Annotated in this window: 54 protein-coding genes and 3 tRNA genes (2 of these 57 cut by a window edge); 32 read left to right on the top strand and 25 right to left on the bottom strand. The window is 63.6% G+C overall.

The genetic code is table 11. From position 1 onward, the window contains the following. Window positions 1-1,027, bottom strand: the 5' portion of a protein-coding gene (gene rfbG / locus AC6H34_RS24545; RefSeq protein WP_497541276.1) for a CDP-glucose 4,6-dehydratase. The gene continues 44 nt to the left of window position 1, outside the view; only the first 1,027 of its 1,071 coding nucleotides appear in the window; the start codon lies at window positions 1,025-1,027; the stop codon falls past the left edge of the window. Next, complete coding sequence (gene rfbF, locus AC6H34_RS24540; RefSeq protein ID WP_448147568.1) at window positions 1,018-1,791, bottom strand: glucose-1-phosphate cytidylyltransferase; 774 nt, start codon at window positions 1,789-1,791, stop codon at window positions 1,018-1,020. The genes rfbG and rfbF overlap by 10 nt, the downstream gene beginning before the upstream one ends. Before the next feature lie 74 nt (window positions 1,792-1,865). On the opposite strand from rfbF, the gene AC6H34_RS24535 reads away from it, so the two are divergent. Together AC6H34_RS24535 and recJ are read left to right on the top strand one after the other, a co-directional pair. Next, window positions 1,866-3,041, top strand: a complete 1,176-nt coding sequence (locus tag AC6H34_RS24535; RefSeq protein WP_448147567.1) for a glycosyltransferase family 61 protein — start codon at window positions 1,866-1,868, stop codon at window positions 3,039-3,041. An 83-nt stretch (window positions 3,042-3,124) separates the two neighbouring features. Next, the gene (recJ, locus tag AC6H34_RS24530) at window positions 3,125-4,933 is read left to right on the top strand and encodes a single-stranded-DNA-specific exonuclease RecJ (RefSeq protein ID WP_497540531.1); all 1,809 of its coding nucleotides are present in this window, start codon (window positions 3,125-3,127) and stop codon (window positions 4,931-4,933) included. A 9-nt stretch (window positions 4,934-4,942) separates the two neighbouring features. On the opposite strand, the gene AC6H34_RS24525 is transcribed toward recJ, so the two are convergent. From AC6H34_RS24525 to AC6H34_RS24515, 3 genes are read right to left on the bottom strand one after another with little or no spacing between them, the layout of a single operon-like run. Beyond that, window positions 4,943-5,236, bottom strand: a complete 294-nt coding sequence (locus AC6H34_RS24525; RefSeq protein ID WP_448147565.1) for a cysteine rich repeat-containing protein — start codon at window positions 5,234-5,236, stop codon at window positions 4,943-4,945. Window position 5,237: 1 nt separating this feature from the next. Next, window positions 5,238-6,146, bottom strand: coding sequence for a sterol desaturase family protein (locus tag AC6H34_RS24520; protein WP_497540530.1), 909 nt, complete (start codon window positions 6,144-6,146; stop codon window positions 5,238-5,240). A gap of 53 nt (window positions 6,147-6,199) precedes the next feature. Continuing rightward, window positions 6,200-6,508, bottom strand: coding sequence for a hypothetical protein (locus AC6H34_RS24515; RefSeq protein ID WP_497540529.1), 309 nt, complete (start codon window positions 6,506-6,508; stop codon window positions 6,200-6,202). Window positions 6,509-6,694: 186 nt separating this feature from the next. Here AC6H34_RS24515 and AC6H34_RS24510 point away from each other — a divergent pair, with 186 nt between their 5' ends. Together AC6H34_RS24510 and AC6H34_RS24505 are read left to right on the top strand one after the other, a co-directional pair. Further along, window positions 6,695-7,417: a response regulator gene (locus AC6H34_RS24510; RefSeq protein ID WP_497540528.1), complete on the top strand. Its 723-nt coding sequence runs from the start codon at window positions 6,695-6,697 to the stop codon at window positions 7,415-7,417. Next, on the top strand, window positions 7,414-8,772 hold the full coding sequence (locus AC6H34_RS24505; protein WP_497540527.1) for a sensor histidine kinase: 1,359 nt from the start codon (window positions 7,414-7,416) through the stop codon (window positions 8,770-8,772). Before AC6H34_RS24510 ends, AC6H34_RS24505 begins: the two co-directional genes overlap by 4 nt. Here AC6H34_RS24505 and AC6H34_RS24500 read toward each other — a convergent pair whose 3' ends face one another. Continuing rightward, on the bottom strand, window positions 8,773-9,798 hold the full coding sequence (locus tag AC6H34_RS24500) for an aldo/keto reductase (protein ID WP_497540526.1): 1,026 nt from the start codon (window positions 9,796-9,798) through the stop codon (window positions 8,773-8,775). 204 nt (window positions 9,799-10,002) lie between these two features. On the opposite strand from AC6H34_RS24500, the gene AC6H34_RS24495 reads away from it, so the two are divergent. Then, window positions 10,003-10,425, top strand: a complete 423-nt coding sequence (locus AC6H34_RS24495) for a winged helix-turn-helix transcriptional regulator (protein ID WP_448147559.1) — start codon at window positions 10,003-10,005, stop codon at window positions 10,423-10,425. A gap of 1 nt (window position 10,426) precedes the next feature. Here the strand turns inward: AC6H34_RS24495 and AC6H34_RS24490 are convergent, their stop codons facing one another. Next, complete coding sequence (locus AC6H34_RS24490; RefSeq protein ID WP_497540525.1) at window positions 10,427-11,020, bottom strand: TetR/AcrR family transcriptional regulator; 594 nt, start codon at window positions 11,018-11,020, stop codon at window positions 10,427-10,429. Between the two features lie 182 nt (window positions 11,021-11,202). Between AC6H34_RS24490 and AC6H34_RS24485 the strand changes: the two genes are divergently transcribed. From AC6H34_RS24485 to AC6H34_RS24445, 9 genes are all read left to right on the top strand, one after another. Then, window positions 11,203-12,807, top strand: a complete 1,605-nt coding sequence (locus AC6H34_RS24485; RefSeq protein ID WP_497540524.1) for a carboxyl transferase domain-containing protein — start codon at window positions 11,203-11,205, stop codon at window positions 12,805-12,807. Further along, window positions 12,804-13,577 carry an enoyl-CoA hydratase-related protein gene (locus AC6H34_RS24480; RefSeq protein WP_497540523.1) on the top strand — a complete coding sequence of 258 codons (774 nt, stop codon included), beginning with the start codon at window positions 12,804-12,806 and terminating at the stop codon, window positions 13,575-13,577. The genes AC6H34_RS24485 and AC6H34_RS24480 overlap by 4 nt, the downstream gene beginning before the upstream one ends. Continuing rightward, window positions 13,574-15,586 carry an acetyl/propionyl/methylcrotonyl-CoA carboxylase subunit alpha gene (locus tag AC6H34_RS24475; protein WP_497540522.1) on the top strand — a complete coding sequence of 671 codons (2,013 nt, stop codon included), beginning with the start codon at window positions 13,574-13,576 and terminating at the stop codon, window positions 15,584-15,586. The genes AC6H34_RS24480 and AC6H34_RS24475 overlap by 4 nt, the downstream gene beginning before the upstream one ends. Next, on the top strand, window positions 15,583-16,506 hold the full coding sequence (locus AC6H34_RS24470) for a hydroxymethylglutaryl-CoA lyase (RefSeq protein ID WP_497540521.1): 924 nt from the start codon (window positions 15,583-15,585) through the stop codon (window positions 16,504-16,506). Before AC6H34_RS24475 ends, AC6H34_RS24470 begins: the two co-directional genes overlap by 4 nt. Continuing rightward, window positions 16,499-17,662 carry an isovaleryl-CoA dehydrogenase gene (locus AC6H34_RS24465; protein WP_497540520.1) on the top strand — a complete coding sequence of 388 codons (1,164 nt, stop codon included), beginning with the start codon at window positions 16,499-16,501 and terminating at the stop codon, window positions 17,660-17,662. Before AC6H34_RS24470 ends, AC6H34_RS24465 begins: the two co-directional genes overlap by 8 nt. Window positions 17,663-17,670: 8 nt before the next feature. Next, complete coding sequence (locus AC6H34_RS24460) at window positions 17,671-18,861, top strand: thiolase family protein (RefSeq protein WP_497540519.1); 1,191 nt, start codon at window positions 17,671-17,673, stop codon at window positions 18,859-18,861. A gap of 4 nt (window positions 18,862-18,865) precedes the next feature. Further along, window positions 18,866-20,131, top strand: coding sequence for a thiamine pyrophosphate-dependent enzyme (locus tag AC6H34_RS24455; RefSeq protein WP_497540518.1), 1,266 nt, complete (start codon window positions 18,866-18,868; stop codon window positions 20,129-20,131). Further along, window positions 20,131-21,144, top strand: a complete 1,014-nt coding sequence (locus tag AC6H34_RS24450; RefSeq protein WP_448147551.1) for an alpha-ketoacid dehydrogenase subunit beta — start codon at window positions 20,131-20,133, stop codon at window positions 21,142-21,144. The genes AC6H34_RS24455 and AC6H34_RS24450 overlap by 1 nt, the downstream gene beginning before the upstream one ends. Window positions 21,145-21,209: 65 nt before the next feature. Further along, window positions 21,210-22,427 carry a dihydrolipoamide acetyltransferase family protein gene (locus tag AC6H34_RS24445; RefSeq protein WP_497540517.1) on the top strand — a complete coding sequence of 406 codons (1,218 nt, stop codon included), beginning with the start codon at window positions 21,210-21,212 and terminating at the stop codon, window positions 22,425-22,427. Window positions 22,428-22,475: 48 nt separating this feature from the next. Here the strand turns inward: AC6H34_RS24445 and AC6H34_RS24440 are convergent, their stop codons facing one another. The 3 genes from AC6H34_RS24440 to AC6H34_RS24430 form a co-directional block, all read right to left on the bottom strand. Further along, window positions 22,476-22,721, bottom strand: a complete 246-nt coding sequence (locus tag AC6H34_RS24440) for a hypothetical protein (RefSeq protein ID WP_448147549.1) — start codon at window positions 22,719-22,721, stop codon at window positions 22,476-22,478. A gap of 204 nt (window positions 22,722-22,925) precedes the next feature. Beyond that, window positions 22,926-23,000: transfer RNA gene (locus AC6H34_RS24435), tRNA-Glu, on the bottom strand. Between the two features lie 112 nt (window positions 23,001-23,112). Then, complete coding sequence (locus AC6H34_RS24430; protein WP_497540516.1) at window positions 23,113-23,553, bottom strand: VOC family protein; 441 nt, start codon at window positions 23,551-23,553, stop codon at window positions 23,113-23,115. Window positions 23,554-23,671: 118 nt separating this feature from the next. Between AC6H34_RS24430 and AC6H34_RS24425 the strand changes: the two genes are divergently transcribed. From AC6H34_RS24425 to AC6H34_RS24390, 8 genes are all read left to right on the top strand, one after another. After that, window positions 23,672-24,385, top strand: coding sequence for an SIR2 family NAD-dependent protein deacylase (locus tag AC6H34_RS24425; RefSeq protein ID WP_497541275.1), 714 nt, complete (start codon window positions 23,672-23,674; stop codon window positions 24,383-24,385). Window positions 24,386-24,557: 172 nt separating this feature from the next. After that, window positions 24,558-25,148: a cold-shock protein gene (locus AC6H34_RS24420; protein WP_448147542.1), complete on the top strand. Its 591-nt coding sequence runs from the start codon at window positions 24,558-24,560 to the stop codon at window positions 25,146-25,148. Window positions 25,149-25,152: 4 nt separating this feature from the next. After that, window positions 25,153-25,629, top strand: coding sequence for a DUF192 domain-containing protein (locus tag AC6H34_RS24415; protein ID WP_497540515.1), 477 nt, complete (start codon window positions 25,153-25,155; stop codon window positions 25,627-25,629). A 101-nt stretch (window positions 25,630-25,730) separates the two neighbouring features. Further along, window positions 25,731-25,807, top strand: a tRNA-Pro gene (locus AC6H34_RS24410). A 35-nt stretch (window positions 25,808-25,842) separates the two neighbouring features. Continuing rightward, entirely contained in the window at window positions 25,843-26,148 is a 306-nt protein-coding gene (locus AC6H34_RS24405) for an ETC complex I subunit (RefSeq protein ID WP_448147540.1), read from the top strand. 57 nt (window positions 26,149-26,205) lie between these two features. Next, window positions 26,206-26,282 (top strand) — tRNA-Arg (locus tag AC6H34_RS24400). Window positions 26,283-26,302: 20 nt separating this feature from the next. Beyond that, a complete protein-coding gene (locus tag AC6H34_RS24395) occupies window positions 26,303-27,073 on the top strand; it encodes a hypothetical protein (protein WP_448147539.1) in 771 nt (256 codons plus the stop codon). Window positions 27,074-27,116: 43 nt separating this feature from the next. Continuing rightward, entirely contained in the window at window positions 27,117-28,883 is a 1,767-nt protein-coding gene (locus AC6H34_RS24390; RefSeq protein ID WP_497540514.1) for an ArnT family glycosyltransferase, read from the top strand. A gap of 80 nt (window positions 28,884-28,963) precedes the next feature. Here AC6H34_RS24390 and AC6H34_RS24385 read toward each other — a convergent pair whose 3' ends face one another. Together AC6H34_RS24385 and AC6H34_RS24380 are read right to left on the bottom strand one after the other, a co-directional pair. Continuing rightward, window positions 28,964-30,232, bottom strand: coding sequence for a DNA polymerase IV (locus AC6H34_RS24385; RefSeq protein ID WP_497540513.1), 1,269 nt, complete (start codon window positions 30,230-30,232; stop codon window positions 28,964-28,966). 4 nt (window positions 30,233-30,236) lie between these two features. Beyond that, the gene (locus tag AC6H34_RS24380; RefSeq protein WP_497540512.1) at window positions 30,237-30,566 is read right to left on the bottom strand and encodes a DUF3572 domain-containing protein; all 330 of its coding nucleotides are present in this window, start codon (window positions 30,564-30,566) and stop codon (window positions 30,237-30,239) included. A gap of 81 nt (window positions 30,567-30,647) precedes the next feature. Between AC6H34_RS24380 and AC6H34_RS24375 the strand changes: the two genes are divergently transcribed. Beyond that, a complete protein-coding gene (locus tag AC6H34_RS24375) occupies window positions 30,648-31,016 on the top strand; it encodes a response regulator (protein WP_448147535.1) in 369 nt (122 codons plus the stop codon). A 167-nt stretch (window positions 31,017-31,183) separates the two neighbouring features. Here the strand turns inward: AC6H34_RS24375 and rpmG are convergent, their stop codons facing one another. The 5 genes from rpmG to rnr form a co-directional block, all read right to left on the bottom strand. Beyond that, window positions 31,184-31,351, bottom strand: coding sequence for a 50S ribosomal protein L33 (gene rpmG, locus AC6H34_RS24370; RefSeq protein ID WP_284311846.1), 168 nt, complete (start codon window positions 31,349-31,351; stop codon window positions 31,184-31,186). A gap of 135 nt (window positions 31,352-31,486) precedes the next feature. Continuing rightward, the gene (locus AC6H34_RS24365) at window positions 31,487-32,668 is read right to left on the bottom strand and encodes an MFS transporter (protein ID WP_497540511.1); all 1,182 of its coding nucleotides are present in this window, start codon (window positions 32,666-32,668) and stop codon (window positions 31,487-31,489) included. Further along, window positions 32,668-33,384, bottom strand: coding sequence for an NUDIX hydrolase (locus tag AC6H34_RS24360; RefSeq protein ID WP_497540510.1), 717 nt, complete (start codon window positions 33,382-33,384; stop codon window positions 32,668-32,670). The genes AC6H34_RS24365 and AC6H34_RS24360 overlap by 1 nt, the downstream gene beginning before the upstream one ends. Window positions 33,385-33,386: 2 nt before the next feature. Further along, window positions 33,387-33,794: a DUF983 domain-containing protein gene (locus AC6H34_RS24355; RefSeq protein ID WP_448147532.1), complete on the bottom strand. Its 408-nt coding sequence runs from the start codon at window positions 33,792-33,794 to the stop codon at window positions 33,387-33,389. After that, window positions 33,791-36,127, bottom strand: a complete 2,337-nt coding sequence (gene rnr, locus AC6H34_RS24350) for a ribonuclease R (RefSeq protein WP_497541274.1) — start codon at window positions 36,125-36,127, stop codon at window positions 33,791-33,793. Before rnr ends, AC6H34_RS24355 begins: the two co-directional genes overlap by 4 nt. Before the next feature lie 514 nt (window positions 36,128-36,641). On the opposite strand from rnr, the gene AC6H34_RS24345 reads away from it, so the two are divergent. Continuing rightward, complete coding sequence (locus AC6H34_RS24345) at window positions 36,642-37,052, top strand: thiol-disulfide oxidoreductase DCC family protein (protein ID WP_497540509.1); 411 nt, start codon at window positions 36,642-36,644, stop codon at window positions 37,050-37,052. A gap of 20 nt (window positions 37,053-37,072) precedes the next feature. Here AC6H34_RS24345 and topA read toward each other — a convergent pair whose 3' ends face one another. The 7 genes from topA to ruvX form a co-directional block, all read right to left on the bottom strand. Continuing rightward, the gene (gene topA / locus AC6H34_RS24340; protein ID WP_497540508.1) at window positions 37,073-39,727 is read right to left on the bottom strand and encodes a type I DNA topoisomerase; all 2,655 of its coding nucleotides are present in this window, start codon (window positions 39,725-39,727) and stop codon (window positions 37,073-37,075) included. A gap of 250 nt (window positions 39,728-39,977) precedes the next feature. Beyond that, complete coding sequence (gene dprA, locus AC6H34_RS24335) at window positions 39,978-41,129, bottom strand: DNA-processing protein DprA (RefSeq protein ID WP_497540507.1); 1,152 nt, start codon at window positions 41,127-41,129, stop codon at window positions 39,978-39,980. Continuing rightward, window positions 41,126-41,713: a glycerol-3-phosphate 1-O-acyltransferase PlsY gene (gene plsY, locus AC6H34_RS24330; RefSeq protein WP_497540506.1), complete on the bottom strand. Its 588-nt coding sequence runs from the start codon at window positions 41,711-41,713 to the stop codon at window positions 41,126-41,128. Before plsY ends, dprA begins: the two co-directional genes overlap by 4 nt. A gap of 42 nt (window positions 41,714-41,755) precedes the next feature. Beyond that, window positions 41,756-43,051: a dihydroorotase gene (locus tag AC6H34_RS24325; RefSeq protein WP_448147527.1), complete on the bottom strand. Its 1,296-nt coding sequence runs from the start codon at window positions 43,049-43,051 to the stop codon at window positions 41,756-41,758. 11 nt (window positions 43,052-43,062) lie between these two features. Continuing rightward, a complete protein-coding gene (locus tag AC6H34_RS24320) occupies window positions 43,063-44,007 on the bottom strand; it encodes an aspartate carbamoyltransferase catalytic subunit (protein ID WP_497540505.1) in 945 nt (314 codons plus the stop codon). 192 nt (window positions 44,008-44,199) lie between these two features. Next, window positions 44,200-45,561, bottom strand: coding sequence for an FAD-dependent oxidoreductase (locus AC6H34_RS24315; protein WP_497540504.1), 1,362 nt, complete (start codon window positions 45,559-45,561; stop codon window positions 44,200-44,202). An 11-nt stretch (window positions 45,562-45,572) separates the two neighbouring features. Beyond that, window positions 45,573-46,037 carry a Holliday junction resolvase RuvX gene (gene ruvX / locus AC6H34_RS24310; protein ID WP_497540503.1) on the bottom strand — a complete coding sequence of 155 codons (465 nt, stop codon included), beginning with the start codon at window positions 46,035-46,037 and terminating at the stop codon, window positions 45,573-45,575. 197 nt (window positions 46,038-46,234) lie between these two features. Here ruvX and AC6H34_RS24305 point away from each other — a divergent pair, with 197 nt between their 5' ends. From AC6H34_RS24305 to gatB, 5 genes are all read left to right on the top strand, one after another. Then, entirely contained in the window at window positions 46,235-46,933 is a 699-nt protein-coding gene (locus AC6H34_RS24305; protein ID WP_497540502.1) for a metal-dependent hydrolase, read from the top strand. 138 nt (window positions 46,934-47,071) lie between these two features. Beyond that, window positions 47,072-47,359: an Asp-tRNA(Asn)/Glu-tRNA(Gln) amidotransferase subunit GatC gene (gene gatC / locus AC6H34_RS24300; RefSeq protein ID WP_448147522.1), complete on the top strand. Its 288-nt coding sequence runs from the start codon at window positions 47,072-47,074 to the stop codon at window positions 47,357-47,359. Window positions 47,360-47,441: 82 nt separating this feature from the next. Next, complete coding sequence (locus AC6H34_RS24295; protein ID WP_497540501.1) at window positions 47,442-48,998, top strand: amidase family protein; 1,557 nt, start codon at window positions 47,442-47,444, stop codon at window positions 48,996-48,998. Between the two features lie 2 nt (window positions 48,999-49,000). Further along, window positions 49,001-49,315, top strand: coding sequence for a chorismate mutase (locus tag AC6H34_RS24290; protein WP_448147520.1), 315 nt, complete (start codon window positions 49,001-49,003; stop codon window positions 49,313-49,315). Window positions 49,316-49,450: 135 nt separating this feature from the next. Then, complete coding sequence (gatB, locus tag AC6H34_RS24285) at window positions 49,451-50,917, top strand: Asp-tRNA(Asn)/Glu-tRNA(Gln) amidotransferase subunit GatB (RefSeq protein WP_497540500.1); 1,467 nt, start codon at window positions 49,451-49,453, stop codon at window positions 50,915-50,917. Window positions 50,918-51,006: 89 nt separating this feature from the next. Here the strand turns inward: gatB and AC6H34_RS24280 are convergent, their stop codons facing one another. Further along, on the bottom strand, window positions 51,007-51,306 hold the full coding sequence (locus AC6H34_RS24280) for a DUF2147 domain-containing protein (protein WP_448147518.1): 300 nt from the start codon (window positions 51,304-51,306) through the stop codon (window positions 51,007-51,009). Window positions 51,307-51,610: 304 nt separating this feature from the next. Here AC6H34_RS24280 and dusB point away from each other — a divergent pair, with 304 nt between their 5' ends. The 3 genes in view from dusB to ntrC are tightly spaced (at most 18 nt apart) and all read left to right on the top strand, a layout consistent with a single transcriptional unit that may run on beyond the window. Beyond that, window positions 51,611-52,645, top strand: coding sequence for a tRNA dihydrouridine synthase DusB (dusB, locus tag AC6H34_RS24275; protein WP_448147517.1), 1,035 nt, complete (start codon window positions 51,611-51,613; stop codon window positions 52,643-52,645). Beyond that, window positions 52,642-53,742: a two-component system sensor histidine kinase NtrB gene (locus AC6H34_RS24270; protein WP_448147516.1), complete on the top strand. Its 1,101-nt coding sequence runs from the start codon at window positions 52,642-52,644 to the stop codon at window positions 53,740-53,742. Before dusB ends, AC6H34_RS24270 begins: the two co-directional genes overlap by 4 nt. 18 nt (window positions 53,743-53,760) lie before the next feature. After that, window positions 53,761-55,051, top strand: the 5' portion of a protein-coding gene (gene ntrC / locus AC6H34_RS24265; RefSeq protein WP_448147515.1) for a nitrogen regulation protein NR(I). Its footprint extends 149 nt past the window's final position; 1,291 of the gene's 1,440 nt are visible here — the first part of the coding sequence; it begins with the start codon at window positions 53,761-53,763; its stop codon lies off the right edge, out of view.

Genomic DNA, 55,051 nt, shown 5'->3' with positions numbered 1-55,051 from the left:
GCATGTCCTGGCCGGCAGCCTCCGCGGCATACCATTGCGCCGTCCATTCCAGGCTTGGGGGCCCCGCGAGCCTGTCCTGCCAGCCGAGCACCTGACGAGCCGCGTCCGAGTTCACGGTAAGCGCCTTCATCTCGATCGAACCGGGAACGGGCTTGTGGACCCAGTCAGCTTTGCGGTCGAGCGCGGAGAAGACCGCGTCGGCCACGGCGGCGACAGGCAGCGGATGAGCGGGATCGGGGCCGAAATTGAGAGAACGCGGCGTATCTGCCCGGTCGACGAGGGCTTCCGTGTAGACGAGGTAGCCGTTCACGCAGTCCAGCACATGCTGCCAGGGACGAGTGGCCTCGGGATGCCGCAGTTCCAGCGTCCTGCCGCTGCGCACCGCGCGCACGATATCCGGCACCAGCCTGTCTGCGGAATGATCGCCGCCGCCGATGACATTGCCTCCGCGTGCCGTCGCCAGCCGCACGCCAGCCTTGTCGAAGAAGGAGCGGGCGTAGGAATAGGCGACGATTTCCGAGGCTGCCTTGGAGGCGGAGTAGGGGTCCTTGCCGCCGAGCTTGTCGCCCTCGAGGAAAGCGGTGCCCTTCTCTTCGTTGAGGTACACCTTGTCGGAGGTAACCACCAGAATGCCCTGCAGCCCGTCGGCAGACCGCAAGACCTCGAGGAGGTTGGCAGTACCCATGACATTGGAAGCAAAGGTCTCGATGGGGTCGCCCAGCGAGCGGCGAACCAATGCCTGCGCCGCCAGATGAAGGACGATGTCCGGGCGCGTGTCGCTCACGACTTGCCTGACAGCCTTGAGATCGCGAAGGTCGCCAAAGACTGAGCGGATGGCATGCCCCACGCCTGCGGCGGCGAAGAGCGTCTGGTCAGGCTCGGGCGGCAGGGCAAAGCCCGTTACTTCGGCGCCTAGCTCACGGAGCCAGAGCGCCGCCCAGCTACCCTTGAAACCGGTATGTCCGGTAAGAAGGACCTTCCGGCCCCGCCAGAAATTCGTCTGGGGGAGTGCGCCGCTCACGCCCATACCTTCCACGGCGCCTTGCCCTGCGACCACAGCTGTTCCAGATGGTTCTTGTCCCGCAGCGTGTCCATCGGATGCCAGAAGCCCTCGTGGCGCCAAGCCATCAATTCGTCGTTCGCCGCCAGGGCCTCGAGTGGCGTCGCCTCCCAGGGCGTCGTATCGCTCTCAATGAGTTCCGTCACGCTTGCGTCGAGCACGAAGAAACCGCCATTGATCAGCGTATTGTCACCGGGAGGCTTCTCGACGAAGCTGGTGATGCGGTCCCCATCGAGCGTAATCGAACCATAGCGTCCGGGAGGCACGACACCCGTCAGCGTCGCGCGCTTGCCATGGCTCTTGTGGAAGGCAATCTGGGCGGTGATGTCGATATTGCCCACGCAATCGCCATAGGTGAAGCAGAAGGGCTCGCCCGGGTCGAGCAGGGACGCGACACGTTTCAGGCGCCCTCCCGTCATGCTGTTCTCGCCGGTGTCGACCATGGTCACACGCCACGGCTCGGCCTTCTGATTGTGATAGCTGATCTCGTTCTTCTGAACGTCGATCGTGACATCGGCATTATGCATAAAATAGTTGGAGAAATACTCCTTGATCATATAGCCCTTGTAGCCAAGACAGATCACGAAGTCGTTGATGCCGTGATGGCTGTAGATCTTCATGATGTGCCAAAGGATCGGCCTGCCACCGATTTCGATCATGGGCTTGGGCCGCAGATGCGATTCCTCGGAAATGCGTGTACCCATGCCGCCGGCGAGAATGATAGCTTTCAAGGTCTGACTCATAGACAGAGGATGGTGGCGCGGCTATAGCCGCTTGGCTATTCAATGGCAATGAAACGGCAGAAATGGCCCGCGTCAAATCCGGATTTCGCAAGCGTTTCAACATCCGCTATTGGCGCTGGCTGGCGACGGGCGCCACAATAGGCCGTATCCCTCTCCTGAGGCGTCATTTCTCCTTCTATCCGCGCACGGTACAGCCGGCCAAGGCCGCGAGCGGCGTTCTGGAGGATCGCAGCTTCGATCTGCCGACGTCCTTCTCCGAGGCCGAGACCGCCTTCGTCCGCGACCGGTGCTGGTCCTATGATACCCTTGCCGGTGACTGGCGCGGCGAACCGACGGTCAAGGCTCGCCAGATGGCGGTGACGATTCGCGATGCCCAGTTGCTGGGCCATGTCGGCCTGATCATGGATCCTGCGCACCAGGCCGTCGTCATGACGCATAGCGGGACCGCCAATTGGAACTTCGCCAAGGCGCGAACACTGCGCGGGCAGGCACCCTTGAGGGGGCGTTGCCATTTCCTCGCCCGTACCGACAATTACTATCATGCGCTGTTTCACGACCTCGTCCCTCTGGTGGACTATCTGGAAAGGCTGCATTCCAGGGGCATGCCGCTCACGCTTGTCTGCACGCCTTCGCGACTGGCGATCCTGCGGCAGGCCTGCACCATGTTGGAGGAGGCCTATCCCGGGTTGAACACCGTCGAACTTCCCGAGGATGGCAGGTTGCCCGTCGAGGAAGCGCTATGGCTGTCGTTCGAGGCTGGAAATGCCGAATGGAACTTCGCCGCCGCCCCCCCGGTGCATCGCCTTGCCGAGATTTTCCGCGGACATTACGGCATTCAGCCAGGCAACGGCCGCAGGCTCTTCTTTTCTCGGGGCAACAGCAAGATCAGACGTCTCGTTAACGAGGAAGCCCTCTTCGAGATCGCGAAAGACCATGGCTTCGAGCGCTTCGAAGCGCGGGCGGACAACCATGCCGACCAGGTAAGGAACTTCTCGCAGGCCGATATCATCATCGGCGTGCACGGTGCAGGGCTCGGCAATCTCGCTTTCTGCAGGCCTGGTACGAAGGTCCTGGAGATTTTCCCGGAGAACTTCACCAAGAGCACCTATTTGTGGGTCAGCAAACGGATAGGCCTCCACTACGACTGGCTGGTCGGCGGCCCGGGAGATTACGACCAGGCCTTCAGCGTCGATGAAGCCGCCTTCGCGAAAAGGGTGGAAGCGCTGATTGGAACCTGAATTTCGGATCGCGGCGTGAAGTGGTTCGGCACCGCACAGAAAATCTCTGGCGAAGCACCGGCGTGCCTCGATATGGTCGGGCCATGCAGCCAACTTCGACTTCCTCACGCTTTTTCCTGGACATACAGTCCTCGTTCACGGGAAAGGCCTGGCGCGAGCGTCTGGACAGCCAGGGCCAGATGCAGGCGGTGGCCCTGGCCCAGCGCGCCGGGCAGCCCGATCTGCTGGCCCGCGTCCTGGCAGGCAGGGGGGTCACTTCCGAAGAGGCCGAGGCCTATCTTGCGCCGACCGTGCGTCACTACATGCCCGATCCCTCTCGTCTGACCGACATGGATATCGCGGCGGAGCGTCTGGCGGACGCAGTGATACGGCAGGAGAAGATCGCCATATTCGGCGACTACGACGTGGATGGCGCGACATCCTCCGCTCTTCTCTCCGGTTGGCTTCGCGAATCCGGGCTGACGCCTCGCATCCACATTCCCGATCGCATCTATGAAGGTTATGGACCGAACGAGGAGGCGATCCGCCTGTTGCGGGCCGATGGGGCGAGCCTGCTTGTGACGGTGGATTGCGGCACGACGAGCGTGGAAGTCCTCTCCAAGGCGGCCCAAATCGGCTTCGAGACGCTCGTGGTGGATCATCACCAGGCTGGCGAAACGCTCCCTCCCGCGGTTGCCGTCGTGAATCCGAACCGCCTTGATGACCTTTCCGCGCAGGGGCACCTGTGCGCATGCGGGGTGACCTTCCTGCTGCTCGTCGCCACGAGCCGGACGTTGCGGCGTCGCGGCTGGTGGTCCACGGCGAGACCGGAGCCGGATCTGCTGTCGAGGCTCGATCTGGTCGCCCTGGGCACGGTGGCCGACGTCGTGCCCCTCAAGGGCCTCAACAGGGCCTTCGTCGCGCGGGGACTGATCGTGATGCGCCAGCGCCGGCGGGCGGGACTCAAGGCTCTCATGGACATGGCGCGTCTGGATGGCCCGCCACGACCCTACCATCTCGGCTTCCTGCTCGGGCCTCGCATCAATGCCGGCGGTCGTATCGGCGATGCAGCATTGGGTGCGCGGCTCCTGCTGACCGAGGACGAGCAGGAGGCGGCGTCGATCGCCGCCACGCTCGACCGTCTCAACCGCGAGCGCCAGACGGTGGAGGCGGTGATGCTGGAGGAGGCACTGGCCGAGGCCGTGGCCTCGCTCGGGACTGAAGAGAAGGGCGCGGCCGTCGTAACCGCATCGAGCCGATGGCATCCGGGCGTGGTCGGTCTCGTGGCGGCTCGCCTCAAGGAGCGTTTCGGTCGTCCTGCTTTCGCAATCGCCTTCGGCAAGGATGGCGTGGGTACGGGGTCGGGACGCTCGATTGGCGGAGTGGATCTCGGCCGGGCGGTGCGCCTCGCCGTAGAGCGCGGGCTTCTGTCGAAGGGAGGGGGGCATGCCATGGCGGCCGGCGTCACTTTGGCACAGACTGAACTCGGTGCCTTTCGCGCCTTCCTGGAGGCAGAACTCGCGGCCGGCGTTGAGGCGGCGAGGGCCAGCGCGGCGCTCGAAATAGACGGGGCCCTTTCTGCGAGCGGCGCCACCACGAGCCTCGTCGAGATACTCGAACGAGCCGGCCCTTACGGGCAGGGCAATCCCGAGCCGGTCCTGGCTTTGCCGTCCCATCAACTGGCTTTCGCTGATACCGTCGGCGAAAACCACCTCCGCATGCGGCTCAAGGCGCAGAATGGCGCCCTGGTGGACGCCATTGCGTTCCGCTGTATCGGCCAGCCGCTCGGCGATGCGTTGACGAGCCATCGCGGCAAGGCCATCCACGTGGCGGGTACGCTCAGCGTCGATCGCTACGGTGGGCGCGAGCGCGTCCAGTTTCGCGTGATAGATGCCGCGCCCGCAAGCGGCTGACCGGTCGAGCTATTGCGCGCCGCCCTGCTTATCGCTCAACGCCTTGGCACTGACGATGCCTTGCTTGCAGGCCGCGCTGAGCTCGGCCTTGTGGCTGATCAGGCATTGCAGGATGTGCCCATTGCCTTTTTCGACGGTGCTGCAGAATTTGCGGTAGTCGGGCAGGCACGGTTTCAGGAGGGTTCGCGCCTGGCTCTTCATCTCCGGCGACATCTGGGGATAGGCCGTCGCCGGCAACAGGAGGACGAATGCCCCCAGGGCAAGGCCGGCAACGGTAAGAGTGCAGGGCAAATATGCGTTCATGTCATTCTCCGGGGTGGTGGGGTGGAAACTCGAGAAGGGAGGCTGCCACGTCGCGCCGACGCCTGGACAGGCGGCGCGGCGCACCGGGCGGCGCGAAGAGTGTTCGCCAGCGCTCCGGCCAGGACGTACAGGCGCTGAAGTCCCTGAACATGGCGAACCATTCGCCGAACGCGATGCCGATGGGATTGAGCGTCGGCGAAACGCCTGCGAGTCCATAGCGCAGGGGCTGATCCCTCGGCGCCGCCGCAAAGGTTCCGAACAGCCGGTCGAAGACGATGAGCATCCCGCCATAGTTCCTGTCGAGGCATGACCGGTTGCAGGCATGGTGCACGCGGTGATGGGTCGGGGTGTTGAGTATCCATTCGAGGGGCCCCAGCCTGAGTGGCAATTCAGTGTGAATGAAGAACTGATACATCAGATTCAGCGCGAGCATGCCAAGGACGGCGAAGGGGTGGAAACCGATCCAGGCCAGCGGAAGGAAGAAGAGGAAATTGCCCGAGACATTCCCGGTCCAGCCAAGGCGAACCGCTGCGGTGAGGTTCAGCTTCGTGGTCGAATGATGCACGCAGTGGGTCGCCCACATCCAGCGTATGCGATGCGCGGCCCGGTGGTGCCAGTAGTAGAAGAACTCACTGCCGAGAAAGAGCGCGACAAGGGCCTGGGGGCTCGTCTGTATAAAGTCGAGCAGGCGATGCTGATGGACGAAGGCGAAGGGCAGGGCGACCACCAGGGCTTCGGCGCTCTTCACTAGGTTCTGCCCAATGGCGATGGCGAAGGAGGCCGCACTTTCCCTCAAGTCGTGGGTATCGTGGCTTGCCAGGCGGCCGAGCAGATATTCGAGCACCATGAAGCCGAGTGCGGTCGCGAGGATGGTCAATCGAACGTCCGGGCTGAAAATCTGAGCCGGCATCGGGCTACTCCGGAAAGCGCGGGCCTGGGCGTGGATGCCAGGCCCGCGGGAACTCAGCGATAGATTGTTCCGCCATAAGTGCGGGTATTGCCGCGCGGACCGGTGAACTCACCGTTCCAATTGCAGCTTCCGCCGCCGCAGGTGCCTTCTCCCTGACGGCTCCAGCTGTTGCCGCGAAAGCCCGTACCGCCGCCCTGCCAGGAGCAGGACCCGCCTGTGCAACTGCCCGAGCCACCCCAGTTCGTGGTCCCGCGCGGTCCGGTGACACTTCCCGACCGCCTCCATGAGCCTGCGTTGGCATCGGCGATGGCGGTGATGGACAGGACGGCGGCCAGTGCGGGAATGGCGATAAGCCTCATCATGGATCTCTCTCCTCATTCGAAGAAGGCGCGATCGGCGCCGGTGACGAGGAAAGAGTGCGCTTGGTATTTCTATGCCCTTTCATCGCTACACAACGTTTGTTGTCGTTTGATCGCTGCCGTGTAACGTTTTGTAAAAACGGTCTTTCCCGACTTGCCGGCTGCACCGCTCTGTTCAAGACTGGGCGCATGAATACATCGTCGATCCATGTCCTGATCGTCGAGGACGATCCGGAAATCAGCCGGCTCGTCGCCGATTTTCTGCGGCGTGAAGACTTTGAGGTATCGGTGGCTGCGGACGGCAAGGCCATGGATATCATCCTGCAGCGCGAGCGCCCGGATCTCATCGTTCTCGACCTGATGCTACCGGGGGAGGATGGCCTGTCGATTTGCCGCCGCCTGCGCGGGGCGAACACCATTCCAATTCTCATGCTCACGGCCAAGAGCGAGGAGATCGACCGCGTGGTCGGCTTGGAGTTGGGGGCAGACGACTATCTGGCCAAGCCTTTCGGGCCGCGCGAGTTGCTGGCGCGCATCCGGGCCATCCTGCGCCGCGTGCAGATCAGCCAGCCCGTGGCGTCCAGCCGGCGCTATTCCTTCGATTGTTTCATCCTGGACATCGATGCCCGCAGCTTCGAACAGGTCGATGGCGACGGAGGATCGATCGCGCTGACCAGTGCGGAATTCGATCTGCTGGCCTGCTTCATCCAGCGCCCGCGCCGGGTGCTGAGTCGCGATCAGATACTCGACTGGACGCGCGGCCGTTCGGCGGATCCGTTCGACCGCACGGTCGACATGCTGATCTCACGCCTGCGCCGGAAGCTGGAAGCGGCGAGTCCCGGCTCCAACCTGTTCTCGACCATCCGCAATGGCGGCTACCTCTTCACCGCGCAGGTCAAGCAGATCCAATGATGCTGCGGCTCACCCTGGCGACTCGCATCGCCCTAATCATCCTCGTCGGGCTGATCGCGGTATGGATCGTACTGCTCGCGGCCCATTACTGGGTACGAGGCGGTGAGGCCGAGAGCGCGCGGCCGCAGCCGGCGCGTGTCGCGGCCTTGGCCGAGGCGCTGGAGGCGGCGGACGACAGGCAGACGCCTCTCATCCTGCAAGCGGCGACGACTTCCATCTTCATGCCGACCCTGGCCGCGAATATGGGCGCCGACGCCGTGGTGATGCCCGCCGTCGATGCGCGCGTGCGGGGACCCTACGAGCAGGCTCTCGGCGGCCGACCCTTGATTCTAACCATCTCGCCGGACCTTTCGGTCGGCTTTCGCTTTCGTCGATTGGCGGCGCTGGCCGCCAATGGGCTGGAGTTCCGAATCGGCCTTAAAACTGGCCGCGCGCTTGTCATCGATACGCAGAGTCAGGTGGCCGTGAATCGCTTCGGCCTGCCAGTCGGCTTCATCGCAGGCCTGCTGGGCACGATCATTGCCCTGGTGGCGCTTCTTGTGATGCAACGCGAGACCAAACCGCTGGCGCGGCTGGCCGCGGCGGTCGACCGGGTGGATCTTTCCGGCGTGCCCATCGCCCTGCCGCAACCAAGGCGGAGCGCCCCGGAGATCCGCGCCGTCATCAATGCCTTCAATCGCCTGCAGGGCCGCCTTTCGGGCATGATGCGCGCGCGCATGGCGCTGATAGGCGGCATATCCCATGACGTCCGGACCTTCGCTACACGCCTTCGCCTGCGGGCGGATTTCATTCCGGATGAGGCCGAGCGGCAGAGGGCGATCGCCGACATCGACGACATGGTGCGCCTGCTCGACGACGCATTGCTTTCGAGCCGGGCCGGAGCCGGCGAACTCGCCCAGGAGATCGTCGATTTCCAGGCTATCATCCGCACGGAGGCAACGGACAGACGGGCGACGGGCGCACGTATCGTCTTTGCACCCGGTCCGGGCACGGAAGAGGCCTGCGTCTTGGGAGACCGTCTCGCCCTGCGCCGCATCGTCGCCAACATAGCCGACAACGCCTTGAAATATGGCCGAGTCGCACATCTGCAGACATTGCTCGATGGGGATGCGATCATGCTGGTCGTCGACGACGAGGGACCGGGCATTCCGGCGGATCAGCGCGAAGCCATGTTGGAGCCGTTCAGCCGCATCGAGATTTCACGCAATCGTGGAACGGGGGGCGCCGGCCTGGGACTTGCGATCGTGCGGACCCTGGTGGAGGCCCATGGCGGCTCGGTGGAGATCGCGGACGCCCCCGGCCGGGGCGCCCGTGTGAGCGTGCGTCTGCCCTTGTTCGACAAGGACCACGCCTGATCAGACCGGCGAAGGGTTGCGCTCGGTGAAGCCGCGCTGATGCCAGTAGGGATAGGGTAGCGTGACCGTGCTGGCCTCGTCGAGCTTGGCGATCTGCTCGGGCGTGAGCGACCAGCCGACGGCTCCTAGGTTCTCCAGCAGTTGCGCTTCGTCGCGCGCGCCGACGATGATCGAGGCCACGGTCGGGCGGTGCAGGAGCCAGTTGAGGGCAATCTGCGGTATGCTCTTGCCGGTCTCCGCGGCAACGGCGTCAAGGGCATCCACGACGCGGTAGAGCAATTCGTCCGGCACCGGCGGGCCGTTTTCAGCGGTCTTGTGAAGGCGGCTGCGCTCCGGCAGCGCTACGCCCCTGCGGATCTTGCCCGTGAGACGCCCCCAACCGAGCGGACTCCACACCACGGCCGAGACCTTCTGGTCGAGACCCAGCGGCATCAATTCCCATTCATAGTCCCGGCCCACCAGCGAGTAATACGCCTGGTGCGCGACATAGCGCGGCAGCCCGTAACGGTCGGACGTGTCGAGCGACTTTTGCAGGTGCCAGCCGGAGAAATTGGAGACGCCGATGTAACGGATCTTGCCGGCGCGGACGAGAGTGTCGAGCGTGTAGAGCACCTCGTCCACCGGTGTCAGGGCGTCGAAGCCGTGAAGCTGGAAGAGGTCGATGTAGTCGGTTCCGAGCCGCTTCAGGGCCTTCTCGACCGAAGTGGTGAGGTGGAAGCGGGAAGAACCGACGTCATTCGGCCCTTCGCCGGACCGAAAAGTCGCCTTGGTCGAAATGAGAACCTTGTCGCGACGGCCTGCGATCGCCTTGCCCAGAACTTCCTCCGCGAGGCCGCCGGAGTAGATGTCGGCGCTGTCGAACATCGTGACGCCGGCGTCGATGCAGATGTCGAGCAGGTGGCGTGCTCCGTCGGCATCGGTATTACCCCAGGCCTTGAAGAATTCGCCGCCGCCACCGAACGTGCCTGTGCCCAGACTGAGTACGGGAACCTTGAAACCTGAACCACCTAATTGACGATATTCCATTTCATTCCTCATTCGCGATCGTATTCCGCCCCAAGGCGGAGTTATGAACCTTCCAGCAGCCTGGTTCTAAAATTGATAAGTCTTTTAAAGACCGACGGGATTCCGTGCCTTGAAAGCCCGGAACAGGAATCCACCTCGGCGTCGCTAACGGCGGGCCCTCATGCTAGTCTCCAACGAGGACCAGCATCAAGAGCGAGAGTGAATATGTCCGCACGGCAAACTGCAACGGCCCGCCTGGTGGTGACGGCGGAACCGATCAAGGTAGTCCGCGCCAAGCGTTCTCGCCCTGAATGCGCCATTCGGGACATACTCGACCGCATCGGCGACAAATGGAGCTATCTCCTGATCATGACGCTGGCGCAACGGCCCCATCGCTTCGGCGAACTGCGCCGCGCGATCGAGGACATTTCCCAGCGCATGCTGACGGAGACGCTGCGCAGCCTGCAGCGTGACGGGCTGATCGAGCGGACCGTCTTTCCCACCACGCCCCCAAGCGTCGAATATCGGCTCACCGAGCGCGGCCGCTCCCTGCAGGTGCCCATGCGCGGCCTGATCGACTGGGCGGATCTCGAAATGCCGGCGATCAAGCGCTCGCGAGAAGACTTCGACCTCGCGCATGATCAGTAATTCAGCCCCCTCTCACGCCTCGCAGGACGAGTTGGCGATGGAGGGTGACGATCTCGTCCTCGCTCAGCCGGCCATGTGGCGTATACCAGCCGACGACGCCGGTAAGCTGGGCGAGAATCGCATAGGTCGCCACCTTCACGTCGGGCACGACGAAGGCGCCGTCCATCACGCCCTCCGCCAGGATTTCCGCCAGGCGTCTTTCATAGTCGCGTCGCAGTTCGGTGATCACGGCGCGGTTGGCTGCCTCCAGGCTCCGCAGCTCTGAATTGTTGACGAAGACTTCCATCTTGCGGGTGAGATGGTAGCGCAGGTGGAAGTCGATGAAGGTGTCCAGCCTTGCCTCGGGACCTTCGATGCCGGCCAGTGCTCCGTCCAGCGCCGAGGTCAGCGTGCGCATGTGATCGGCCAGCAACTCGAATAGTAGCGCCTGCTTGGTGGCGATGTGATTGTAGAGGGAACCCGGCCTGATGCCGACCATGTCGGCAAGGTCGCGCAGGCTCATGCCCTCATAGCCGTGTTCGAAGATAAGGCGCAGGCCGGCGCCGCGGATAGCGTCCGCTGTTCTCGCGCCATTTGAACCAGCCTTGCGTGCCATCGTCTTGGGTCGCTGCAATTCACTTGCGGATGTGGCTGTGTGCCATTATAAAAACGAACGTACGTTCTTTTATGCTGAAATGCCCACTGCGACAAGCGGTGTCGGACCTTTGTGAAGACGTAGCGATTTCCTTCCGCCTCTCGGGCGACCCTGGAAATCCTGCATTGGACGAGGCGCTGAGCATGCCGGTCATAGGAGATACAATCGATCGGCGTTCCGAAGCGTATCGGCGCAATCGGGATACGCTGCTCGCCCTCACGAGCGACCTCAGGGAAAAGGTCGCGCAGGCCGCTGTTGGTGGCTCTCCCACCGCAAGAGACAGGCATGCCAAACGCGGCAAATTGCTGCCGCGCCAGCGACTGGAAGTCCTTCTCGACCCCGGAACTCCCTTCCTCGAACTCTCGCAACTCGCGGCTTTCGGGCTCTATGAAGAGGAAGTTCCTGCTGCCGGCCTGATTACCGGGATCGGCCGCGTATCGGGACAAGAGTGCATGGTGGTCGTCAACGACGCCACCGTGAAGGGAGGAACCTATTTCCCGCTGACGGTGAAGAAGCACCTGCGTGCTCAGGCTATCGCGGCCGACAATCATCTGCCCTGCATCTATCTGGTTGATTCGGGCGGGGCTTTCCTGCCGATGCAGGACGAAGTGTTTCCGGATCGAGAGCATTTCGGCCGCATCTTCTTCAACCAGGCCAGGCTGTCGGCTGCCGGCATCCCCCAGATCGCGGTTGTGATGGGAAGCTCCACCGCCGGTGGCGCCTATGTGCCGGCGATGGCCGACCAGGTCGTCATGGTGCGCGATCAGGCAACGATCTTTCTCGGTGGCCCGCCTCTGGTGAAGGCTGCGACCGGAGAGACCGTCAGCGCCGAGGAACTGGGGGGCACCGACACCCATACGCGCATCTCGGGTGTCGCTGATTATGCGGCCGAGAACGAGGCTCATGCGCTCGGTCTTGCACGCGAAATCGTTGCGGGTCTCAACCGACCCAAGCCCGATCCCGGCGAGCGCGGAGCGCCTAACCCACCACTCTACGAGCCGGAGAGTATCTACGGCATCGTCTCCGCCGATCCCCGCCGACCCTATGACGCCAGGCAGATCATCGCGCGACTGGTCGATGGCTCCGAATTCGACGAGTTCAAGGCATCCTTTGGCCCGACCCTGGTGACAGGTTTTGCCCGCATATGGGGATACCCCGCCGCGATCCTTGCCAATAACGGCATCCTTTTCTCGGAATCGGCCCTGAAGGGTGCCCATTTCATCGAACTTGCCTGCCAGCGCGGGATACCGCTGGTGTTCCTGCAGAACATCACGGGTTTCATGGTCGGGCGCGACTACGAGGCCGGCGGCATCGCCAAGGACGGCGCCAAGCTGGTTGCCGCCGTTGCAGCGGCCGAAGTTCCCAAGCTCACCGTCGTCATCGGCAATTCCTTCGGAGCCGGCAATTATGCGATGTGCGGGCGTGCCTATGATCCCCGCTTCCTGTGGATGTGGCCCAATGCCCGCATTTCCGTGATGGGCGGCGAGCAGGCCGCCAATGTTCTCTCCCAGGTGCGACGAGCGAGCACGGACAAAGGCCAGCCGACCGCCGACACCGAGGACGCGGCTTTCAAGGCCCCGATCCGAGCCCGTTACGAAGAGCAGGGCAGTCCTTACTATTCGACGGCAAGACTCTGGGACGACGGCATCATCGATCCCGCGGATACACGCATGGTGCTGGCCCTAGCCCTCTCGGTCGTCCGCAACGCCCCTGCCAGGGAGACACGCTTCGGCGTGTTCCGCATGTGAGTCTGCGCATCGAGACGAAAGGCGCTGTCATGGTTCTCACGCTGGACCGTCCGGACGTGATGAACGCATTTGACGACCACCTCGTCGCTGAGCTGACGCGGACCTATGCTTTCGCCGCTGAGAATCCGGCCGTTCGAGTCGTTCTTCTTCGAGCAGACGGGGCCGCCTTCTCTGCCGGGGCCGATCTTGCCTGGATGCGGCGCATCAGCGATGCCTCTCCCGAGGATAATCTGGCCGATGCGCGCCAACTGGCCGAACTGATGCGCGTGGTGGACGCTTGTCCAAAGCCGACGGTGGTTCGCATCCAGGGGGCCGCGTTCGGGGGCGCTCTCGGGCTGATTGCCTGCTCCGACGTCGCCGTGGCCGTGCCGCAGGCACGGTTTGCGCTGAGCGAGGTTCGTCTCGGCTTGATCCCCGCCGTCATCAGTCCCTATGTCGTGCGTGCCATCGGCGTGCGCGCGGCAAGGCGCCTCTTCACGACGGCCCAGCATTTCTCCGCCGAAGAGGCATTGCGTCTGGGGCTCATTCATGAAGTGGCGGCGATAGAGGAACTGGACCTGGCCGTCGACCGCATCCTGTCCGCCATCCTGGCGGGCGGTCCACAGGCTGTCCCGGCCGCGAAGAAGCTTGCCTGCGACATGGATGGCCCGATCACGGCCGAGCAGGTGGAGGAGAGCGCTCGCCGTATCGCTGCCATTCGCTCCTCGCCGGAGGCCCGCGAGGGTCTGGATGCCTTCTTCGCCAAGCGCAAGCCAGGGTGGATGTCGTGAAAAGTCTCGCCGGCGGGATTCGTACGCTGCTGGTCGCCAATCGAGGCGAGATCGCCGTACGCATCATTCGTACGGCGAGGATATTGGGCATCCGGACCGTCGCGGTCTTTTCCGATGCCGATGCCGACGGTCTCGCGGCAAGCCTGGCGGACACGGCCTTCCGGATCGGGCCGTCCCCAGCCGCCGAGAGCTACCTTTCCATTGCGAACGTCATTGCGGCCGCCAGAGCCAGTGGGGCCGATGCCGTGCATCCAGGCTATGGCTTCCTTGCCGAGAATGCCGATTTCGCTGACGCCTGCGTGAGAACTGGCCTGGTCTTTATCGGCCCTGCCGCCGCCACCATTCGCGCGATGGGCGACAAGGCACAGGCTCGGCTGCGGGTGGCCGTCGCCGGGGTGCCGGTTTTGCCGGGCTATGACGGGGAAGACCAGTCTGTCGCCGTCATGGCGGACGCCGCTGCGGCGATCGGCTTTCCCGTGCTGATCAAGCCTTCGGCCGGCGGCGGCGGCAAGGGGATGCGCGTGGTCGGGGCGGCTGATGCTCTCCTGCCGGCTCTCCAGGCAGCCCAGCGCGAGGCGATGGCCGCTTTCGGAGACGAACATGTCATCCTGGAGCGTTACATGGAGCGGGCCCGGCATGTCGAGGTCCAGGTCTTCGCCGACCGCTACGGCGCGACGGTGCATCTGTTCGATCGCGACTGCTCGGTGCAGCGCCGTCACCAGAAGCTGATCGAGGAGGCACCGGCGCCGGCGCTGCCGGAGACCCTGCGCAGGAATCTGCGAGAGGCAGCCATCACTTGTGCGCGCTGCGTAGACTATCGCGGCGCCGGAACGGTCGAATTCCTTGTGGATCGCGATCAGTTCTTCTTCATGGAGATGAACACGCGGCTGCAGGTGGAGCACACGGTGACGGAGGCGATCACCGGTCTCGATCTCGTGGAGTGGCAGTTACGGGTGGCCGCTGGCGAAAGGCTGCCATTATGCCAGGAGGCGATCACGTGCAGGGGCCACGCGATAGAAGCGAGGCTGTGCGCCGAGAATCCCGACGCCGGCTTCCTGCCCAGCACGGGTCGTATCGAGCACCTCTTCCTGCCCGTGGGAAATGCCGGGATCCGCGTCGATGCAGGCTTTCGGCAAGGCGACAGCGTCTCGCCGTACTACGATTCCCTGCTGGCCAAGATCATCTGCCACGGAGCAGATCGAGATGATGCCCTAGCCCGCCTTTCGGCAGCGCTCGACGCCGCGGAGGTGGTCGGCCTCGCCACCAATCGGGCGTTTCTCACGCGTATCCTGAGACATCCCGCCTTTGCGACACCGGAAGATCTCGACACTCGTTTCCTCGAGCATCATGGCGACGAACTTCATTCGCCCGACCCTGGCCCGGACATTGCTGCAATTGCCGCGGCCGCCTTTCTTGCCGTGCGGCGCATGGAACGTCTTGCGGGGCCGGCCGGCTCGGCCGACCCGTTCTCGCCCTGGAATCTGACCCACGGCTGGCGGCTTGGCGGTGCTGCGCGAAGGACGCTCGAACTGGGCGTTGGGGACAACGTCGTTCCAGTCGAAGTCACTTGGAGATCCGATGGATACGAAATAGTCATTCTTGGCCAGAACTGGAGCGTAAAAGGATCCATTGAGCCGAACAACGTTGTGAGATTGCGTGTAGGAGACAGGCTCCTCACTCGGCGTTTCCTTGAGCTTGGCTCCGAAATCCATCTTTTTGCCGGAGCGATCGCCTATCGTTTCGTCCTTCTTGATCCGGCGCGTGCCGCAGGCAGCAAGGAAGCCGCTGGAGGGCGGATCGTCTCGCCCATGCCAGGCCTGGTCCTCTCTGTTTCGACAGTGGCGGGCGATACGGTCGAGAAGGGGCAGGCCCTCGTCGTGATCGAAGCCATGAAGATGGAGCACACGGTCGCGGCGCCGCGCGCGGGCAGGGTGCGTTCAGTCGATGTCGGCGTCGGTGACCAGGTCACGGCCGGCGCCGAGCTCGTCGTACTGGAGGCGGAAGCATGAGCCGGGCAAGAACGATCCGTATCGTGGAAGTCGGTCCTCGCGACGGCTTGCAGAACGAGGCGAGGATCTTGCCGGTCGAGGCGCGGATCGATTTGATCAAGGCGCTTGCCGAGACGGGCCTCGGCACGATCGAGGCCGGAAGCTTCGTCTCGCCCCGGCATGTACCGCAACTGGCTGCCACCGCTGCGGTATTGGCCGGCCTGACGCTACCCCCGGAGGTCGGTCTGCCTGTCCTGGTGCCCAATGGCCGTGGCTTCAGTGATGCGCTGACGGCGGGCGCCCGCAGCATTGCGGTCTTCGCCGCGGCATCGGAGTGCTTCAGCCGCCACAATATCGGGCGCGGCATCGACCAAAGCCTTTCCGATTATCGCCCCATCGTCGCGGAGGCGCGCGCCAAGGGATTGCGGGTGCGCGGTTATGTGAGCTGCAGTCTCGGCTGTCCCTATGAGGGCAGGATAGCGCCGAGTAAAGTCGTCGATGTCGCCAGCCGGCTCGCCGGCATGGGCTGCGAGGAGGTCTCGCTTGGGGATACCATAGGCGTCGGTACTCCCGACGTTGCCCGCGCGATGGTCGCGGCGGTGGCACAGGAGATTGGTATTTCCCGGATCGCCCTGCATTTCCACGATACCTACGGGCAGGCGCTCGCCAATGTTCTCGCCTGCCTCGACCTCGGCGTCACCACGGTGGACTCGGCCGTGGGCGGGCTTGGCGGCTGCCCCTATGCTCCGGGGGCGAGCGGGAACCTGGCGACTGAGGATCTGGTTTACATGCTGGCGGGCCTCGGCATCGAAACCGGCGTCGATCTCCGGCGACTTGCGGCGGTGGGGAGGGCCATCTGCTCCAGCCTTGGAACCAGGCCTCGGTCACGCGCTGGACAGGCGCTTTCGGCAGGAATGGCGGAGGAGGGCGCCCATGTATGATGGCGGCCTGAGTTTCGGTCTCGACGCCGAAATCGAAGCCCTGCGGGACAGCGTGCGACGCTTTGCGTCCACCAGGATCGCGCCACGCGCCGCCGTGATCGATCGCGAGAACAGTTTCCCGCGCGATCTCTGGCCGGAATTTGGCGGGCTCGGCCTGCTGGGCATCACGGCCGAGCCGGAATATGGCGGCGCCGGCATGGGCTATTTGGCGCACTGTGTGGCGATGGAGGAGATCAGCCGGGCCTCGGGTTCGGTCGGGCTGTCCTACGGCGCGCACTCCAACCTGGCGGTGAATCAGCTCACGCGTCACGCCACGACGGAGCAGAAGAAGCGCTACCTGCCCAAGCTGATCTCGGGCGAGCATGTCGGTGCGCTCGCAATGTCCGAGGCCGGCTCGGGGTCCGACGTTGTGTCGATGACGCTCAAGGCGGAGGCCGCAGCCGGCGAGTTCGTCCTCAACGGCACGAAGATGTGGATCACCAATGGGCCGGATGCCGATATTCTCGTTGTCTACGCCAAGACCCACCCCGCCGCAGGCCAGCACGGCATCACCGCCTTCATCGTCGAACGCGATTTTCCGGGCTTTCACTCCTCTCCCAAGCTCGACAAGCTCGGCATGCGCGGCTCCAATACCTGCGAACTGGTGTTCGAGGATTGCCCGGTGCCGGCCGAGAATGTGCTCGGGCGGGTCAATGCGGGCGTGGGCGTGCTGATGTCCGGCCTCGACTTCGAGCGCGTCGTGCTGGCCGGCGGACCGCTCGGCCTGATGGCAGCGGCGCTCGATCTCGTCGTGCCCTATATCCACGAGCGCCGACAGTTCGGCGTATCGATCGGTGAATTCCAGCTCATGCAGGGCAAGCTTGCCGATATGTATACAGCCTCCAATGCGGCTCGCGCCTATGTCTATGCGGTGGCGGCGGCTTGTGACCGAGGCGGGACTACTCGCAAGGATGCCGCGGGATGCGTGCTTCATGCCGCCGAGGCGGCGACGCAGGTCGCGCTGCAGGCGATCCAGGCCCTTGGCGGCAACGGCTACATCAACGACTTTCCGGCGGGCCGGCTGCTGCGCGACGCTAAGCTCTACGAAATCGGCGCCGGTACTTCCGAGATACGCCGCATGCTGATCGGAAGGGAGCTCTATCGAGAAACCCGGTGAGGAATGACATGGCGGAAGATCCAGTCGTAATCGCTTCCTACGCGAGAACGCCCATCGGCAGCTTCCAGGGAGGCCTGTCGAGTTTGCCTGCGACCGAGCTCGGTTCCCGCGCGGTGCAAGAGGCCGTCAAGCGTGCGGGTGTCGACGGGGACGCGATCGATCAGGTCATCATGGGATGCGTGCTCACCGCGGGCCTCGGGCAGGCGCCGGCGCGGCAGGCAGGCCTGGGCGCGGGGCTGCCGGATAGCGTTGCCGCCACCACGATCAACAAGGTTTGTGGTTCGGGCCTGCAGGCGGCGATCCTTGCCAGCGGCATGCTAGCGACCGGTGCCGCCGATATCGTGGTCGCGGGCGGCATGGAGAGCATGTCGAATGCACCCTACCTCCTGGCCAAGCACCGCAGCGGCGCCCGGATCGGCCACGACCGCGTCGCCGACGCGCTCTATCTCGACGGCCTCGAAGACGCCTACGACAGGGGTCGCCTGATGGGTTCCTTTGCTGAGGAAACGGCAGGCGCACGCCAGGTTACTCGCGCCGATCAGGATGCGTTTGCGCTCGAAAGCCTCACGCGCGCACGCAAGGCGCAGGATAACGGTGCCTTCGAGCGCGAGATCGTTCCCGTCCGTGTCGTGGACAGAAGCGGCGAAAAGGTCGTTCAATACGACGAACAGCCGAGACGCGCGGATCCCGCCCGTATTCCGCAGCTCAAGCCGGCCTTCGGAGCCGGCGGCACCATCACCGCGGCCAACGCATCCTCGATATCCGACGGGGCGGCCGCCCTTGTGCTGACCCGGGCGTCCGTTGCCCGGGAGAGGCATCTGCCCCAGCTTGCCCGTATCGTCGCCCACGCGGTGCATGCTCAGGCGCCGGCCGAGTTCGTCACCGCGCCCGCGCCTGCCATCCGCAAGGCGCTGGTCAGGGCCGGCTGGGAGCCCGGAGAGGTCGACCTCTACGAGATCAACGAGGCATTTGCCGTGGTGGCGCTGCTCGCCATGCAGGATCTCGGCATTCGCAGCGAGCGACTGAACGTCAATGGAGGCGCCTGCGCGCTCGGTCATCCCATCGGCGCCTCGGGGGCGCGATTGGTGGTGACGCTGCTCTCCGCCATGGAGGACCGGACCGCCCGGCGAGGTATCGCTTCGCTTTGCATCGGCGGTGGCGAGGCTGTCGCGATGGCCATCGAGCGCTTGGGAGGATGACGGGATGAAACACGAATTGCCGCCCCTGGCGCTCCATGTGCCGGAAGCTCATTTTCGGCCCGGCGATACTCCCGATTTTGCTTACCTGAACCTTCCGCCCGCCGGTGAATCCCAGCGTCCGCCGATGGACGCCAAGGCCTCGGAAACACGCAACCTCGCCTTCGGCATGGTGCGCGTGCTCGATGACGCGGGCCGTGCGGTCGGTCCATGGGATCCCCGCCTCGATGCGAGCACGCTGCGGGACGCCCTGCGCGCCATGATGCTGACCCGTGCCTTCGACGAGCAGATGTTCAAGGCGCAACGCCAGGGCAAGACCTCCTTCTACCTCAAATGCACAGGCGAGGAGGCTGTCGCCATCGGGCAGGTCTTCGCCCTCGAGCCGAGCGACATGTGCTTTCCGACTTACCGGCAACAGGGCCTGCTCATCGGACGAGGCTGGCCAATCCTCGACATGATGTGCCAGATCTATTCCAACGAGCTCGATCGCCTGAAGGGGCGGCAATTGCCCGTGCTCTATTCCGCTCGTGACGCAGGCTTCTTCTCGCTCTCCGGCAATCTGGCGACGCAGGTGCCCCAGGCGGTAGGCTGGGCCATGGCCTCGGCCTACAAGCATGACCGCCGTATCGCCGCCGCCTGGGTGGGGGAGGGCGCTTCGGCCGAGGGCGATTTCCACCACGGCCTCACCTTCGCGGCTGTCTACCACGCCCCGGTCCTTCTCAACCTCGTCAACAACCAGTGGGCCATCTCTTCGAGCCAGGGGGTCGCGGGCGGCGAGGAGGCGACTTTCGCCTCCCGCGCCATCGGTTTCGGCATTCCCGGCATTCGTGTCGACGGCAACGATCTCCTCGCGGTCTACGCGGTCACACGCTGGGCTGCCGAGCGGGCGCGCTCCAACCATGGGCCGACCCTGATCGAATTATTCACTTATCGGGTCGCTCCGCATTCGACGAGCGACGATCCCTCTCGCTACCGGCCCGGCGATGAGGAGAAGTTCTGGCCCTTGGGTGATCCTGTCGAGCGGCTCAAGCAGCATCTCATCGGGCTCGGGGAATGGAGCGAGAAACGCCACGCCGAGCAGGCCGCGGCGCTGCAGGAGGAGGTGCGTGCCGCGAACGCGGAGGCGCAGAGCCATGGCATCCTCAGCGACGGGCCGCATCACGAGCCGGGTACGATGTTCGAGGATGTGTTCAAGGAGATGCCGTGGCATCTGCGTGAGCAGCAGGCCGAACTCGATCGCTTCAATGCGGGCGCCGTCGAGGAGGGGACGTGATGGCAACCATGAACATGGTGCAGGCGCTCAATTCGGCCATGGACGTCATGCTGCAGCGTGATCCGGATGTCCTGCTCTTTGGCGAGGATGTCGGCTTCTTCGGCGGCGTGTTCCGTTGCACCGAAGGGCTGCAGCAGCGTCACGGCGATCGGCGGGTCTTCGATGCCCCCATTGCGGAAGGGGGCCTGATCGCGGTGGCGATCGGCATGGGCGCCTATGGACTGAGGCCGATTATCGAATGCCAGTTCGCCGACTATATCTATCCGGGCTTCGACCAGATCGTTTCAGAGGCGGCGCGACTGCGTCACCGCTCTGGCGGCGAGTTCAATTCGCCCATCACCATCCGCTCGCCCTATGGCGGCGGCATCTTCGGGGGCCAGACGCACAGTCAGAGTCCCGAAGGACTGTTCACCCATGTCTGCGGCGTAAAGACGGTGATTCCGTCCAATCCCTACGATGCGAAAGGCCTGTTGATCAGCGCGGTCGAGGATGACGATCCCGTGCTTTTCTTCGAACCGAAGCGGCTCTACTCCGGTCCCTTCGACGGCCATCATGATCGGCCGGTGCGGCCATGGACGGACCAGCCCGGCGCGGAGGTTCCGATCGACTATTACACCGTGCCGCTGGGCAAGGCTGCGATCGCGCGGCCCGGCGAGGACCTCACTGTGCTTGCCTACGGCACCATGGTGCATGTTGCCCTCGCTGCGGCCGATGAAATGGAGATCGACGCCGAGATCGTCGACCTGCGCACGCTGCTGCCCATCGATATCGAGACCATCGAGGCCTCGGTGCGCAAGACCGGACGCTGTCTCATCGTTCACGAGGCGACACGCACGGGGGGCTATGGCGCCGAGCTTTCCGCGCTTGTTCAGGAGCGCTGCTTCTATCACCTGGAGGCTCCCATCCAGCGTGTCACCGGTTGGGACACCCCCTATCCGCATACCTTCGAATGGCACTATTTCCCGGGTCCGCGCCGCGTCGGCGAGGGGATGCGGCGCGCGATGAAGGGATAACTCCCAGACGGTCGGACTTGGTGAAGGCAGATGCGGGTGTGGTACCGCAGACCCAGGAGAGAACGATGGGCCAGTTCGTGTTCAAGCTGCCGGACGTGGGCGAGGGCATTGCCGAGGCGGAGATCGTCGCCTGGCATGCCGAGATTGGCCAGGAGATCAGGGAAGACGACCCCCTGATCGATGTGATGACCGACAAGGCGACGGTCGAAATCTCATCCCCGGTATCGGGGCGTGTTCTCTCGCGTCACGGCGAGGTTGGGGCCATGGCGGCCATCGGGTCCGAGATCTTGGTGATCGAAACCCAGGCGGCCAGCGGCAAGCGGCCCGGCAATGGCCATGTGACGCCTTCCGGCATCGCAGCACGGCGTCAACCGATAGTTGCCGAGAAGACGCCAAGGCTAGCCCAAGCCTCAGGCGGCAAGATCCTGGCATCGCCGGCGGTACGTGCGAGGCTCGTGGCCCTGGGCATCGATCCGCACGAAATCAGCGGCAGCGGCCCGGAGGGGCGCATCGAGCACGCCGATCTCGACGGCGTCCTGATCCGAACGCGGACGAGGGTTGGGAAAAGCTCCTCTTCTCCTGCCGCGGACGTGATCGACGAGGTGAAGGTGATCGGGCTGCGCCGCCAGATCGCCGAGCGCATGCTCGAGTCGAAGCGCCGGATCCCGCATTTCTCCTACGTCGAAGAAATCGACGTCACGGCTCTCGAAGCTCTGCGTGCGGATCTCAACGGTGCGGTCTCCGAGACCGGGCGGCTGACGCTCCTGCCTTTCCTGATCCTGGCTATTGTCCGCGCCATAGCCGAGCACCCTGGCGTCAATGCCCATTATGATGATGAGGCCGGGCTCATCAGGCGTCACTCGGCCGTTCATGTCGGCGTTGCCACGCAAACGCCGCGAGGTCTCCTGGTGCCCGTCGTCCGCCATGCCGAGACTCTGTCGTTGCGAGTGCTGGCATCCGAGATAGCGCGGCTGAGCGAACTGGCTCGTAACGGAAAGGCGGGCCGCGAACTGCTGACTGGATCCACCATCACTGTTTCGAGCCTCGGTCCGCTCGGCGGAATCATGGCGACACCGATCATCAATCCGCCGGAAGTTGCGATCGTGGGCGTCAACAAGATCGTGGAGCGGCCCGTGGTGCAGGCGGGGCAGGTGGCGATCGCGAAGCTGATGAACCTCTCGTCGTCGTTCGATCATCGCGTCGTTGACGGCTTCGACGCTGCCAGCTTCATCAAGGGCATAAAGGCCGAACTGGAGGCACCGGGACGGTTGCTGGCTGCATAGAGGGAGGGCCCCGGTCGCATGCAAGGCTGCGCCGAGAACCGGGGGGCGCTACTCCGGCGTCAGCCCGTAACGCCCGATCACGTTGATCTTGGAAAAGACGCCGTCGGAGTTCTGTTCTTTCGATACGGCTATGGCTCCCACCACTTCCTGGCCGTTCATGGATTGACCGACGAGAAAATACGCACGACGGAGCGCGCCATATCGGCTGGGAGCCAGTTCTATCTCCCCGGAAACCACGTCGCGACCCGGCGCCCTCACGAACGGTACGACGGCATAATACGCCTCAGTAGACACCAATCCTCCCTCGCGCCTTTCGGTCGCAAGCTCTTGTTATCGTATTGTCATCTGATGGTGCTGCGTTTCCGCGCGGCTTGCAAGAAACCTCATGCAGGGAGCAGCGTCGGCGGACGTTAAAATCGTTTCTGGACGAGCGGCAGCAATTACCGGGACGCTCCAGACCCGGCAACAAGGCAGCGATTTGCTGGTTTTTGAGGTTCGTGGCGCGCCCTAGGGGAATCGAACCCCTCTCTCCACCGTGAAAGGGTGGCGTCCTGACCGATAGACGAAGGGCGCGGCGGGGCGGACATATAGAGGGGGGAATCGAAGGCGGCAAGAGGAATGTGCCGCCTTTTGACATTTATGTGGAAATGACCTGCGATCGGCCATTTCACCATGAAGACGCTGCTTACCACACGCCGGTATTGCCCATCGAAGTCCAGGGCTCGGCGGGCGCGAGGGCCTCGCCCTTCTGCAGGATCTCGATGGAGATGAGGTCGGGCGAGCGCACGAAAGCCATGTGGCCGTCTCGCGGCGGGCGGTTGATTGTGACACCCGCCTTCTGCAGCTTGCCACAGAAGTCGTAGATATTATCGACCTCGTAGGCCAGATGGCCAAAATTGCGGGCCGAGCCATAGTCCTCGGTATCCCAGTTGTACGTCAGTTCGAGGGCAGGGGCCTTGCCTGCCTTGAAGGCGTCGAGATCCTCGGACGCGACCAGGAACACGAGCGTGTAGCGGCCCTTCTCGTTTTCGTGACGACGGGCCTCGACCAGACCGAACAGATCGACATAGAATTTGAGAGAGGCATCGAGGTCGCGAACGCGAACCATGGTGTGCAGATATTTCATCGTTTCCTCATCGAGTTTCTGGAAGCGAACAAGCTTTGTGGGGCACTAACGCCTAATGCCTGACATCCTTGACGACAAGAAGACTGTGTATCCGGAAGACCTCGCTCTCTTCGATGTGATGTTGCGGTCGGCTAGCCGAATCGTAGCCTTCACCGGGGCGGGGCTGTCGACCGAGGCCGGCATTCCAGATTTCCGGTCGCCCGGCGGGCGCTGGAGCCGAATGAAACCCATCATGTTCCAGGATTTCGTGGAACAGGACGAGGCTCGGCGCGAGAGCTGGCGGCGACGTTTCGACATGGACGCCGAGATCCGGCTGGCCGTACCCACGCGGGGCCATCGGGCGATCGCTTCATGGATCCAGGCCGGGAAGAGCCCCGCGGTCATTACCCAGAACATCGATAATCTGCACCAGGCTTCCGGCATTCCCGACGATGCCGTCATCGAAGTGCACGGCAACACCACTTATGCGATGTGCCTGGATTGTGCACGGCGCCATGAGATCGAGGACCTGCGCGGCCCCTTCCAGGCGACGGGCGAGGCACCGCGTTGCGAGGCCTGCGGGGGCTTCGTCAAAACCGCGACCATTTCCTTTGGTCAACCGATGCCTGAAGCCGCCATGGCGAGGGCGACGGCGCTGGCCGGCAACTGCGACCTGTTCGTGGTGGTGGGCTCTTCGCTCGTCGTTTATCCGGCGGCCGACTTGCCGAGAATGGCACGCGACCAGGGCGCGCGCGTCGTCATCATCAACCGGGAGCCGACGCCGGGCGACCGCTACGCTCATCTGTTATTACGCGGAGAGATCGGCGACATATTGGGACATTTCGTGTTGTAGTATTGGCGCGAAGCCATGAAAATCAGGCGGTTTCGAGGAAGTATCAAGTTTGCACGAAGTTGATGCACAAAATTGTTAATTCGGGCTTTCCGTGACGCCAAGGGGTGTTATCGTAGCAAAGTCAAGAATCGTGCGGCAGCCCGATCCGTGGGCGATGTGTTGGATGGCGTAGATGGGTACGAACGATTTTGAAGCCAGGTTCGGGCCAAGTCGGGAAACCGGTGATCATCTGGACGAACGACCGGTTGGCCTGATCGAGATCGCTGGCGCCATCAAGTGGTTCGACGTCGCCAAGGGCTATGGCTTCATCGTGCCGGACAATGGCGGCCAGGACATCCTGCTCCATGTCAGCGTGCTCAGGCGGGACGGCTACCAGGCAGCCTATGAGGGGGCACGCGTGCTCGTAGAGGCGACCCAGCGCGCCAAGGGTTTGCAGGTCTTCCGTATTCTATCGATGGACGAAAGCACGGCGGTGCATCCCGCCCAGATGCCGCCCGCACGTACGCATGTGCAGGTGACTCCGTCGGGTGGGTTCGAGCCGACGACGGTGAAATGGTTCAATCGCCTGCGCGGATTCGGCTTCGTTTCCCGCGGCGACGGCACGCCGGACATCTTCGTCCATATGGAGACGCTCCGGCGGTTCGGTATCATGGATCTGAAACCGGGGCAGACGCTCATGGTGCGCTTCGGCAACGGCCCCAAGGGATTGATGGCCGCCGAACTCAAGCTCGCCGACGGTCCTTCCGGACCGCAATCGCATTAGACAAATGCCCAATAATCCCATCTTCTCAAAGATTTATATTGCCTTCTTCGTGTTCTTTATAAGCTTGATGAATCTTTCGGCCGGTGAGGCCGAAGATGGTGTGTTCGAGCCCCTTTCGATCATGACCGCTAGCGGCAAGCATGACTTCCAAGTCGAGGTCATGCGCACCGACGACGAGCAGCAGCGCGGCATGATGTTCCGTCGCAGCCTCGATGACGACAAGGGCATGCTGTTTCCGTTCCCAACCGAGCGAGTGGCAACCTTCTGGATGGAAAATACCTATGTCCCACTCGACATGATCTTCATCAAGGGCGACGGCACCATTCAGCGCATCGAAAAACGGGCGGAACCGCTCTCCACCCGCACGATCTCATCAGGCGCTCCGGTGCTGGCGGTGCTCGAAGTGGTGGGCGGTTTGGCCGACAGGCTGGGTGTCAAGCCGGGTGACAAGGTTGCGTACCCCATCTTCAAGTCGCAGTGAACGCGTGTGCATTCCCTTGGATGAAGAGCTTTGGTAAAAGCTGCCGAAGGCTCTTGCGGTTCGCGCCGCGTGCCCTTACTAAGCACATCACTCATCCTGAACGGGGTATGGCGCAGCCTGGTAGCGCGACAGTTTTGGGTACTGTAGGTCGTAGGTTCGAATCCTGCTGCCCCGACCAGATTTGAGGACAGACGAGAAGGCGGACGGCGAACGATGACAGCGAAGATCTATAAGCCGGCGCGCACGGCGATGCAGTCGGGTTCCGCGAAGACCAAGAACTGGCTTCTGGAGTTTGAGCCGGAAGAACCGCGCTCGGTCGAGCCTTTGATGGGCTGGACCTCTTCCGGCGACATGAAGCAGCAGATCCGGCTGCGCTTCGTCACCAAGGAAGAGGCGATCGCCTATGCCGAGCGCAACGGCATTGCCTATCAGGTCTTCGAGCCGCATGAACCGACGCCCAAGGTCATGTCCTATTCCGACAATTTCAAGGTTTCGCGCGTCGGTCAGTGGACCCACTGAGGCCTTCGCGCCGGCTGAACGCAAGGGCAGGCCATTCTCCCCACCGGCCTGCCGAGGGGCCCCATAGCTCAGCTGGATAGAGCGAGCGCCTTCTAAGCGCTAGGTCGCAGGTTCGAGCCCTGCTGGGGTCGCCATTCGCGGACATAAGGCTGTTATGGACGACAATAGGGTTGTTTTTCTCTTTCCGCACATTCTGAAATGTGCCGGGCTCAGCGTGCGCGCCTTCCTGATGAACGACGTGCCGGCCGAGCAGGCGATCCTGATCTACAGCGAGAAGGAGCGCGACCCGTGGCTCAAGCCCCTGGAGCGCGTTCCCAGTAGGCAGCGCGAAGCCTTGCGCATTCTCTATGGGCACCGCCTGCCGCGCAGTGCCCTGGCGGGCTTCCCGGACCGGCCCATCCGGGAGATCGGCCTCCTGCGCGATCCGGTTTCGTGGTGCGTGTCGATGTACAACTTCCTGCAGACGGCGCCGGAACGCCATGGCGTCAAGGGCTGGTCGTTCGACAAGTGGTACGGCACCATCAAGCGCAACCGCATAAGCCGCTTTTATCTGAAGCACTATTATCGCGTACCATCGACGAAAATGCGCTTTCTGACCGAACGCAATCGCTTCGATTTTCTCTCCGACCACTTCCAGAACTTCTGGTTCGTCGGAGATTACCGCAATTGCGATGACGTCGTTGCCCGGATCGCTGCCGAGATCGATGTTCCCTTCGAGAAACTGCCTCGGGTGAATGCCGCATCGGACAATAGTTTCCGTGTGCAGGACCTGAGCGAGACCATGCGTCAGCGGATCCGCGAGGAAAATGCCCTCGACCAGGCGCTCTATGAAGCCTGGTCCAAGCGGCTGTGGGACGGTCGTCCCGAATTGGATGCCGGCCGCGATCTTCCCTCGCGGTGGACCTGGAACAATATTGCGAGCTGATCGACGCCCGATGGTGGTGATGAAGCCGAAGGGGAGATTGTGAATGGCGGATGCACTCAATCCCCCGCTGGCGAGAAGGAGTGGTCTCGGCCAGGTTTTCGATCGCGTGGCCGCATCCAACCTTCTGGCGATCGCGGTTCTGCTGCTCACTGCCTTTCTGGTATTGGCGCCGGGTTTCACCACGCTGCCCCCGATGGACCGCGACGAGCCTCGCTTCGCCCAGGCCTCCAAGCAGATGCTGGAAAGCGGCGACTATGTCTCCATCCGCTTCCAGGACGAGGCACGGCTCAAGAAGCCTGTCGGCATCTATTGGCTGCAGGCCGCCGCGGTGAGCGTGGGCGAAAGGCTGGGCGTGCCCGAGGCGCGCACGACGATCTGGCTCTATCGCATCCCATCGCTCTTCGGGGCCGTAGGGGCCATCCTGCTGACCTGGTGGACGGCGCTGCCCCTGGTCGGCCGGCGGGCGGCGCTTTTATCGGGCCTGATGACGGCGGGGTGCGTTCTGCTCGGCGTGGAAGCCAGGCTGGGAAAGACCGACGCGACGCAGCTCTTCACCATCATGCTGATGGTCAGCGTGCTCTCGCGTTTCTTCATCGCCTCGCGGAATCGCCTCGCACCGCCGGGCGGCATGCTGCTGCCGGCGATTTTCTGGATCGGCATGGCGGCATCTATCCTGATCAAGGGGCCGATCGGCTTCCTGCTGGTTGCGCTGACCTGCCTCACGCTGGTGGTGCTCTGCCGCCGAGCCGATGCGCCGCTTGCGGCCCGGGGACGAGGCGCCATCGGCGATTGGTTCGCCAGCAGGGACTGGCAATGGCTCAGGAGCCTGCACTGGCTTTACGGCGCGATCTTCACGCTCTTGCTGGTCTCACCCTGGTTCATCGCCATCATGATCCAGACCGACGGCGCTTTTCTTCAGCAATCCGTCGGCCAGGACATGTTGAACAAGGTTGCGGGCGCACAGGAGTCGCATGGAGGCTGGCCCGGCACCTACCTCGCCGTATTCTGGGGCACGTTCTGGCCCTTCGCACCGCTAGCCGCCCTTGCGGCACCGTGGGTATGGCGCCATCGGCGAGAGCCGGTCGTCATGTTCCTGCTGGCCTGGCTGGTGCCGTTCTGGCTGGTGTTCGAGTTCTTCCCCACCAAACTGCCGCACTATGTACTGCCCGTCTATCCGGCGATCGCCATTCTGATTTCGGCGGCGCTGTTCGCGGGCGGCCTGCCCCGTGCCCGTTGGGCCCGCATCGTTGCGGGTCTCATCCCGTTGTTCGCCACGGTCCTGGCGGCGGTCTCGGTAGGGGCCGTCTGGTTCTACCAGCGGGAAATAGCGTGGCTGAGCCTGCTTCTGGGCCTGCTCGCCATCGCATGCGGACTATGGTGCTGGAAGCAACTGGGGCGCGGACGCGAGGTCGAGGCCGTTCTGGGCTGCCTGGCGACCGCGATGCTGCTCTATTGGGGCGTCTATGCTGGCGCCATCCCCAGGCTGCAGGCGATTGCCGTCAGCCCGCGCCTTGCCGCAGCGGCCGCGGTGCCGCAGTGCGCTCACGTCCAGGCCGCCAGCGTCGGCTTTCGCGAGCCAAGCCTGGTGTTCCTGGCTGGGACGGACCTGCTGATGCCCGGCGCTGAGGCGGCGGCCGATTTCCTGGCGCAAGGAACCTGCCGGGTTGCCTTCATCGACTCGCGGTCGGAGCCGGCCTTCCTGGCGAAGCTTGCCGCCCTTGGCAAGAGCGTGCCGCCGTCGGCAAGGGTAGACGGCATCAACATCAATGGCGGCAAGAAGCTGGATATCGGCGTCTATCGGTCGCCATGAACCTGGGGCATGGGGATTCGGTCCGTTCCAAAATCGCGCCTGAGAAAGACGGATCAGGCCGGCCAGGCCCTGTGAGCAGGCTATTTCTCGTCGTTCCCCGGCCGGAAGGCGATGCCCTTCTGTACGGCCGCCTTGCCGAACTTGCTGCGCACGGCATCGATGGCTTCCTCGGCGGCCACCAGGCGCCTGGCGAGCGGGTCCGCGAGATCACCGTGGTCCGCGTCGGCCATGTCGACCAATCCCGTGACGCCTATGCCGATCAGGCGATATTGCGTTCCATCGGTTTCGCGGGCGAGGAGCTTCTTGCCGGCTTCGAAGATGCGTGCCGCCAGACGGGTGGGCTCATGCAGGCTCTGCGCCCGGGTTCGGATCTTGAAATCCGCGGATTTCAACTTGAGGGTCACCGTAGAGCCGGCGATGGAAGAGCTCTTCAAGCGCGATGAGACCTTTTCGGACAGGCGCCACAGGATCGGCAGCAGGTTCTCGCCGCTGGCGAGATCATGCTCGAAGGTGGTTTCGGCGGACACGGACTTGCGATCACCCTCGGGATCGACCCTGCGTGTATCGCGGCCGAAGGCCAATCGGGCGAGCCGCTGTCCTTCCACGCCGTACCGCCTGATCAAGGGGATTTCGCCGACCTTTTGAAGATCGGCGATCGTATGCAGGCCGTCCCGTTCATAGCGCGCCGCCCCGGCCTTGCCGACGCCCCAGATGAAGGAGATCGGCCGCGGTGCAAGGAAGGCGGGGGCCTCCTCGGGCGAGAGCACCGCGAAACCACGCGGCTTTTCGAGATCCGAGGCGGTCTTGGCAAGGAACTTGTTGGCGGACAGCCCGATTGAGACGGTAATGCCGACTTCCTTCTCCACACGGTTGGCAAAGAGCAGCAGCGTCCGGGCCGGGCTGGCGTGGTGCAGACGTTCCGTGCCCGTAAGATCGAGGAACGCCTCGTCGATGGAGAGCGGTTCCACCAGCGGCGTCAATGCCAGCATCATCTCACGCACCTGCCGGCCGACCTGTACATACTTTTCCATGTTCGGCCGGACGACGACGGCCTCGGGGCAAAGCTTGAGGGCCTGGAACATCGGCATGGCAGAGCGCACGCCGAAGGTCCGCGCGATGTAGCAGCATGTGGACACCACGCCGCGCTTGGCTCCGCCGACGATCACGGGGCGATCGGCAAGGGAGGGATCGTCGCGTTTCTCGATCGTTGCATAAAAGGCATCGCAATCGACATGGGCGATCGACAGGTTTTCAAGGGCTGAGTGCCGCGCAATGCGGGGCGAGCGGCAAGCAGGGCATCGGTCCCTTTCGCCGACCTCGCCAAGACAGTCGCGGCAGATGGCGCGCATGGTTTCAGTCCCAGCGGATTCCAAGGCGGGCAGCGGCTCGCTGCAGATCCTCCGGTTTCAGGTCGTTCTCCGTCGCAAAGGCAGAAGCACTGTCCTCATCGGAGAGGACATGCTGCAGAACCGAAGCAAGAAAACCTGGTTGAGTGACCGCGGCACGAATCTCCGTCGGTGCCAGGCCAGTCAGCGCAAAGAAATTCTCGAGTCGATCCTGATCCGCAGCGATGAAGCCGAGTGCCTGGGCGGCAATTTCTTCCGCCCATTGCTTCTGCGCCTCTTCCCCGCCTCTTTGCTTGAGCATCGGATTTCCCGTTTGGTAAGGACTGACTGCTAACAACCAGTGATCATGTAAAATCACGGACGCCAGAGATTCGGGGTAGCCCGCTTCGCCTGGATCATACCGCAGACGAGAGGCTCCATGGCCAAGAAAGTCCTGATCGTGGAAGACAACGAGCTCAACATGAAGCTTTTCCACGATCTCCTGGAAGCGCATGGCTATGACATCGTCGAGACCCGCAGCGGTGTCGATGTGATGAACCTCGCGCGCCAGCATCGCCCGGATCTAATTCTGATGGACATTCAGCTTCCGGAAGTGTCGGGGCTGGAAGTCACGCGCTGGCTCAAGGACGACGACGATCTGAAGTCGATTCCCGTGGTCGCCATCACCGCCTTCGCCATGAAGGGAGATGAGGAGAGAATCCGTCAGGGAGGTTGCGAGGCCTACCTTTCCAAGCCGATCTCGGTGGCGAAATTCATCGAGACTGTACGCAGCTTCCTGGGGGAGTAAGACGGGAGCGCGTCGCTCTCCGGCGTTCCCGAATCGCAGGCACGGACAGAAAGAAAAGGCGGGCCCATCTCGGACCCGCCTTCGTCATTTCTGCGCTGCTCGCTCGGAACCGCCAGCAAAAAGGGCGCCCGAAAGGCGCCCTGTCATTCCAGTCCGGAAAATCGATCTTACTTGATCTTGGTTTCCTTGAACTCGACATGCTTGCGCGCAACGGGGTCATACTTCTTCATTGCGAGCTTTTCGGTCTTCGTGCGGGTGTTCTTCTTGGTGACATAGAAGTAGCCCGTGTCAGCTGTCGAAATCAGCTTGATCTTGATGGTTGCGGCCTTGGCCATGTTGATTGCTCCGAATATTGCTACCGGACCGCGGGGGCTAAGGCAGCAAAGCCGCGCAACGGCGCGGCCCTTTGAATCTGGCCGCACACTACTCAGGAACGCGCCGAAGTCAACCGAAGAAACGGGCGGAACGGTTCAATTCGTGCGTTCCCTGAGCCTGCAGAGCACCAAGAGAGCATAAAGGCCGAAGATCGCGGCCAGGCCGAGGGCAAAGCCGTGCGGGCGAACTGAGTCGATCACGACACCGAGAATCGGCGTGCTGATCATCATGCCCAGCGCGTAGAGCATGATGAAGGCCGCGTTGGCGGTCGCGAGCGCAGATCCGGAGAAGCGTGCCCCGAGATGGGCGAGGCCGACGGTATAAAGCCCGCCGGCCATTCCACCGGTGACGAAGACGATCGCCATCAGAAGGGGCAGGCTCCCGGCGCAGAGCGGCATGGCTAGTGCGCCCACGGTGGAGACCACGGCGCAGCCAAGCAGCAGCAGCGGCCTGTTCACGCGATCAGACAGCAGACCGAGGGGAATCTGCGATATGACGTTGCCAAGCCCGAAGAGAGTAAGCAGCCAGGCGCCGTTTTCCTGACCCAGGCGCAAGGCCTCGCCATACAGAGCCAGAAAGGCGAAGCTCCCTTGCTCGACGGCGCCATAGGCGAAGGCGGCCATCGTGGCGATAGGCGCCAGCAGGACGAAGCGCCAGATCGACAGGCTTGCTCGTCCTTCGAGCGGCGGGGCATCGCGTCCGGCAAAGAAGATCGGCACGGCGGCGGCCGCGAAGAAGCAGGCACCCACGAGGAAGAGGGAAACGCTCGCGCCATCGTTCAGTGCCAGGATGGCCGGTCCGGCGGCGAAGCCGAGCGAAAGCGAGGTGGCGTAGACGCCCATGAAGAAACCGCGCCTCGCATTCGGTGCCGCTGCGTTGATCCAGAATTCCGACAGCACGAAGAGGGCGTTGATCGAAGACGCAAACAGGAAGCGCAGGACGGACCAGGCCGTATACCCCGGCAACAACGGGAACAGGCTCATCGTGACGGTCGCGAATGCGAGGACACCGAGCAGGAAATTGCGCAACCCGAAAGTGCGCGCGAGCCGCGGCACGAACGGACTGGTCAGGATGCCGGCAAGACTCGCAAAGGCGGTCTGGGCGCCGATCGCCGTGGCGCTCACCCCCTGTGCCGACAGGAGCAGCGAGATGAGCGGCGCCGTCAGCGACAGGCCGATACCGGCGACCGAGATGCATGTGATCGCTGCGGCGATGGTCGTGAGGCGGGCGCGGTCGAGAACCTGATCCGGCCGTGAAAGGGTGGATTCGGCGGACATCAGATTTCGTCGCACCGCCACGTGCCGCGCCATTCATGGAAGAAGGGCACCGGCAGATCCCTGTCGATCCCAAGTTCCAGGCGCCGGGCGACTTTATCGAGAACCTTGCGCGTAATGTCGGCAAGGTTCTCCTCGCGCGTCTCCTCGACGGTGAGCCACCGCATCTCGACCAATTCGGAATCCGGACCGATCGCATTGTCGATCCGAACGGCGATATGGCTTGCGTCCACCGCGAAGAAACGCGTGTCGAAACGGCGAGGAAAACGGCTCGGCGTGATGGCGCGGGCGACGAAATAAAGCGTCTCCGGCGCCGGGTAGACTTCATGCTCGGCGAAAGCCCGCCAATGCGCGCTGACGGTTGCCGGCGCACCAAGGCCTGTCTCGCCGAGCAGGATTCCGGTCTCTTCGAAGGTTTCGCGAATGGCACATAGCGCCAGCGCCCTGGCCTTGCCCGAGGAGGGACGAGGCATGCGTGCGAGAAGATTGCGCTCAGTATGAGCCGCCAGCGAGCCATAGACGCGCATCGAGCGATCAGCCGCCTCGACCCGCCCGCCAGGAAATACCATGAAGCCCGGCATGAAGGCATGCCCATGATGTCGCTTGCCCATCAGGACCCGTGGCTTGATGCCGGATCGGTCGACGAGGATCAGCGAAGCAGCGTCACGCGGCGTGACCGGCCTGGTCCTGGCAATGGCGGGGAGCGGTGAATCGGGCATGTTCAATACGGTGAAATGGCATCGGGATCGGATTCGCCCGAGAAACCATGCATACGATTGGCCCATTGCAGGCCGATGATGGCACCCTTGATCATGGGCAAGAGAACCAGGGACAGTACAACCGTAAGTGTTCCGAAGACGACGCCGAGAATCCAGAGCGGCACATCGAAGCTGATCATGCAGGTCAGGATGCCGGCCACGACAATGTGGCCGACGATCAGCATGGTGAAATAAGGAGGGGCATCGTCGGCGCGATGGTGCGACAGATCCTCGCCGCAGGCACTGCAGCGCGGAGCCACCTTCAGATAGGACGTGAAGATCTTGCCCCTGCCGCAATTGGGGCACCGCCCGAAGGCGCCGCGCCGCATGGCCAGCGCCACGTCTCGCTGCTGAGGCCGATATTCGATCATCGCCGTCCCTTGCCCTTCGCGGCCTTGCGCTTGGCGCCATTACCCTTGCGGTCCGTGATGCGCGGTCGCTTCATTGCTCCGATCCTGCGGCCGGGCGGTCGCCGGCGCTGCCCGTCCGAAACGATTTCGAACCGCAGCGCCCCGGCGAAGGGAGCAGCCTCCACGAGCTTGACCGACACGACGTCGCCGAGCTGGAAGGATTCGCCCGTCGCCGCACCGATAAGCTGATGTGAGCCCTCTTCGAAACGATAATAATCGTGACCGATCGTCGCGGCAGGCACGAAACCATCGGCTCCAGTCTCCAGGAGCTTGACGAACAAGCCTGACTTGATGACTCCGGAGACACGCCCCTGGAAGATCTCGCCGACATGATCCGCGAGGTGGTGGGCGATCAGCCGGTCGATCGTCTCGCGCTCCGCCGTCATGGCTCGCCGCTCGCACGCCGAAATGCGGCCGGCGATCTCGTTGAGCATGGCGGGCGTCGTCTCCTGCGGCAGACCGTCTTCACCCAGATGCAGCGCACGGATCAGGGCGCGATGCACGATTAGATCGGAATAGCGTCGGATCGGCGAGGTAAAGTGCGCGTAGCGGCGCAGGTTGAGACCGAAATGACCGATATTGTCGGCAGAGTACTCCGCCTGGCTCTGTGAGCGCAGGACCACGTCGTTGACGAGATGGGCGTTGTCGGTGCCTGCTACGCGTTCGAGGACGGCGTTGAACTGATTTGCCCGCATGGCTCCCTGCTTGGACAGGGGAATGTCGAGCGTATGAAGGAACTCGCGCAGGGCGATGATCTTCTCCATCGAGGGTTCGTCGTGGATACGATAGACGAGAGGCGTCTTCTTCGCCTCCAACGTCTCGGCCGCCGCGACATTGGCGAGGATCATGAATTCCTCGATCAGCCGGTGCGCGTCGAGGCGCTCGGGGACGATGACACGATCGACCGTCCCGTTCGGCTTCAGCAAGATCTTGCGCTCGGGCAGATCGAGGTCGAGCGGGCCGCGCTCTTCGCGTTCCGCCCTGCGCGAGGCGTAGGCTGCCCATAGCGGACGCAGGACCGGTTCCAGCAATGGCCCGGTTACCTCGTCCGAGTCGCCGTCGATGGCGCGCTGGGCCTGCTGGTAGGAGAGCTTGGCGGCCGAACGCATCATCACGCGATGGAACGTATGGCTGAGCTTGCGGCCGTCTGCGGCGATGATCATGCGCACCGCAAGCGCCGGGCGGTCCTCGTTCGGACGCAGCGAGCACAGATCGTTGGAGATGCGCTCGGGCAGCATCGGCACCACCCGGTCAGGGAAATAGACCGAATTGCCGCGGATGAGGGCTTCGCGATCAAGCGGGGAATCCGGTCGTACATAGGCGGCGACATCTGCGATTGCGACAGTGAGCACATGGCCGCCCGGATTGGCAGGGTTCGGATCGGGCTCGGCGTGGACTGCGTCGTCATGATCCTTGGCATCCGCCGGATCGATGGTGATCAGCGGCAGGCGACGCCAGTCCTCGCGCCCCGACATCGTGGCGGGCTTGGCCGCTCCGGCTTCCTCAAGGGTATCCTTTCGGAAGACATAGGGGATATCGTGGGCATGGATGGCGATGAGGCTGATGGCCTTCTCGCTGTTCACCTCGCCGATGCGCTCGACGATGCGTGCCATGGGAGGGCCGCCGCGCGAGCCGCGCAGGGGCTCGATGGCGACCAGTTCACCGTCCCTGGCGTTGGCGACATCGTCCGGTCGCACCATGAGATCGCGGCCGGCGTTGCGCTTCTCGATCGGCACGACCTGGCCTTCGCCGCTCGGAAGGAGGCGGAAGACGCCGAGGATGCGCTGACGCAGCCTTTCCAGCACTTTGATGACACGACCGGTGAGATGGTGGTCCGAGCCGCCGTCGGCCATGCGCAGCAATACGCGCGAGCCGACGCCGGGGGCCGCGCCGCCGAACCGCTTGGGCACCACGGCGACGATGCGTGGAGGCTTGCCGAGTTCCTCGTCCCAATCGGAGGGCACGGCGATGAGTTCACCATCATGGTCGCGGCCGGTGATGTCGGCCACGAGCGAGGAGGGCAGGGCGCCGGGCGCGTTGAAGCCCTTGCGCGTGCGCTGCACGGCTCCTTCTTCCGCAAATTCCGCGAGAAGGTGTTTCAGGGCGATCTTGTCGGCGCCGCCCAGACCGAATTCGCGCGCGATTTCGCGTTTGCCGACGCGGCCACGCGAACGGGCGATGAAGGCAAGGATGTCTTCGCGGCTGGGAAGGGAGGGCTCCAGCGTTTTCGGGGGGGTGTATTTACGAACCAAAGAGGTAATTCCGGATTGGCGTTGGGAGCCACAGCTGGGCATCATCATAGACCAACGCGCAGGGTATTTGTCGAAGCCAAAGGTCGAGCGCACGAGTTTTTGCGCAAGACGGATGGCGATTATGTCTGTCGAGTATGATCTGCGCGGCGATCCCTTGGGGACCTCTCGGCGCGGCAGGGCCAAATTCAGGCAATGAACCGGAAAGCAAAGAACATCGAAGTGCCCCGGACAGACAGTCTCATTTCAAAGGCAATCCGCTGGCACAGGTGGATCGCAGAAGCGGTTCAAGGCACAATCCAGGAACCGGACGCTGTGCATATAGGCAGGGTGCGACATGTTGTCAATAGGAATGCTGCAATGCAGCATTACGTCTGTATCATACGAGTGCCTTCGACAGGCATTGCGGGTGCCTGCACGGCGGTGGGACATCAGGGAATACGGCCTCTGGAGGCTCGCTTCATGGTACTCCGGCTCCTTGGTCGGACTCGCGAGAAAATATCGAGGCAGGACGTCGGGTCTGGCCCCGGCGCTCGACTGAAACCATTGTGCTCCAGCTATGATTCCCAGTTCCGAGCCGTGGGTCGGCGGCAAATCCAGGCCCCTTACCGTCTGGTACAACACAAAATGCCCTGTTTGCGACGCGGGTATCCGGCACCAGCGCAACCGGCTTCTGGACGCGGTAAAGGCGGAGCGTATCGAATTCCTCGACATCAATCTCCAGCCCGATGCCCTGGCTCATTTTGGGTCCGGGCTGGATGATGTCCGGCGTCGGCTTCACGCCACGGACGAGAACGGCAGGCTCCTCGTCGGCGCCGATGTCGCTGTGGCTGTCTGGGAGAGAACGCCCGGGCAGCACTGGATCGCTTCGATCCTGGGCGCGCCGGGCCTGATCCACCTGACGCGCTTCGCCTATGACCGGCTTGCCGATGTGCTGTTCGCCTGGAACAAGCGCAAGGGAAGGTGGTAGATGCAAAGACCGTTGACGCCTCAATCGGCGTCGAACGGTACCTCGTCCGAATCGACGATAGCCTTGCTGCCTTTCTTGGCAGGGGCCTTCTTGGCAGTGGTCTTTTTCGCCGCCGGCTTTTTTGCCGCCGCCTTCTTTGCGGTGGTCGCCTTGCCGCCCTTCGCGGCGATCAGTTCGATCGCCTGCTCGAGTGTTACGGCATCGGCCTCCACGCCCTTGGGCAGGGTGGCGTTGACCTTGCCGTTGGTGACATAGGCACCATAGCGCCCCGGGCGCACCTCGATCTTGCCGCCGCCCGGAAAGTCGCCCAGAACCCGCCCGGCCACTGCCGCCGCGCCGAAACGACGGCCGGCACCGTTGCTCTCCTTGGTATGGATGAGATCGATGGCACGATTGGCTCCGATCGAGAGCACGTCGTCGTCCTTGTCCAGATTGGCGTAAGTCCGCTCGTGCTGGACATAAGGGCCGAAGCGGCCGATGCCCACCAGGATGGGCTTCCCGCTTTCGGGATGGACGGCGACTTCCTTCGGCAGGGCCAGCAGGGCGAGCGCCCTTTCCAGATCGATACCCGCTGGATTCATGCCCTTGGGCAAGCTGGTACGCTTGGGCTTGTCACCCTCGCCGAGCTGGACGTACGGGCCGAAGCGACCGTCTCGCAGTGTCACCTCGAGGCCTGTCTGGGGGTCGGTGCCCAGCTTCTTCGTCCCGGCCTCGCCGCCATTGCCTCCCTCGCTGTCGCTCGTCTGCTCGGCGCTGGCCGAGAGCTGACGGGTGTAGCGGCATTCGGGATAGTTGGAGCAGCCGATGAAGGCGCCATACTTGCCAAGCTTCAGGGACAGAGAGCCCGTACCGCATACCTGGCACTGGCGCGGGTTGGAGCCATCACCGCGGTCGGGGAAGATATGCGGACCAAGAATGTCGTTGAGAGCATCGAGCACCTGCGTGGTGCGCAATTCCTTGGTACCGTCGAGAGCAGCCGAAAAGTCCTTCCAGAAATCGCGAAGGACCTCCTTCCAATCGAGTTCGTGGTTAGAGATGCGGTCGAGCTTCTCTTCCAGGGCGGCCGTGAAATCATACTCGACGTAGCGGGCGAAGAAGCTTTCCAGAAAGGCGGTGACGAGCCGTCCCTTGTCCTCGGCCTTCAGGCGCTTCTTGTCGATTGAAACGTATTCGCGGTCGCGCAGTGTGGCGAGCGTGGCCGCATAGGTCGAAGGGCGACCGATGCCGAGTTCTTCCATGCGCTTGATCAGGGTCGCCTCGCTGTAGCGCGGCGGCGGCTCGGTGAAATGCTGGGTTGCGGCGATCGATTTCTTCTCGAGGAGTTCACCGGTCGACATGGCGGGCAGACGCTTCGAATCCTCGTCGTCTCCCTCATCGTCGCGATCCTCGTTGTAGAGAGTGAGGAAACCGTCGAACTTCACGACCTGACCGGTGGCGCGCAGGTCGAGCTTGCGGCCGCCGGCCTCCACGAGGATATCCACGGTGGTGCGTTCGAGTTCCGCCTGCGCCATCTGGCTGGCGACGGTCCGCTTCCAGATCAGTTCGTAGAGACGCGCCTGTTCGCTGTCGAGGAACTTGGCCACATCCTTGGGCAGTCGCGAGGGATCTGTGGGACGAATCGCCTCATGCGCTTCCTGCGCGTTCTTGGCCTTGGTCGTATAGCGGCGAGGAGACTCTGGCAGATAAGACGGCGCGTAGCTCTTGCCGATCAGGTTGCGCACGGCGGCGATCGCCTCGGGCGCCATGTCGACGCCATCCGTACGCATGTAGGTAATCAGGCCGACCTGCTCGCCATTGACGTTGACGCCCTCGTAGAGGCGCTGGGCGATCTGCATCGTGCGGTTGGGCGACAGGCCGAGTTTGCGGCTGGCTTCCTGCTGCAGCGTCGAAGTGGTGAAGGGCGGGAATGGATTGCGTCGCGCGGGCTTGGCCTCGACGCTGACGACCACATAGCGGCCGGCCTCGAGCGCGGCGCGGAAAGCCATCGCTTCCTTTGCGGTACCGACGTCGAGACGCTGGATCTTCTTGCCGTCGGCGCCGACGAGGCGGGCCTCGAAGAGATCGCCCCGGGGCGTGGCGAGCGTCGCGACCAGCGACCAGTATTCGCGTGCCACGAAGCGCTCGATTTCCAGTTCGCGGTCGCATACCAGGCGCAGGGCCACCGATTGTACACGGCCGGCCGAGCGGGCGCCGGGCAGCTTGCGCCAAAGCACCGGCGAAAGGCGGAAGCCCACGAGATAGTCGAGGGCACGGCGGGCGAGGTAGGCGTCGACGAGACCCTCGTCGATGTCGCGCGGGGCCTTCATGGCCTTCTGCACCGCATCCTTGGTGATCGCGTTGAAGGTCACGCGCTCGACCGGAATATCCCTGAGGACCCGCTTCTGGCGCAGGATTTCCAGGACGTGCCAGGATATCGCTTCTCCCTCGCGATCAGGGTCGGTGGCGAGAATCAGCTTGTCGCTCTCCCGGACCGCCTTCGCGATATCGGTAAGGCGCTTGCCTGCCTTGGCGTCGTTCTCCCAGAGCATGGCGAAATCGGCATCCGGTTCCACCGAGCCATCCTTGGCGGGCAGATCGCGGACATGGCCATAGGAGGCGATCACCTGATAGCCGGAACCGAGATATTTGTTGATCGTTTGCGCCTTGGCGGGCGACTCAACGATGACGACAGGCATGGGCAGGGCCGTTCACAATCGAAAACGAGGCAATCCTCACCTTGACGGGCCTTCGAGCGGGCCTGTCTGGGCAAGGCATGAAATCGGGCAGGTCACCCTTTTGCCTTAGAAAGCAGGGCGACAAGCAGCCAAATAAGGATAAATCCGAAAATTGCAATCTGGCGCATTCGTCGGAGAAGATGACGCTGGCGCCATCAATGGGCCGGCAAGATGGGCAAAAGGTAGCCCCAAGTCAAATCTGCGGGCTGAATTACAACAGCGACACCATGCCATTGCCATGCCTCTCGATTCGTCCCGCCAGATCCAGATCGAGCAGGATAAGCTGTACACGGCGAGGCTCGAGACCGGAGGCGCGCACCAGATCGTCCATCGCGACAGGAGAAGATCCTAGCAGGGCAACGAGGCGATTCTGGTCCTCGTCATCGGAGACCGGTGGTTCGAGTCGCGTGGCACGCGGCTCGCCTGGCGCACCGAAGTCGAAGTGGGATTGGTGCCGGCGAGCCGGCGCTGCGGGGGCCATCTCAAGAGCCACCAAGGGGGCTATCACCTCGAGCACGTCTCCCGCGTGGCGGACTAGCGTAGCTCCCTCACGGATGAGCTTGTTGCAGCCGTCGTGGCGCGGGTCGAGCGGCGAGCCGGGGACGGCCATCAGTTCCCGGCCCTGCTCGACGGCGAGGCGGGCGGTAATCAGGGATCCCGATTTCATCGCGGCCTCGATGACCACGACGCCAAGAGCGAGCCCGGAAACGATGCGGTTGCGTTTGGGGAAATCCCGCGCGGTTGCCACCCAGTCGAATGGCGCTTCGGAAATGACGGCCCCGGTGCCGACGATATCGCGGACCAGCCCTTCATGCTGTGGTGGATAGATCTTTCCGAGACCGCCGGCGACCACGGCTATCGTGCCGTGCCGAGAGGTGGCCTGGTGCACGGCCCTGTCGATGCCGCGCGCCAGCCCCGACACCACGGCGTAACCGGCGCTGGCGAGATGCGCCGCCAGTTCGGTGGCGAGGCGTTCGCCGATCGCCGAGGCGTTGCGGGCGCCGACGATCGCAATCATGGGCTTGGCGAGGACCTCCAGCGATCCCTGGAAGCCAATGACGGGTGGGGCCGAATCGATAGCCGCCAGGGCTTCGGGATAGTCCGGCTCGACCGTGGCCAGGAACCGGGCCCCGATCCTGTCCATGGCGGCACATTCACGCTCCAGACTGGCCTCGGAAGGCAGGCGAAGGGCTCTTCCGCTGCGCCTGGCGATATCGGGCAGGGCGTCGAGCACTGCGGCGGCGCTGCCATGGCTTTCGACAAGGCCCTTGAAACTGATCGGACCGATGCCTTCGCAGCGGATGAGTCGCAGCCAGTCCAGCCTTTCCCTTTCGGACAAAGGCCGGCGCCGGAAAGCGCTCACGCCTTCTTCCCGATCTTGCTTTCGGTTCCGTTGAGGAGGCGCCCGATATTGGCCCGGTGCATGATCCACAGCGTGATGGAAAGCAGGACGAAGAGGACGGCCTCGTTGCGATACCCCAACACCAGCAGCGCAATGGGGCTCAGCAGGCTCGCCGTCAGCGCCGAGGCCGAAGAGTATCTGGTGACGAAGGCAACGACCAGCCACGCCACCGCGAAGAAGATCGCCGCCGGCCAGGCGAAGGCGGCAAGCAGGCCGAGATAGGTGGCGACGCCCTTGCCTCCCTTGAACCTGAGCCAAACCGGAAAGATATGGCCGATGAAGGCAAAGAAGCCGGCGACCATGGCCGCGTCCACGCCCCAGAAGTAGCGGGCGAGAAGCACCGCGGCCGTGCCCTTTATGGCATCGAGCAGGAGTGTTGCGGCAGCAAGATCCTTGCGCCCGGTCCGCAGCACATTGGTGGTGCCGATGTTCCCCGAGCCGATGGACCGGATGTCACCCAGTCCCGCCGCACGGGTGAGTATCAGGCCGAAAGGGATGGAGCCGAGCAGATAGCCCAGCAATGCAGCTGCGATCAGGTCGACCATGGGGTTGGCTCTGTTGAGACAATCGGGACGCGGATTTCCATATCAGATCTGGTAGACGAGTCGGCCGGCAACGATGGTGCACGATACCTGCCCCTGCAGGCGCGCACCATCGAAGGGGGAATTCTTGCAGCGCGATCTCAGCCGGGCCGCGTCGAGTACGAAGGGCAGGTCGGGATCGAATACGACGAGGTCGGCCGGCGCGCCCTTGGCCAGGCGCCCTCCGGGCAGGCGCAGGATCTCGGCCGGGCGGGTCGAAACGGCCCGCAGGAGGGCCACCAGGTCGAGAGAACCGTCATGGACGAGACGGAGCCCCGCCGACAGCATGGTCTCCAGGCCGATGGCCCCATCGGCGCTTTCCGCGAAGGGCTGCCGCTTGGTCTCGACATCCTGCGGGTTGTGATCCGAGACGATGGCGTCGACGAGCCCATCCTTCACGGCTTGCACCAAGGCGATGCGGTCGTCCTCATGACGCAGGGGCGGGGACACCTTGCAGAACGTGCGGAAGGCGCCGATGTCGTTCTCGTTCAGGGTCACGTGATTGATCGACGTCGAAGCCGTCACCCTCAGGCCATCGCGTTTGGCCTTGCGCAGCACGTCGAGCGAGGCGCGGCAGGTGACGGTGGCCGCGTGATACCGTGCCCCCGTGAGCGCCACCAGGCGCATGTCGCGCTCCAGCAGCATCGCCTCCGCTTCAGCGGGAATGCCGGGCAGACCGAGACGGCTGGCAAATTCGCCTTCGTTCATCACGCCATCGCCAGCGAGATCGGCATCCTGCGTATGATGAATCACCAGGGCGTCGAAGTCCCGGGCGTAGGTCAGCGTGCGGCGCAGGACGCGGGCGTTCATCACGCTGCGGGCGCCGTCCGTGAAAGCCAGCGCCCCCGCTTCGCCCAGCAGGCCGATCTCGGTCATCTCCTGGCCCGCCAACCCCTTCGTGAGGGCGGCCATCGCATGGATGTGCACGATCGACGTATCGCGTGCCCGCCGCAGCACGAAGTCGACGATCGCGGGATCATCGATCGGTGGATGGGTCTCGGGCGTGCACACGACCGTGGTCACCCCACCCGCGGCTGCGGCCTGGGACGCGGTGGCGAGCGTTTCGCGATGCTCGGCGCCCGGCTCGCCCGTCACGGCGCGCATGTCGATCAGGCCGGGGGCCAGAACCTGGCCGCCGCAATCGACTGCCTGCACGTCGGATCCGGCGATGCCGCTGGTCACTCCGGGGCCAAGGTCGGCGATGACGCCATCCTTAACCAGCAGACCGCCGCGCATCTGCGTGCCGCCGGCCGGATCTGTGAGGAGGGCATTGACGAGGAGGAGAGGGGAGGCGTTGTTCATGGGGCATCCCCTCAGGCGTTGGGCAGGTTGCGAGCAAGTGCCTCGAGCACGGCCATGCGCACTGCAACGCCCGCCTCCACCTGTTCGCGGATGAGCGACTGGGCGCCGTCCGCCACGGCGGTGTCGATCTCGACGCCGCGATTCATGGGGCCGGGATGCATCACCAGCGCGTCTGGCTTGGCATATTTCAGCTTCTCCTCATCGAGGCCGAAATAGCGGAAGTACTCCTTGGTGGAGGGGATGAAGGCCCCTGCCATGCGTTCCCGCTGAAGGCGCAGCATCATTACGATATCGGCATTCTCGATGCCCTGCCTGATGTCCCTGAAGACCTCGACGCCGAAGCGATCGACTTCCGCGGGTAGGAGCGTGGAAGGCGCTATCAGCCGGATGCGGGCTCCCAGCGTGCCCAGCAGCAGGATGTTCGAACGGGCGACGCGGGAGTGCAGGATGTCTCCGCAGATCGCAACGGTCAGCCCCGCGATCCGGCCCTTGTGGCGCCGGATGGTCAGGGCATCGAGCAGCGCCTGGGTGGGGTGCTCATGCGCGCCGTCGCCGGCATTCACCACCGCGCAATCGACCTTGCGGGCGAGCAGGTGGACGGCGCCGGCCTGGCTGTGGCGGACCACGATCACATCGGGCCGCATGGCGTTGAGCGTTATCGCCGTGTCGATGAGCGTCTCCCCCTTCTTCACCGAGGAGGACGCCACCGACATGTTCATCACGTCCGCCCCGAGGCGCTTGCCCGCCAGTTCGAAGGAGGATTGCGTCCGCGTCGATGGCTCGAAGAACAGGTTGATCTGGGTTCGCCCGCGCAACGCGGACGATTTCTTTTCGATCTGCCGGTTGAAGGCAATGTGGTCGTCAGCCTCGTCGAGCAGGCTGAGAATGTCGCGCTCCGTCAGGCCTTCGATGCCGAGGAGGTGACGATGCGGATAGGTTGCTTCTGGCTTGGTCATCAAAGCCGACTTCATAGGCCGTGCCGAAGGCGGCAGCAAGGATTGAGATGCCGGGAGAGGGCTTTTCCACCCTCTTGACCGGACGCGGCTCTCCACCCGCCGATCCAATGGCAGCATCCCAAAGCACGACGGCCCCGGATTACTCGTCGCGATCGGAACGACGTCCCAACGATTCGACCTGGAAGCGGTGTCCTAATGAATGCGGGCGCCTTGCCTGCGCAGTTCCTTCTGGACGAGCGCGATATCGACATCGTTGAAGGACCGGCCCGTCCTGAGGGAAACCGCGGCGGCGGTTCCCGCTCCCTGGCCATCGACAGCGCAGCACATCATGTTACGCACTGCCGCATGCGAGATCTTGTCACCGCCGATGCTGCGTCCGGCCACGATGAGGTTGCCGATCTGCTTGGGCAGCATCGCCCGGTAGGGCAACTGGAAGTAGCGCCCGGTGGTAGGCAGGATCAGGATGCCGTAGCCATCGATGAATTCGGGGAATATGCCGATCGAATCCTCGAAACGCCCCTGTTCGCGCACGTCGGCACCGGTCATGTTGTACCAGGCGTCGATCTTCCTCGTGTCGCGGATGCCGATGGTCATGCCGAAATTGCGAAGCTTGGCGCCCTCGCAGCCCGGCATGTAGCGGCGGAGCGCGTCGACCGCCAGGATCGCCTGGCGTCGCCCCTCGATCTCGCCCGCCGTAAGATCATTCGGGTCGGTGCCGTCGCAGCCGGGCAGGTGCACGAGGTTGAGATAGGTGAGGTCGCCCTGGTCCGAGACAGTTCCCCAGGTGCCCGCGATCGTGGTGAGGCCCGCCGGGATCTCCCCGGCCTCCATCGCCTTCTTGAAGGGCTTGCGCAGGAAGGGGGAGAACATCGCGTCCTCCTTGCCGGTCGTCTCGATGCTCCACTCGCCGCTTTCCCAGTCCTTGTAGGTTTGCGGATCGGCCTTAACCGCATCCAGGAACCGGCGCTTGTCGACACCGCACATGGAGAACATCACGGAGGCGGCTTGCATCTCCTCCCGTGGCGTCTTGCAGGTCGGCGCGCCGGCCCGGTAGGCGATGTCGGCATCACCCGTGGCATCGACCACGCGCCGAGCCAGGATCGCCTCGCGCCCGGCCTTACTTTCCGTAACGACACCCTTGATGATCCCGTCCTCTACAATAGTGTCGACCACGAGGCGATGCAGCATGGGCCGGATACCGGCCTCCTGCACGAGCACATCGGCGACATATTTGAAGAGTTCCGCATCGAGCGCATGGCTGTCGGACTGGGGCTCGGGCTGCGAGGCGCCCATCGCCTTGGCGCGCTGCTCGAATTCGATGCCGATGCCTTCGCTGTCGATGGTCTTTTCATGCCTGTACCAGGCAAAGCCTTCGACGCCGACCTGCGTGATGTTGCCGCCGAAACAGCCGTTACGCTCCAGGAGCGTTGTCTCGACGCCGGCCCGAGCGCAGGCGAGAGCGGCCGCCAACCCCGCAGGGCCGCTGCCGACCACCAGCACATCGGTCTCGAGAATGACATCGATCTGACGCGCGGGTTCCGTGATCGTCTTCATATATCGTTGCCTTATCGCCCATAGCCCAGGCGATCGAGCGCGCCTTGCAGGATGAAGGATGCCGCCATTTTGTCGACGACTTCTGCTCTCCTGCGACGTGAAGCGTCGGCTTCAAGCAAGGTGCGGGTTACGGCGGCGGTCGAGAGGCGCTCATCCCATAGGGCGAGGGGCAGGTCGCTGAGGCGCCGGAGGTTGCGGGCAAAACTCTCCGAAGCCTGCGCGCGAGGGCCTCGGCTGCCATCCATGTTGAGGGGATAGCCGAGCACGAGTCCCCCGACATGATGCCGGGCCGCAATGGCGAGAAGCTGCTCGGCGTCGGCGGTGAACTTGGTGCGCCTGATCGTCTCGAGCGGCGTCGCGATGGTCAGCATGACGTCGGAGAGCGCAAGACCGATGGTCTTGGTGCCGAGATCGAGGCCCAGCAGCCGCTGTTCCTGCGGCAGATTTTCAGCGAGGTCGAAAAGATCGACGATCAAGGCGGAGACGCTCCTCAAAGGAGCCCATTTGCGCCATGCATCGCGTCTTGGCAATCAGGAAGAGCATGGGGGCCGGTGAGTGCGCACACCAAAAGGTGATGGCAGATCCCGATAGCATTTTGCCGCTCGTGCGGGGTATGCTTTCGCCATGGGACCGAGCGGTCCCACCCCTTCCTGCATTCCAAGGACATTTCAATATGCGTATTACCTGGCTGGGTCATGCGGCGTTCCGCGTCGAGTTCGATGACAGGGCTGTCCTTTTCGACCCGTTCCTGACCGGAAATCCTGCCTTTACGGGGGACCGGGCTGCAGTCAGCGCCGGCATCAGTCACATCCTGCTCACCCACGGCCATATCGACCATGTCGGCGACACCATCGAGCTTGCCAGGGAAACCGGCGCAACGGTCGTGTCCAACGCCGATCTCGTCACCTTCCTGGCCGGCAAAGGCGTTGAAAAGGTCGAAGCGATGAATACGGGGGGGACCATCGACCTGGGCGGGTTCACCGTCACGATGGTGCGCGCCGACCATTCCGCAAGCCTGATCGACAATGGAGTGAGCATCGCCGTCGGCAACGCCAACGGCCTCATCCTCAAAGCTCCGGGGCACCCCGCAGTCTACCATCTCGGCGATACCGACATCTTCTCCGATATGGCGCTCATCGCGGAACTGCATGAACCGAAGATCGGTCTGGTGCCGATCGGCGATCGCTACACCATGGGGCCGAAGGTGGCGGCACTTGCGGTGAAGCGCTACCTCAATCTCGATGTCGCCATCCCCAGCCACTACGCCACCTTCCCCGGGCTGGTTAGCAGTGCCGACACCTTCGTCGCTGATCTGGCTGGAAGCAGGACGAAAGTCCTGGCGCCCAAGCCGGGCGAAACCGTCGAGGTGTGACGAATTCCGGCGTGCCGGCCCAAGGATCGGCGCGCCGGCCGCAAGCCGGTGATCCCGGCAATCAGCGAAGGGTTGCACCCGCGAAGGCGTGCATGATAGACCGCGCCGTTCCGTTTTCGTGCACGATCCGAGGATTTCATGTCTGTCGATGCCGCCACGGTGAAGCGTATCGCGCATCTCGCGCGCATTGCTGTCGCCGATGAAGATGTTCCGCATTTGCAGGGCGAACTCAACGCCATCCTGGATTTCGTGGCGCAACTCAATGAAGTTGACGTCTCCGGCGTCGAGCCGATGACGTCGGTGACGCCCATGGTGATGAAGAAGCGGCAGGACGTGGTGACGGACGGTGATATCGCCGGGAAGATCGTCGCCAATGCTCCCGCCCGGGAAGACAATTATTTCCTCGTGCCGAAGGTCGTCGAGTAAGTCTCGCGCGGACCAGCCGATTTTCACGTGACCGGACACAGGGCCGGTCGGATGCCCAGATCTCCCGTTCAGGATCCATTCCGTGAGCCATATTACCGATCTAACCCTCGCTGAAATCCGCGACGGCCTGAAAGCGAAGTCGTTCACTTCGACAGAGGCGACCAAGGCCTATCTGGCCGCCATCGAGAAGGCCCGGAGCCTCAATGCCTATGTGTTGGAGACGCCGGATCAGGCGCTCGCCATGGCTGCCAAGGCCGACGCCCGGCTTGCGAAAGGTGACGCAGGACCGCTCGAAGGCGTGCCGCTTGGCGTCAAGGACCTGTTTGCCACCGAAGGCGTTCGCACCACCGCCTGCTCGCGCATCATCGACAACTTCGTTCCCACCTATGAATCGACCGTCACGAGCCAGCTATGGCGCGACGGTGCCGTCATGCTCGGCAAGATCAACAATGACGAGTTCGCCATGGGATCTTCGAACGAGACTTCGGCCTTCGGTCCGGTCGTCTCACCCTGGCTGCCGCCGAACTGGAGCGCCGAACAGGGCAGGGAGAAGCTGGCCGCCGCCCGCAGCGCGGGTAGCGTGCCCCGGGGCTTCCTCGTCCCCGGCGGTTCCTCGGGCGGCTCGGCTGCGGCCGTCGCCGCGCGTCTGTGCCCGGGAGCAACGGGCACCGATACCGGAGGCTCGATCCGTCAGCCGGCCGCGTTTACCGGCATAGCCGGCATAAAGCCGACCTATGGCCGCTGCTCGCGCTGGGGTATCGTCGCCTTTGCATCCTCGCTCGACCAGGCCGGTCCTTTCGCCCAGACCGTGCGCGATTGCGCCGTTCTGCTCAAATCCATGGCTGGACATGATCCGAAGGATACCACCTCCATGGATCTTCCCGTGCCGGATTACGAGGCTGCGATCGGCAAGTCGGTGAAGGGCAAGGTGATCGGCATCCCCAAGGAGTATCGCGTCGACGGCATGTCGGCCGAGATCGATGCCCTCTGGCAGAAGGGTATCGACTGGCTGCGCGATGCCGGCGCGGAGATCCGTGAAATCAGCCTCCCGCACACCAAATATGCCCTGCCGGCCTACTATATTGTCGCGCCTGCCGAGTGTTCCTCCAACCTCGCCCGCTACGACGGCGTCCGTTACGGTGAGCGGGTGGCTGCGATCACCAACCAGAAGCTCTCCGCCCTGGACAATCTCTACGAGAACACCCGGGCCGCAGGCTTCGGCAGCGAGGTGAAGCGTCGCATCCTCATCGGCACCTATGTGCTCTCGGCGGGCTATTACGACGCCTACTATGTCCGCGCGCAGAAGATCCGTACGCTGATCAAGCGCGATTTCGAACTCGCCTATGCGGATGGCGTCGATGCGATCCTGACGCCGGCCACCCCGTCGCCAGCATTCGGCATCGGCGAGAAGGCCGGCGCGGATCCGGTCGAGATGTACCTCAACGACGTGTTCACCGTGACCGTGAACATGGCCGGCCTGCCGGGCATCGCGGTTCCGGCCGGACTGTCGAGCGACGGTCTGCCCCTCGGCCTGCAACTTATCGGCCGTGCCTTCGACGAGGAGACGCTGTTCACGCTGGGCCATGCCATCGAGCAGGCCGCCGGGCCGCTTGGCCGGCCACAGACCTGGTGGGCCTGACCATGATCGAGGCGGAGAGGACGGCTGAAAAACTGTCAGATCTGCGCAAGGAGATCGATGCGATCGATGAAAAGCTCGTGCATCTCCTCGCCTCCCGCCTCAATGTGGTGCAACGGGTGGTCAAGGTGAAGGTTCGCGACGGCCTTCCCGCCAACATCCCCGAGCGGGTGGAGGAGGTCGTGGCCACCGCCCGCAGGCTTGCCGAGGCGGAGGGCCTGCCGCCGGAACTCGCGGAAGTGATCTGGCGCAACATGGTGTCCTGGATCATCGATTACGAGGACCGCCACCTCGCTCCCAAGGGAGCGAAGCGCGTTTGAACGCAGACGCTGCCTCGCTCCGCCCCCTCGTTTCGAAGTGTCCCGGATTGTTGACGGGACGTTCGAAGCGCGAAACGCCTTCAACGGGGCTAAACGGCCCATTCGATTTCAAACTATCTGAACCGGAGCCTAGATATGGACGCCACGGTCAACTCCAAGAAACTGATCAAGGGTGCCACGGGCGATTGGGAAGTGGTGGTGGGCATGGAAATCCATGCCCAGGTCACTTCGGATGCCAAGCTGTTCTCGGGCGCCTCGACCAAGTTCGGCGGCGAACCCAACAGCCACGTCTCGCTGGTCGACGCGGCAATGCCGGGCATGCTTCCCGTTATCAACGAGGAATGCGTTCGGCAGGCCATTCGCACCGGTCTCGGCCTCAAGGCGCAGATCAACCTTAAGTCCGTGTTCGACCGCAAGAACTACTTTTATGCGGACCTGCCGCAGGGCTACCAGATCTCGCAGTACAAGCAGCCGATCGTGGGCGAAGGCACCGTGATCGTCGAGGTTCCGGAAAGCGGGGAAACGCTCAGCGTCGGGATCGAGCGCCTGCATCTCGAGCAGGATGCCGGCAAGTCGATGCATGTGGGCGATGTCTCGCTGGTCGACCTCAACCGCTCAGGCGTCGCGCTGATGGAGATCGTGTCCCGGCCGGACTTGCGCTCTGCCGACGAGGCGCGCGCCTATGTCTCGAAGCTGCGGACCATCCTGCGTTATCTCGGCACCTGCGACGGCGACATGGACAAGGGTAACCTGCGCGCCGACGTGAACGTTTCCGTTCGCCGGCCCGGCGAGCCCTTCGGAACGCGTTGCGAGATCAAGAACGTCAACTCGATCCGTTTCATCGGCCAGGCCGTCGAGGTGGAAGCTCGCCGCCAGATCGGCGTTCTAGAGGATGGCGGAGCGATCGACCAGGAGACCCGCCTCTACGATCCCAACAAGGGCGAGACGCGCTCCATGCGCTCCAAGGAAGAAGCGCACGACTACCGCTACTTTCCGGATCCCGACCTGCTGCCGCTCGAATTCAACCAGGCCTACGTGGATGATCTCGCGCAGTATCTGCCGGAGCTTCCGGATCCGAAAAAGGCGCGTTTCATCAGCCAGTACGGACTGTCGTCCTATGATGCCGGCGTGCTGACCGCCGAGCGCGAATCGGCCGACTTTTTCGAGGAGGTCGCCAAGGGACGGGACGGCAAGAGCGCCGCCAACTGGGTGATCAACGAGTTGTTCGGGCGCCTCAACAAGGAGGGCAAGGACATCACGATCTCGCCGGTCTCGGCTACCCAGCTTGGCGCCATCGTCGATCTGATCGGCGAGAACGTCATTTCGGGCAAGATCGCCAAGGATCTGTTCGAGATCGTCTGGACCGAAGGCGGTGATCCGCGCGCCGTCGTGGAAGCCCGCGGCATGAAGCAGGTCACAGACACCGGAGCGATCGAAGCCGCGGTCGATGCCGTGATCGCCGCCAACCCTGACAAGGTGGAGCAGGTCAAGGCCAAGCCGACCATGCTCGGCTGGTTCGTGGGGCAGGTGATGAAGCAGACCGGCGGCAAGGCGAACCCGCAGGCGGTGAACGACCTCCTCAAGGCCAAGCTCGGGCTGTGAGCCGACTAAGTGGCGGTCTCCAACCGCCATTTTCCCTTGCCGCCCTCATGACGCCAGGGGAGCGATGTCTGTGAATGCAGGTCCAGGATCTACTGCCGTAGCCAGTTCACGGAGCGGCAGATAAGGCCTCCCAGGACACATCCGGCCGTCGTCAGTCTGTCGCCATTCAGGGTCATCGTGCCGGTATAGGTCTTGCCGTCCTCGGGGTTGAAGGCCTTGCCCTTCCACTTGTTTTCCCCCGCGGAGACCATGTCGTAGAAGACACGCTTGCCCACGCCGGCCTGATCGTCCGGATCCTTGACCCAGGTCACCGAGCCGCACAGAGCCTCGCCGCAGGGAGCGATGCTGACCTTCGATTCGCCATTGTCCCGCAGCCATGTACCGGTCACATCGCCGGCCTCCGCCTCACCGACGAGCAAGAGGCTTGAAAAAACAGCCACAAGAATCTGATTGATTGAGATTTTCACGTGCGCAACTCCAAGAATCGGCGCGCTGCGATATCGCCGGGCACACCGAGTGAGCTGATCATTTTCCAAAGCGACCAAATCCGCAAATGTCGCGTCGCGGTCCTCGAAGAGAGCGCCTTCGCTTATTCACTGCCCGTTTTACGGGCATGCTTGTTTTGAAGGCGGTTTGCTCTTGCTGACGAAGCGGCGACTGGCTAAGTTGTAGGCATAGAGGAGTCCTGCATTTATGGTAGGCAATGAACGGGCCGCACCGGCTGCCAAGCAGACATCTCTGCGGCTGGGCGCGGTTGAATTGGCCAATCCGGTTATCCTTGCGCCCATGTCGGGCGTGACCGACGCTGCATTGCGCCGCATCGCGCGCCGCTGCGGCGCCGGCCTCGTCGTTTCGGAGATGGTGGCGAGCGACAGGCTCGCGGCGGGTGACGAGGAGGCGCGGCTGCGGGCCGAGGCACCGGGAGAAGGGCCTCACGTCGTTCAACTCGCGGGCTGCGAGGCGCGCTGGATGGGAGAGGCCGCGCGCGTTGCGGTCGATTCGGGCGCCGATGTCATCGATATCAACATGGGCTGCCCCGCCAAGCGGGTGACCGGCGGTTGGTCCGGCTCCGCGTTGATGCGCGACCTCGAACACGCCCTCACTTTGATCGATGCCACCGTGGCCGCGGTGCAGGTGCCGGTGACCGTGAAGATGCGCCTTGGCTGGGATCATGACAGCCTCAACGCTCCGCAACTCGCCAGGATGGCGGAAAATGCCGGGGCGGCGATGATCATCGTCCACGGCCGTACCCGCATGCAGTTCTACAAGGGCATCGCAAACTGGGGTGCCATCAGGGCGGTCAAGCAGGCCGTCTCCATCCCGGTGGTCGCGAATGGCGATTGCGGCAGTCTTACCGATGCCCTGGTCATGCTCGGCCAGTCGGGCGCCGATGCCGTCATGGTGGGGCGCGCCGCACAGGGGCGGCCCTGGCTGCCCGGGCATATCGCTCGCGAATTGAAGGCGGGGCATGTGCTGCCCATTCCGTCAGCGGGCGTCCAGAAGGATCTCTCGCTCGAACACTACGACGGCCTTCTGGCGCTCTACGGCCGCAAGCAAGGCGTCCGCCACGCCCGCAAGCACCTGGCATCGGCCATGGATGCGGCTCAGGCCTATTTCGGCGGCGGAGATGATGGATTGCGTGAACAGGTTCTTACCAGTGAGGAGCCCTCCCAGGTGACGGCGAGTTTTTCTGCCTTTTTTGCAAGTCTTGAACGGATGGCAGCATGACGGCTCTGGCAAGACACATGCCCAATCATGAGGCCGTGCTAAACGCCTTGCCCCATGCCATCCTGTCCGTGGACGGGCAGGGCAGGGTGGTGGACGCGAATACGGCGGCGGAAGCTTTCTTCGATATCAGCGCGCCCGTGATGCGGCGCAACTTCCTCAAGGATCTCCTGCCGTTCGGGTCTCCTCTGCTGGCGCTCATCGAACAGGTCCGCGAGCGCAACGCCCCCGTCAACGAATACCGTGTCGATCTCGGTTCCCCGCGGCTCGGTGGCGAGCGTCCGGTCGACATTCAGGTCGCGCCCATGCAGGACCAAGCCGGCGGCGTCGTGATCATGCTGCAGGAGCGGACTATCGCGGACAAGATGGACCGGCAACTGACCCATCGCGGCGCTGCGCGATCGGTCACCGCGCTTGCCGCCATGCTGGCCCACGAGATCAAGAATCCGCTTTCCGGCATTCGCGGGGCGGCTCAGTTGCTGGAGCAGTCCGTCGACGATCCGGACCGTGCCCTGACGCAATTGATCTGCGACGAGGCCGACCGCATCGTGAAGCTGGTCGATCGCATGGAGGTCTTCTCCGACGAACGCCCGGTCGCCCGCAGCCCGGTCAACATTCATGTCGTGCTCGAACACGTGAAGAAGCTGGCCCAATCCGGCTTTGCGCGGAAGATCAAGTTCGTCGAGGACTATGATCCCTCCCTGCCGCCGGTGCACGCCAACAAGGACCAATTGATCCAGGTCATCCTGAACCTCGTCAAGAATGCAGCCGAGGCGATCGACGGCAATCCGGAGGGCGAGATCATCCTCACCACCGGCTTCAAGCCCGGCGTGCGCCTCTCGGTGCCGGGCTCCGCCTCGCGCGTGAGCCTGCCCATCGAAGTGTGCATCAAGGACAACGGGCCGGGAGTGGCGCCGGATCTCCTGCCTTATCTCTTCGATCCCTTCGTCACCACCAAGACCAGCGGCACCGGCCTCGGCCTTGCCCTGGTGGCCAAGATCGTTGGCGATCATGGCGGCATCGTCGAATGCGAAAGCCAGAACAAGCGCACCGTCTTCCGTATCCTCCTCCCCATGTATCGCTCAGACCGCAGCGCATAGCGCATAGGAAATACCAGTATGCAGGCAGGCTCTATTCTCGTAGCCGATGACGACGCAGCCATCCGGACCGTGCTCAACCAGGCCCTGTCTCGTGCCGGCTACGAAGTGCGCTCCACCGGCAATGCCACCACGCTCTGGCGCTGGGTGAGCCAGGGCGAGGGCGATCTCGTCATCACGGACGTGGTGATGCCGGACGAGAATGCCTTCGACATGCTGCCGCGCATCAAGAAACTACGGCCCGAACTCCCGGTCGTCGTGATGAGCGCCCAGAACACGCTGATGACGGCGATCCGGGCCTCCGAGAAGGGTGCCTATGACTATCTGCCCAAGCCCTTCGACCTGAAGGAATTGATCGCCATCGTCGGGCGTGCGCTCAGCGAGCCCAAGGGCAAGCCTGCAGCCCGTTCGAGCGACGAAGCCGAGAACATGCCGCTCGTCGGACGCTCGGCTGCGATGCAGGAAATCTATCGCGTGCTCGCCCGCCTGATGCAGACGGACCTGACCGTGATGATCTCAGGCGAATCCGGCACGGGCAAGGAACTCGTCGCCCGGGCGCTCCACGATTATGGCAAGCGCCGCAGCGGCGCCTTCGTCGCGATCAACATGGCGGCGATCCCGCGCGATCTCATCGAGTCCGAACTCTTCGGTCACGAGAAGGGCGCCTTCACGGGCGCCAACACCCGTTCTGTCGGCCGCTTCGAGCAGGCCGAGGGCGGTACGCTCTTCCTCGACGAAATCGGCGACATGCCCATGGAGGCACAGACCCGCCTCCTGCGCGTGCTCCAGCAGGGCGAATACACCACTGTCGGCGGCCGTACGCCCATCAAGACCGACGTGCGTATCGTCGCCGCCACCAACAAGGATCTGCGCGTTCTGATCCAGCAGGGACTCTTCCGCGAGGACCTGTTCTTCCGCCTCAACGTCGTGCCGCTGCGCCTGCCGCCGCTGCGCGAACGCGCAGAAGACGTGCCGGACCTCGCGCGCCATTTCTTCAAGCTGGTGGAGCGCGAGGGCCTGCCCCCCAAGCATCTCGACGCCTCGGCGGTAGAACGCCTCAAGCGCCATCGCTGGCCCGGCAATGTTCGCGAACTCGAAAATCTGGTGCGCCGACTTTCCGCACTCTATCCGCAGGAAACACTGACCGCAGCCATCATCGAACAGGAACTCGCAACGTCCGAAACGATGCCGCTCGAATCGGAAAGTCCGGCGGACGAGACCCTGTCGGCCTCGGTCGAGCGTCACATGACCCGCTATTTCGGCAAGTTCGGCGAGGATCTGCCGCCGCCGGGACTCTACCATCGCATTCTTC

It is taken from the genome of Labrys sp. ALF-8, from assembly GCF_059699065.1.
Note: the sequence above shows the minus strand (reverse complement) of the source record. Positions and strands in the feature narration are given on the sequence as shown.

What these genes read in the sequence shown, in the direction of transcription:
- AC6H34_RS24305 (WP_497540502.1), top strand. Translation starts at nt 46,235, where the DNA reads ATGCGTATTACCTGGCTGGGTCATGCGGCGTTCCGCGTCGAGTTCGAT.
- AC6H34_RS24415 (WP_497540515.1), top strand. Translation starts at nt 25,153, where the DNA reads ATGCCCAATAATCCCATCTTCTCAAAGATTTATATTGCCTTCTTCGTG.
- AC6H34_RS24525 (WP_448147565.1), bottom strand. Translation starts at nt 5,236, where the DNA reads ATGAACGCATATTTGCCCTGCACTCTTACCGTTGCCGGCCTTGCCCTG.
- AC6H34_RS24375 (WP_448147535.1), top strand. Translation starts at nt 30,648, where the DNA reads ATGGCCAAGAAAGTCCTGATCGTGGAAGACAACGAGCTCAACATGAAG.
- gatC (WP_448147522.1), top strand. Translation starts at nt 47,072, where the DNA reads ATGTCTGTCGATGCCGCCACGGTGAAGCGTATCGCGCATCTCGCGCGC.
- AC6H34_RS24365 (WP_497540511.1), bottom strand. Translation starts at nt 32,668, where the DNA reads ATGTCCGCCGAATCCACCCTTTCACGGCCGGATCAGGTTCTCGACCGC.
- AC6H34_RS24460 (WP_497540519.1), top strand. Translation starts at nt 17,671, where the DNA reads ATGGCGGAAGATCCAGTCGTAATCGCTTCCTACGCGAGAACGCCCATC.
- AC6H34_RS24495 (WP_448147559.1), top strand. Translation starts at nt 10,003, where the DNA reads ATGTCCGCACGGCAAACTGCAACGGCCCGCCTGGTGGTGACGGCGGAA.
- AC6H34_RS24450 (WP_448147551.1), top strand. Translation starts at nt 20,131, where the DNA reads ATGGCAACCATGAACATGGTGCAGGCGCTCAATTCGGCCATGGACGTC.
- AC6H34_RS24325 (WP_448147527.1), bottom strand. Translation starts at nt 43,051, where the DNA reads ATGAACAACGCCTCCCCTCTCCTCCTCGTCAATGCCCTCCTCACAGAT.
- AC6H34_RS24430 (WP_497540516.1), bottom strand. Translation starts at nt 23,553, where the DNA reads ATGAAATATCTGCACACCATGGTTCGCGTTCGCGACCTCGATGCCTCT.
- AC6H34_RS24520 (WP_497540530.1), bottom strand. Translation starts at nt 6,146, where the DNA reads ATGCCGGCTCAGATTTTCAGCCCGGACGTTCGATTGACCATCCTCGCG.
- AC6H34_RS24290 (WP_448147520.1), top strand. Translation starts at nt 49,001, where the DNA reads ATGATCGAGGCGGAGAGGACGGCTGAAAAACTGTCAGATCTGCGCAAG.
- AC6H34_RS24485 (WP_497540524.1), top strand. Translation starts at nt 11,203, where the DNA reads ATGCCGGTCATAGGAGATACAATCGATCGGCGTTCCGAAGCGTATCGG.
- AC6H34_RS24320 (WP_497540505.1), bottom strand. Translation starts at nt 44,007, where the DNA reads ATGACCAAGCCAGAAGCAACCTATCCGCATCGTCACCTCCTCGGCATC.
- AC6H34_RS24355 (WP_448147532.1), bottom strand. Translation starts at nt 33,794, where the DNA reads ATGATCGAATATCGGCCTCAGCAGCGAGACGTGGCGCTGGCCATGCGG.
- AC6H34_RS24535 (WP_448147567.1), top strand. Translation starts at nt 1,866, where the DNA reads ATGGCCCGCGTCAAATCCGGATTTCGCAAGCGTTTCAACATCCGCTAT.
- recJ (WP_497540531.1), top strand. Translation starts at nt 3,125, where the DNA reads ATGCAGCCAACTTCGACTTCCTCACGCTTTTTCCTGGACATACAGTCC.
- AC6H34_RS24385 (WP_497540513.1), bottom strand. Translation starts at nt 30,232, where the DNA reads ATGCGCGCCATCTGCCGCGACTGTCTTGGCGAGGTCGGCGAAAGGGAC.
- AC6H34_RS24515 (WP_497540529.1), bottom strand. Translation starts at nt 6,508, where the DNA reads ATGATGAGGCTTATCGCCATTCCCGCACTGGCCGCCGTCCTGTCCATC.
- AC6H34_RS24470 (WP_497540521.1), top strand. Translation starts at nt 15,583, where the DNA reads ATGAGCCGGGCAAGAACGATCCGTATCGTGGAAGTCGGTCCTCGCGAC.
- dusB (WP_448147517.1), top strand. Translation starts at nt 51,611, where the DNA reads ATGGTAGGCAATGAACGGGCCGCACCGGCTGCCAAGCAGACATCTCTG.
- AC6H34_RS24395 (WP_448147539.1), top strand. Translation starts at nt 26,303, where the DNA reads ATGGACGACAATAGGGTTGTTTTTCTCTTTCCGCACATTCTGAAATGT.
- AC6H34_RS24420 (WP_448147542.1), top strand. Translation starts at nt 24,558, where the DNA reads ATGGGTACGAACGATTTTGAAGCCAGGTTCGGGCCAAGTCGGGAAACC.
- AC6H34_RS24405 (WP_448147540.1), top strand. Translation starts at nt 25,843, where the DNA reads ATGACAGCGAAGATCTATAAGCCGGCGCGCACGGCGATGCAGTCGGGT.
- AC6H34_RS24505 (WP_497540527.1), top strand. Translation starts at nt 7,414, where the DNA reads ATGATGCTGCGGCTCACCCTGGCGACTCGCATCGCCCTAATCATCCTC.
- AC6H34_RS24510 (WP_497540528.1), top strand. Translation starts at nt 6,695, where the DNA reads ATGAATACATCGTCGATCCATGTCCTGATCGTCGAGGACGATCCGGAA.
- AC6H34_RS24500 (WP_497540526.1), bottom strand. Translation starts at nt 9,798, where the DNA reads ATGGAATATCGTCAATTAGGTGGTTCAGGTTTCAAGGTTCCCGTACTC.
- AC6H34_RS24360 (WP_497540510.1), bottom strand. Translation starts at nt 33,384, where the DNA reads ATGCCCGATTCACCGCTCCCCGCCATTGCCAGGACCAGGCCGGTCACG.
- AC6H34_RS24270 (WP_448147516.1), top strand. Translation starts at nt 52,642, where the DNA reads ATGACGGCTCTGGCAAGACACATGCCCAATCATGAGGCCGTGCTAAAC.
- AC6H34_RS24345 (WP_497540509.1), top strand. Translation starts at nt 36,642, where the DNA reads ATGATTCCCAGTTCCGAGCCGTGGGTCGGCGGCAAATCCAGGCCCCTT.
- gatB (WP_497540500.1), top strand. Translation starts at nt 49,451, where the DNA reads ATGGACGCCACGGTCAACTCCAAGAAACTGATCAAGGGTGCCACGGGC.
- AC6H34_RS24490 (WP_497540525.1), bottom strand. Translation starts at nt 11,020, where the DNA reads ATGGCACGCAAGGCTGGTTCAAATGGCGCGAGAACAGCGGACGCTATC.
- AC6H34_RS24465 (WP_497540520.1), top strand. Translation starts at nt 16,499, where the DNA reads ATGTATGATGGCGGCCTGAGTTTCGGTCTCGACGCCGAAATCGAAGCC.
- rnr (WP_497541274.1), bottom strand. Translation starts at nt 36,127, where the DNA reads ATGCCCAGCTGTGGCTCCCAACGCCAATCCGGAATTACCTCTTTGGTT.
- plsY (WP_497540506.1), bottom strand. Translation starts at nt 41,713, where the DNA reads ATGGTCGACCTGATCGCAGCTGCATTGCTGGGCTATCTGCTCGGCTCC.
- AC6H34_RS24390 (WP_497540514.1), top strand. Translation starts at nt 27,117, where the DNA reads ATGGCGGATGCACTCAATCCCCCGCTGGCGAGAAGGAGTGGTCTCGGC.
- AC6H34_RS24445 (WP_497540517.1), top strand. Translation starts at nt 21,210, where the DNA reads ATGGGCCAGTTCGTGTTCAAGCTGCCGGACGTGGGCGAGGGCATTGCC.
- AC6H34_RS24455 (WP_497540518.1), top strand. Translation starts at nt 18,866, where the DNA reads ATGAAACACGAATTGCCGCCCCTGGCGCTCCATGTGCCGGAAGCTCAT.
- AC6H34_RS24425 (WP_497541275.1), top strand. Translation starts at nt 23,672, where the DNA reads ATGTTGCGGTCGGCTAGCCGAATCGTAGCCTTCACCGGGGCGGGGCTG.
- rpmG (WP_284311846.1), bottom strand. Translation starts at nt 31,351, where the DNA reads ATGGCCAAGGCCGCAACCATCAAGATCAAGCTGATTTCGACAGCTGAC.
- topA (WP_497540508.1), bottom strand. Translation starts at nt 39,727, where the DNA reads ATGCCTGTCGTCATCGTTGAGTCGCCCGCCAAGGCGCAAACGATCAAC.
- AC6H34_RS24315 (WP_497540504.1), bottom strand. Translation starts at nt 45,561, where the DNA reads ATGAAGACGATCACGGAACCCGCGCGTCAGATCGATGTCATTCTCGAG.